We start from the raw sequence: 56,505 nt of genomic DNA on the forward strand, positions 1-56,505 counted from the left end.
TGGGCATCGGATTCGTTCCCTACTCGCCGCTCGGCCACGGCTTCCTCACGGGCGACATTCGATCGCTAGAGCAGCTCTCCGACGGCGACTGGCGAAAGACCAATCCGCGCTTCACCGGCGAGAACTTCCAGCGCAACCTGCGCATCGTCGACGAAGTCCGGGCGGTTGCCGCGGAGGCGGGTGCAACACCGGCACAAATCGCACTGGCCTGGCTGCTCGCGCAGGGCGATGACGTCGCGCCGATTCCCGGCACCAAGCGGGTCGCACGCGTCGAGGAGAACACAGCCGCCGACCGCATCGAGCTGAGCGCTGGGCAAGTCGAACGGCTGAACCACCTCACGCCGGCCGCCGGCGAACGCCATAACGAAGCGAACATGGCCGTCATCGACCGCTGATTAGGCACGGCGCGCGCGCTCCGCACCGGCGACCGACATGGAACTCACCCCCCCAGGAGCTCAAAGCGCCGCTTACCCATCGGCGCAGACCAGTGGGCTTAGTCTGCAGATTCGAGATCTGCGTTTGGTTTGCGAGAGTGGGTACAGCGGCCTGGTAAGGCACTCCTTGCTGGAGTACCGTTCGAGTCGTTATCTCCCTCCCGATCCTGAAGGAAGCGGCCGCCGGAGCGAAGAGTCTCGTCCCGTGAGGTCGTCACGATAGTGTCCTTGGCGCGCAATACCGGAACGGGAGTGGCGAGGGAGCCGAAATGGCGGGAGCCGTCCGTCATCTTTGGCGGGTGGTTGGTCTATCGGTCGCAAACGATCGAAGAAAGGAGTCGATCATGACCAAGATACGCGTCTACAACTTTGCGCTCAGTGGGATCCTTGCTGCGCTCGTGTTTGGTACTGCCCAAGTAGGCGCGGCCGAGAACGACAAGTGGCCCAGTACCAAGGTAGGCAATTCAACCCCTAAGGTTCCGGGCATGCCGACCGTACTGGCGAAGAATCTGGCAAACTTTGACGACCTCGACTTCCGCGTCTACACGAACCAGCAGTGGCAGGACCTCCACAAGTCCCATACGAAGGACGTGATCGTTCACTGGCCAGATGGCCACACGACGCAGGGAATCGAGAAGCACATCGAAGATCTGAAGTACATGTGGACGTTCGCACCCGACAATCGGATCACGGAGCACCCGGTCCGATTCGGTACTCAGGACGGACAGTGGACAGCGGTCACGGGTTGGCTGGAGGGGACCTTCACCAAACCGATGGTTCTCCCTGACGGAAAGACCATCGAGCCAACCGGGAAGGCGTACCGGATTCCGATGGCGACCCTGGGCCATTGGAACAAGGACGGCATCATGTTCGAAGAGTATCTGTTCTGGGACAACGGAGAATTCATGAAGCAAATCGGACTCGGCAACTGACATTCTGGCTACTGCTGCCGCCACCGCACGCGGCTTCCATGCTGCGGTGGTGTGGCCTCACGATGCACCTCGGGAGCGACGGAGCTGTCTCCGGACCCGCTCGAGGAGACGAAGCTCGGATTCACACGGGCCGCGTCACGCGTCCTCACGCCTCGAACCCCATCTTTCTCAGGAACGCGCCCCACCGCGGATCGTTGTGGAGTCCTCGCATAATGACCGCTCCCTTGATCTCCGCGAGCCCAGGATCCCGCTGGACGTGGGCGCGCTCGAGCCACGCGAAGGCCTCGTTGACCTCCCCCCGCGCGGCGTAGGCTTCAGCGATCTGGAATGCGCCATGGTGGGACTCGCGCTCGATCATCGCACGCAGGGCCGTCTCCGAATCCGCGGACCGGCCCTGAGCGTGATAGATCGCGACGAGAGCCAGGAGTCGATAGACGCCCTCGGCTTCGCGCTCGGCTTCCTCCAGTGCTTCCTTCGAACGGCCCTGCGAGAGAAGTGCATGAGCGAGGGCGGCGTGCACGGTGACCCGCTGGGGGGCGAGCTCGATCGCCTTGCGTAGAGCCGCTTCTGCCTCGGCCGGGCGATCGGCCGAGAGATAAGCGATGCCGATGCGGGTATACGCCCCGGCGCTGAGTGGGTCCTGCTCCACCGCCCGGCGGTAGATATCGAGCGCCTCCTCGATCCGCCCCTCATTCTGGGCAAGGATCCCGACCCCATGGCGGCCGACCGCGTTGCCGGGCGCGAGCTCCATCGCGCGCCGGTACGAGGCCTTCGCCTCCTTCCAATTCCAGTCGAAGTAGAGCTGGACTCGGCCCAGCACCAAGTACCCCTCGGGCAGGTCGGGCTCGATTGAGAGCGCGCGCAGCGCCGCTTCACGGGCGGCTTCCGCTCCAGTCTGAGCAGGCTCCCAGCCGTGCCCCGCCGCGTTCAGGTGCGCCCGGCCGAGGTCCACCCAGGCCAGGGCATTGTCGGGATCCAACCGGAGCGCTTCCTCGAGATAGCCGATGCCCCGCAGGACGTCCTCCGGCGTGAGCCGCTCCAGCATGTGCCGCCCCTGCAGCGCGAGGCGATGCGCTTCCGGGTTCTGACCGCGGCCTCGCGCCGCTCTCGCGACCTCCGCCCGGACCCGTCCGATCGCGCCCGGATCCGGCGTCTCGCCGAGGAGCGCCGTTCGTAGCTCCTTCACCACTGAATGCGCGATGTCGTCCTGCACCGCGAAGATGTCATCCAGGGTCCGGTCGTAGGATTCCGACCAGAGGTGATAGCCGTCGGAGACGTTGATCAGCTGCACCGCGATTCGCACGCGGTTCCCCGCTTTGCGGACGCTGCCATCGAGGAGCGTCGCCACGTTCAACTTGTGGCCGATCGAGGCGAGGTCTTCCTTCTTCTCCTTGAACTGAAACGACGACGCGCGCGCCGCGACACGGAGCCCCTGGATCTTCGCGAGCAGGTTGAGAAGCTCGTCGGCCAGCCCGTCGGAGAAGTATTCATCCTCCTCGTTGTGGCTACGGTTCACGAACGGGAGGACCGCGATCGACGCCGTCCTCGAAGCGGGAGAGCCCGCCGGGCGGACCGAGTCGCCTAGTGTCCGCTGGATGGCCTTCAGCTCGTTCCGCGCGTCGAGCGCCGTCTGCAGGCGGTCGCGTGGGTTCTTCTCGAGGCAGCGGACCACGAGATGCGCGAAGCGGTCGGGAAGATCGGCGCGCAGGGTGGTGAGAGGAACGGGGGTATCGCGCAGGATAGACGAGCTCACGTCTACGGGACTCGCCCCGCCGAAAGGCCTTCGGCCCGCGGCAAGCTCGTAGAGAATGACTCCGAACGCGAAGAGATCGCTTCGCGCGTCCGCCGTTTCGCCGCGAACCTGCTCGGGCGACATGTACGGGACCGTCCCTAGGATTTGCCCTTCGCGTGAGAGTGGCTCCGCGAGCGCCGCGATCCGCGAGACGGCTGCGGTTAGCTCGCTCGGCCCCGAGTCGACGGCCGTCTTCGCAAGACCGTAGTCCAGGACCTTGACCCGGCCGTCGTGCGTCACCATCACGTTTCCGGGCTTCAGGTCCCGATGGATGACACCGCGCTCGTGCGCCGCCGCCAGCGCTTCGGCAAGGGGAATCGCGAGGTCCAGCAGACGCGCCAAGGGGAGGCCGGCGGCCGCGACCAGGGTCGCGAGGCTACCGCCCTCGAGGAGCTCCATCGTGAGAAAACGAATCCCGTCCTCTTCCTCCACGGAATAGATGGTCACGATGTTCGGGTGATTGAGACCCGCGACCGTGCGCGCCTCGCGCTCGAACCGGGCGAGGCGATCGGGGGAGGAGGACACCTCAGAGGGCAGTACCTTCACCGCCACGTCACGGCCCAGGCGCAGGTCCTTCGCCCGATAGACCTCGCCCATCCCCCCCGCTCCTAGGGGCGCCATGATTTCGTAGGTACCTAGGCGGGTTTTCGGGGAAAGGACCATAGGGCCCAGTTTAGTCTTCGGGACGGGGCGTGTCAGCAGGGAGACACTTGGAGTAGGAATCTCGGAAATTCACCTGCTCACTAGGGCCATGCGGGCTTACGGACCGCGAAGCATCGAGCAGGTTCGGGCGCACGAGCGCTCCACTCGCGAGGTGTGGCGCCACGCGTTCCTCGTCCGCAAGCGCAAGACCCACGGCATCGAAGGCTGCATGGAGCACAACTTCAACGTCGTCGACGACGAGCGGGTACTCGGCGATAAGTTACACTGCGACAAACGGCGGAGGGGTGGCCGAGTGGTTTAAGGCGGCGGTCTTGAAAACCGCTGTGCTGCAAGGCACCGTGGGTTCGAATCCTACCCCCTCCGCCAACAATGCCGCCCGCTACTGGCCTCGTTTCCTGGTTACGTAAAGCACCGCGACCGTCCACGTCGGGAAGAGATCCACGAACGGCGTCAGTTCCGCCACGATTGTTGGCAGAAATGCGACGTGCCACCCCAGCATCAAGACCATGGCGAGTCCAACCAGCACGTCGAGGACGCCATTGAGCGGAGATAGAATGCCGGGGAAGAAGGCGGGGAAGATCACGATTTGAAGCAGGTCGGCGGCCACGGCGACCCAACGGGCGAGAAGCTTTCGCCGGCCCGGTTCAATTCCTCGCCAATATCCACGCCCGATAGCGATCACACTTCGAATCCTACCCCCTCCGCGAGTTGTTTCGTGGTATAATGCGCGCTGCTCTTCATCATTCGCCGCGCGCCAGACCCGAGCGGGATGGTTCCCTCGCACCTTTCGACGCGCACGTGGAAAACTCCCCAGTCCACGCAGGAGGCAGGAATGAGGCGCCCGCTCCGTTTCAACCCCGTACTCTTCATCACCCTCGTTTTCGCAATCTCGATCCTGTGGGCAACCGGATGTAGCCGTGATGAGTCGCTTACCGGCCCGTCGCGCACGGGCGACGCCCAAGCGCTTCGCCTGGACAGCCCGGCCGTCATGGCAGCGATGGTTGCTCAAGATCGCGCGACGCCGGCCCTGCTTCGGCAGAGCGGAATCCTCGGCACCGGCATCTCGGCCGACGCGGCAGGGAAGCCTGTGATCCTCGTTTACACCGAGCGCGCCGGTGTGGCGGGCGTTCCCAAGACTATCGACGGGATCGCGACACAAGAATTCGTTACGGGAAAGGTCGTTGCCTACGCGAAGCCGGGCGGCGGCACGCTCCAGATGGGAACATCGACCGGCAACGACAACGAGTGCGCGTCCGGCACGCTGTCGTGCGTGGTCATCAAGGGCGGGACCGAGTACTTCCTCTCCAACAATCACGTCTTCGCCCGCGAGAACGCTGCGTCGATCGGTGAGCGGATCGACGCGCCGGGCCGGTACGACGGACATCCGAAGTGCGCTCAGACTCCAATCGCGGCCACGCTTTCTGATTATCAGCCGATCAACTTCGGTGGGAACAACACGATCGACGCGGCCATCGCACGGCCCGATCCGGGCCGCGCCTACACGTCGGTGTCGGCCGGCGGATACGATCCGTCCTCCACGGTCGTCTCGCCCTCGGTCGGGCTCGCCGTCAAGAAGCAGGGCCGCACGTCCGGCCTCACGCACGCGACGATTCAGGCCATCAACGTGACGATCACGGTTGGATACTCGGCTGGGACCGCGGTGTTCCAGAACCAGATTCAGACCCCGGGACAGTTCATCCGGGCCGGAGACTCGGGCTCGCTCATGGTGACCGAGACCGGCGCCAATCCCGTCGGCCTCTGCTTCGCTGGCAGCTCGCAGGCCAGCTTCGCGAACCCGATCGGTCCGGTGCTCCAGAGATTCGCCGCGACCGTCAAGTAGCGGGGTAATGCAGTTGCGGAGGGGCGGGGCTCGATGGCGCTCCGCCCCGACTCTTTGCCTCGAGAGGTGCCAATGCGTCCTCCGTTTCGCAGCGGCTGTCATCGCTGTCATGGTGGGGACGGGTTGCGCTCGCCCTCAGTCCGCAAGCCATGAGCCGACCGGCGCCGCGCTCTCGCGAGATTCCTCGATGACGGCCCCCGACGTCGCCGACGTGCTTCGGCGAAACACTCCTAAGCTCATGGCGATCCCCGGCGTCACCGGCACGGGTGAGGGGAAGCGGGGCGCGCAGGCCATCCTCGTCGTTTACGTCGGGCGCGCCACGCCGGAGCTCAAGCAGCGAATCCCCGGCGAGCTCGAGGGCTACCCGGTCGAGGTGCGGGAGATCGGGAACGTGACCGCGCCCCCGCCGTAGGATGCGGCACCGACACGGTTATGACTCCTCCTTGACGAGCGCTGGCTACAAGGCGTAAACTCCGTCCAGTATCCTCTGAAAATTCTCCCTCGGCAGTCGTCTCCCGGCACTCGTCTCCGTCGTTGTCGCGGTACCGTTGTCGTGACGGAATTCCTCGCGAGGAGGGGTTCATGAGGCTTCGTCCCCTGTCTTCCGTTCTCCCTGTCGTCCTCTCTGCGGTTTTCTTCGCTGCCCTGGCCCCGTCGAAGGCGCAGGCAATTTCGGTCCAACTCTCCGAAAGACCCGCGCTGCGGGCCGCGACGGTCAGCGCGATCAGCCTCAACGCTCCTGACTCGACGAGCGGTCTGGAGAGTGAATTTGTCTCGATCACGGCCACGGCCGGGAGCGGCGACCCCCATTCGATCATCACGATCGGCGCGAGCGGGTTCCCTCCGGGGCTCTCGTTCACGACCAACACGCCGACCGGGATCAACCCGTCCGCGACGATCAGCGGCACCCTGCAGCCCGGGACGGCCGGCACCTGGTTCATTGAATGGCACGCGAGCGATCAGTTCGGCGCGACCGATTCCACGTTCACCCGACTCACAGTGACGTCGCCGAACAACGCTCCAATCCTGAGCCAACCGAACAACATGACCGTGCCCGAGGGGACAGTCGCGAACCAGACACTTCTGGCAACGGACGCCGATGGCGATCCGTTGTTCTTTTCAAGCTCGTCTGCGCCATCGTTCGTGAGCGTGACAACGGTCGACCCAGATTCGGGAACGGCGACCGGAAACGTCCACGTGGCGCCCACGTTCAACGACGCAGGGTCCTACTTTGTCGAGATCGACGTCACCGACGGCGTGTACTCCGACTCGCGGTTCATTTTCCTCTCGGTGCCGGATGTCCCGGAGCCGCCGGCTCCCGGGCAGCCGGTCTGGGAACGATTGGCCGATATGCAAGACCCGAGGACCGGCTCCGGCGTCGAAGGGGCCGCCGCAAGCCTCATCGGGAACAAGATCTACGTAAGCCACGGATACCGCTATTCCGACACGGCGTATCTCTCGATCTATGACATTCCGTCGGGAACATGGACTCACGGCGGGACGACGGCGCCCACCGCAAGAGTTCCTCGATCCGAAATGGCCGGAGGTCAGGCATTCGGGAAGCATTACGCGATCGGGGGGCGAACGGGGCCGAACGCGGAGGTCGAGGAATTCGATCCTGTCGCTCAGACATGGACAACCCGGGCGCCCATGTCCCTGGCCCGGGGCGGCGTCGGCGCCGCGAGCTGGGGAAACAAGATCTACGCTGTCGGCGGCCGGAGTGGCGCCTCCTACGGAGGGGGACTGATCTACAGCATGAACGAGGTTTACGATCCGACCGTCGATCGCTGGACGACGCTTGCACCGATGCCGGTTGCCGTTTCGGACAACTACGCAACGGTCGCATACGCGGGGAAGGTCTACGTCTTCGGCGGGACCGATGGATTCAGCCACCGATCGGACGTGCAGATCTACAACATCGCGACGAATGCGTGGTCCATGGGCGCACGCATGCCCACGGCCCGCGGAGCCGCCATGGCAGGCGTGATTGGAGACAAGATCGCGGTATTCGGCGGATACAACGGAGGAAACCTGCGTGTGACCGAGCTCTACGACCCGAGCGCCAATTCGTGGACGACCGGTCCGGAGATGCCGTTCGCCGTGAGCGAGATATCGCAGGGAGTGACGTTCGACGGTCGAGGTATCTACGCGATTGGGTCCGGAATCTTCGGCATCTCCAGCTCCATCGTCCTCGCGCTCCGGCCGGTGATCTCCATGGATGCGCCGGCGGCCGTCAGTGTCGACGAAGGTCAGAGCCTCACATTCGCCGTCTCGGCGGCCCACCGAAACGGCCTGGCGGTCGCCTTGGGCGCGACCGGGCTACCGGCCGGTGCGACCTTCCGGGACAACGGGGACAACACGGGCACGTTCACCTGGACGCCGAATTTCATGAGCGCGGGGGCATACACGGTGACGTTCCGGGCCGATGACGGCCACGGGGCTACGAACTCCACCACGACCGTCATCACGGTCCGGAACGTGAACCGGCCGCCCAGGTCGAATCCTGGCGGTCCGTACACGGCTTTCGTGGCCACTCCGATGACATTCGACGGCAGCGGATCGTCGGATCCTGACGGCGACGCGCTCGCGTATCAGTGGACATTCGGGGACGGAACGACGGGGATCGGCGCCTCTCCGGCCCACACGTACGCGGCGATCGGACCGTACGGCGTGGCCCTGCTTGTATCGGATGGCGCCGTGAGCGACCTGGCCACCACGACGGTGTCGGTCGTGGGACAGTTCCTGGCGCGTGCCTTCACGGCGGGCGGCAATCCCTCCATCCGGCTCAATTCCGGAAAGCAGACATGGTGTGCCCAGGTGGAGCCGACCGGATATGCGTTCAATCTGACCCTGGTCGATCCCGCGACGCTCGTCATGAAATCGCCGGGCACGGGTTCCGTGGGCCAAATTTCCGCGCTCACCGATAAATCGCTCGCCTTCGGCGACAACGACCACAACGGCGTCGAGGACATGGCGGCGTGCTTCGGGAAGAACGATCTGCGTCTTCTCTTCAGCAACATCAACGGGACCAGGAGCGTCCCGGTTTCGATCGAGGGGATGCTCTTCGGAGGAGGCATTTTCCGAGCCGCGCTGGACGTGCGCGTGATCGCATCCGGTCACGCCGTCGCCGCGCTCGTTTCGCCGAATCCGCTGAACCCGACGGCGACCCTCACGTTCACGACGCTCGAAGCCGGGTATGCGCGAGTTCGCGTCTATGACGCCGTGGGGAGGCTGACGCGCACGCTACTTGACGAAGCCCTCGTGCCGGCGGGCTATCACGATTTGCAAATCGATGGCCTGGATGGATCGGGGGCAAGGCTCGCCACCGGCATCTACTTCTATCAGGTAGAAACCGCGTTCGGCTCGACGAGCGGCAGGTTCACCGTCCTCAAGTGAGAGGCCGATTCGCCGGCCAAGTCGGGCCGGCGGGTCCTAGTCGAATTCGTACTTCGGATCGGCCGGCGTCTGCTCGGCCCCGACGCGACCGCTGACGATGTCGGCGCGGTTGTAGCTCTCGCCCTTCATCGGGGCGCCCGAAAGCCGCCGCAGCATCGCAAGCTGCCCGGTGTGGGTGAGCGCGTCGGCGATCGGCCCTTGGAAGAGGCGCGTCAGGTCGTACTGGATCTCGGCGTCGGAGGCGAGCAGGTCGTCGAACGCCTTCAACGTCGCGAAGAACCGCGCGCACTCCTTGCCCCAGGCCTGCGGCGTCGCGGTGTTCCATTTTCCCTGGCCCTTCGCCATCGAAACGGCCCAATCGAAGAGGTCGCCCATGTGGGCCACGACCTCAAGCGGGGACTTTGCATTCGGCGCGGGGCGGTAGGACGCGAACGACTCGGGGGCGCCACGCATCGTCTTGGCGGCCCGGTAGGCGAGTGTTGCGACGGCGTGTCGTAGAAGTTGGCGGTCGGTCATGGACGATTCTTCGCTCCAGGGGTGTACCGGCTGGCCAAGCCATACTACCATCGCGGCATGGAGCCCGCTTCCGACACCGCCCATCTCCCGATCCCACCACCCCTCCTCTACTTCATCCCGTTTCTCATCGGGATCCTGCTTCACCATCTTGTCGGCGGCGACCGGGTTCCGGCTTCGGCGCTGCCCGCCGCGCGGATCGCGGGCGCGGTCTTCATCGCGATCGGGCTCGCGATCAACGTCTCGGCTTGGATCGCGTTCCACCGGGTGCGGACGCCCGTGATGCCCACGAGACCGACGACCGCGATCGCCACCACCGGCCCCTATCGATTCACCCGAAACCCGCTCTACCTGAGCTTGGCCGTCATCTACCTTGGGGCGGCCCTCTTGCTTGGATACTTGTGGCCCGTCCTCTTTCTTCCTCTCGCGGTTGTCCTGATAGCGCGGCTGGTCATCGCGCGCGAGGAGACTTACTTGGAGGGGAAGTTCGGCGCCGAGTACGCGTCCTACCGCGACTCGGTCCGCCGCTGGTTCTAACCCAAGCCCGCTAGCGCGAGCCCGCTGACCCTCGAGCCGGCCCGGCAGACCCTCAAAATCCCGGTCAAGCCTCCCGGTCGTCCTTCCGATATATCGGGCGACCGCCATGTCCCACAAGATCGCCATCATGTTGATCCACGGAATCGGCCGCACCGAGCCGGGTTACTCGGCCTCGATGCGGCGCGCCCTCACGCGCCGGTTCGCGAAAGGGATTCGCGGAGCCGTGCCCGATCCCGCCTCCGAGCTGGTGTTCGAGGAGGTGAACTGGAGCAGCGCGCTTCAGACCGGCGAGGATCAGCTCTGGCGCCGGATGCGCGGCGCGGCCCCCATGCGGTACTCGCGACTCCGTAAATTCATGGTGAACTTCGCGGCGGACGCGATCGCCTACCAGCCCGCCCCGTCGGACCGGACCGCGTACGACGCGATTCACGCCCGGATGGCGGCTGCTGTCGCCCGGCTGGCGGAGCGGGCCGGCCCCAGGGCGCCGCTCTGCATCATCGCCCACAGCCTCGGGACCGTCATCGCCAGCAACTACGTGTACGACCTTTGCAAGCGCCGCAAATCGTACCTCTCCGCGAGTGTCCGTTCCTGCATCAACGGCACCCCCGTCGAGCGAGGCGAAACCCTTTCGCTTCTCTATACCCTTGGCAGCCCGATCGCACTCTGGAGCCTCCGCTACCCATCGTTCGGAGAGCCGATCCGATTTCCTCACCGACAGCTCGCCGTTCACCACCCGGGACTTCAGTCGCGCTGGGTGAATTTCTACGACCCGGATGACGTGATCGGGTATCCGCTGAAGCCGCTGAACGCCCGGTACCGGGCCGCCGTGACCGAGGATCGCCCGGTGAACGTGGGCTCGTGGCTCACGAGCTGGAACCCGCTCTCCCACGTCGGATACTGGGACGATCCTAAGATCGCGGACGCGATCAGCGAGGGCCTGGTGGCATCGTGGCGCGCGAGCAGCGCGCTGGCCCTCGTCCCGTCGCGCCGCCCGTCCCGCGCGCGCTCCCGGAGGGTGCGAGCCAAAGGCTGAGCCGCCGCCCCGGCGGACCCGAAGCTCCCGCTCACCCGCCGCCCCGGCTGACCCGAAGCTCCCGCTGAGCCGCCGCCCCGGCCGATCCGGGTCGCGCCCTTGCGGTTCCAGCGTCATCCACGTACCGTGGGCCCGTGCCAGCCCTCGAATCCACCAATTCCGCCCGCTACGAGCGCGGCATGCGATCGAGCGCGATCGGGCTCGTCGTGAACCTTCTGCTTGGCGTGGGGAAGCTCGCGGCGGGCCTCGCGGGGCATAGCCAGGCGCTCATCGCGGATGCGGTCGAATCGCTGGGGGACTCGGTCGGCTCCATCGTGGTCTGGAGGGGGCTCCACGTCGCATCCCGCCCGCCCGACGCCGATCATCCTTATGGACACGGGAAAGCGGAGCCGCTCGCCGCGGCGCTCGTCGCGGTCCTCCTCATGGTCGCGGGCGTCGGGATCGCCGTCGAATCCGTCCACCAGATCACGGTTCCGCACCAGAGCCCAGCGCCCTACACCCTGGCCGTCCTCCTGGGCGTCATCCTCATCAAGGAGACGCTCTTTCGGTTCGTGTCGCGCGTGGGCCGTGAAACAGGGAGCCGTGCCGTCCACACCGATGCCTGGCATCACCGGAGCGACGCGATCACGTCGGGCGCCGCCGCGATCGGCATCGTGATCGCGCTTGTCGGCGGGCATGGGTACGAGGCCGCCGACGACTGGGCAGCCCTCTTCGCGAGCGGGATCATCCTCCTCTCCGGGTGGCGGCTCCTTCGCCCCGCGATCGAGGAGCTTATGGACACGAGCCCGCCGCACTCTCTGGTCGACGAGGCGACGCGCGTGGCCGAGGCCCACCCGGGGGTCCACAAAGTAGAGAAACTTCTCATGCGGAAAATGGGTATCTACTACATCGCCGACATGCACCTGGAGGTCGCACCGGACATGTCGGTTCGAGAGAGCCACGCCCTCGCGCACGGCGTCAAAGAGGACGTGCAACGCCAGCTGCCGCAGATCGTCGAGATGACGATCCACGTGGAGCCGGCGTGGGCCCTCTCGGGAGGGCGCCCGGCCCCGTCGCCTTGACCGGCGGTATCGACCCGGCTATCATCCTACGGCTGAATGACTACGGCTGAATGAGTAGGAGATACCATGGGGAGAGGTGGCCGAGTGGCTGAAGGCAGCCGCCTGCTAAGCGGTTGACTGGGTAAAACCGGTCCGGAGGTTCGAATCCTCTCCTCTCCGCCATCTCGGATTCCGGGACTCGAGTTGCGCGCCCATAGCTCAACTGGATAGAGTGTCTGACTACGGATCAGAAGGTTGGGGGTTCAAATCCTCCTGGGCGCGCCACTACTTAATCTTGGAGCCGCGATTTTGACGAGCCGTCGCCTTCATTCCCCGCGCCGATAGCCGCCCCGCAGAGGTAAAAGATCATGTCGACTCACGGTATGAAACACCGCTACGTGCTTCCCACCGCCCTCGCGGTCCTGCTTTTGGCGTCGGTTGGGGCCAAGGAGGAGAAGAAGGAGCCGGTACCCGAGCGCCCCATCCGCGTCGCCATCATGCCGATCGTGAACGGATCGCCCGAGATCGGCGCGACCAAGATCATGGAGGACATCCTCCGCGACCAGCTCAAGGACGTCCCCACCGAGCGGGCCACGTTTCTCAAGCCGTCGGACACGGAGCGCCTCCTGAGCGATCGGAACGCGCTCGATCGCGCGTACGCGCTGAACGACCGGTGGTCGAAATACGGAACGCTCGACACGACGGCGGTCGCGGGGCTGGATTCGCTCCTGGTGGTCGACGCCATCCTCTGCGTCGGGGTCTCCGAGTGGGAAAACGTCCGCGTAAACGTGGTGGGACGGGGCCAGTCGAACACGACCGTGGGGCTCCGGTTCGCCTTGTATGACCTCAAGTCCTTGAAGAAGACCTGGTCCAAGGATCCGCGTGAGACGCGATTCGCCCAGGAAGTGGATCCCACCAGCGGCTCGGTGACCTACGACGAGACCGGCTACATCCAGTCCCGGAAAGCGACCGAGCCACCGCGCTTCGAGGACGTCGCGGGAGACCTGGTCCGGGCGGCGTTCAAAAAATTCCCGCGCAGGTGATCGGGCAGACAGCCTCGGACGAGCGCTTCATGGAAGCGGCGCTCGCGGAGGCGAGGGCCGCCGCCGCCGAGGGCGAGGTCCCGGTTGGGGCGGTCGTGGTCTGGGACGGCCGGATCGTCGGGCGAGGCCACAACCGCGTCGAGTCCACCCAGGATCCCACCGCCCACGCCGAAATCATCGCGATCGGCGCGGCCGCCCAGACGGTCAAGACGTGGCGGCTCGACGAGGCGACCCTCTACGTCACGCTCGAGCCGTGCCACATGTGCGCCGGCGCCGCCGTGCTCGCCCGGGTCGCGCGGATCGTCTACGGCGCCCGCGACCCGAAGGCCGGCGCCTGCGGCTCGCTCGCGATGGTGCCCCAAGACCTCCGCCTGAACCACCGCGCCGAGGTGCTCCCCGGCGTGCTCGCCGACGAGTGCGGCGCCGTCCTGGAAGCGTTTTTCCAGGAGCGGCGGCGCGCGATGAACCGCCTGGAAAAGTAAGCCGCCTTCACGTATTCTCCCCGACGGAGAGATGCGAGAGTGGCTGAATCGGGCGGTCTCGAAAACCGCTATACGCGCAAGCGTATCGAGGGTTCGAATCCCTCTCTCTCCGCCATTAGACGACGGCGCGCGAGGAAGCGCGCGTGCACCTTAGCTTCCCGGAGAGATGTCCGAGTGGCTGAAGGAGCACGGTTGGAAACCGTGTAAGCATGAAAGTGCTTCGAGGGTTCGAATCCCTCTCTCTCCGCCAGTCTCACAGGTTACCCAAGTGCCGTGGGGATGTAGCTCAGTTGGGAGAGCGCCTCGTTCGCAACGAGGAGGTCACCGGTTCGATCCCGGTCATCTCCACCAGTTTTCTCACGCACGGCAATCGGCCCACGGGCCCCGGAGTCCGGGCGCTGGCCTCCTCGTGGCTTGGCGTTGACGGCCAGTTCCCGCGCAATCGAGAGTCACGAACTCCGTCAGGACCGGAAGGTAGCAGCGGTCAGTGATCGCCTCGATGTGCCGCGGATCCAACTGACCCGAGCCAGAAGCGGGGGGGCCGTCACCGGGCCTCCCGGAAGATCCCCGGCCCGTTAGGAGGCCCCTTGTCCCACCTCGCACTCGCACGCAAGTACAGGCCCCAGCGATTCGCCGACCTGGTCGGCCAGGATCCGATCCGGACGACGCTCGAGCGCGCGGTCGCGACGAACCGGGTCGCGCACGCGTATCTCTTCGCCGGTCCCCGAGGGAGCGGAAAGACGACCACCGCGCGCCTCGTGGCGAAGGCGATGAATTGCGCGAAGCGGCCGGACGGCGAGGCCGAGCCCTGCAACGAATGTCCCTCCTGCCTCGAGATCACCGCGGGGACCTCGATGGACGTGCTCGAGATCGACGGCGCGTCGAATCGCGGCATCGAGGAGATCCGGAATCTGCGCGAAAACGTGAAGTACGCGCCATCGGGCGGCAAGTCGAAGGTCTACATCATCGACGAGGCGCATCAGCTGACCGACTTCGCGTGGAACGCGTTATTGAAGACGCTGGAAGAGCCGCCCGCGCACGTCCGATTCGTCTTCGCCACGACGGAGCCTCTCGAGGTTCCCGACACGATCGCCTCCCGCTGCCAGGTCTTCGAGTTCCGCCGGCTCCGGGCCGAGGAGCTGGTTCGCCACTTGATGGACGTGGCCAAGGCGGAGGGGGCGAAGCTGGACGACGACGCTGCGGTCTTGATCGCCCGCGCTTCCGAGGGGAGCGTGCGCGACGCGTTGAGCCGCCTCGACCAGGCTCTCTCGGTCTCGCCCGATGGGGTCACGGCTGCGGTCGTGGCCCAGGCGCTCGGTCTGGCCGGTCTCGACGCCTACTTCGAGTTGGGGGAGGCGCTCGCGGCGCGCGATCCGAAGGCGGCCCTCGAGACGCTCGACCGGCTCCACGACCGCGGGATGGACGTGGAGGAGGTGGCGGACGGTCTGACCCATCACCTGCGCCAGCTCCTCCTCGTCGCGGTCGATCCCTCGCTTGCGCGCCTCATCGATGCGGCGCCCTCGGACCGCGAGCGCTACGCCGCCCAGGCGGTGCGATTTCAGGCGAACGATCTGAGCGCGATGCTCGCCCTGCTATTGGAGACCCGGGGCCAGCTTCGCCGGGCGGAAGCTCCGCGCGTCCTGCTCGAGGTCTGCTTGGTCGAGCTTTGCACGCTTCCGAGCGCCGCCGACGTGGGTAGCTTGATTGCGCGGCTCGAGGCGCTCGAGAGGCGGCTGGGAGGCGCGGCGCCGCCCCGACGCGCATTGGAGTCGCAGGCGCGTCCAGCCCCACCCGGTCCGCCCGCGCCCGCGGCCACACGCGCACCGGCGCCCGCGCGGGCCGCGGTCACACCGCCCCGAAGCGCCGAACCTCACCCTCCCCCCGCCGAGCGCACGACGGCGATCGAGCCCGCTGTGGCCATCGAGCCCGCTGGGGAAGGGGACGCCGTCGTCCGGTGGCGCCAGGCGGTCGACCGCGTGAAGGAACGGAAGCTTCTCCTGGGCACCTGCCTGGAGGAGGGCCTGTTCCTCGGCATCGCGGGCTCCAATGTCCGCGTGGCCCTCTCGCCGGAGCACGCGTTCCACCGGGCGATGCTGGAGATGAAGGAGAACCGCGAGATCCTGAATCAGGAGTTCGAGCGACTCTACGGCCGGGGCGCCACGCTCGTCTGCGTGAACAGCGACCAGGCGGTCTCGGGCTCCGGATATCAGGTGCGCCCCACGACCCGGGAGGCGGAGCTCGACGAAGAAAGCGCCCAGGACGGCGCCGAAGACGGGCTGGTGCAGCGCATCGTGGATCTCTTCGACGGCGAGATCTTGAAGCCCGGCCCCCAGGGGAGCGGCGCGTCGTGAACATCCAGCAAATGATGAAGCAGGCCCAGGCGCTCCAGGCCAAGATGGCCCAAATGCAGGCGGAGCTGAAGACGCGCGAGCTCGTAGGGGCCTCCGGCGGCGGGAAGGTGAAGGTCACGATGAACGGCGCGCAGGAGGTCACCGCGATCTCGATCGATCCGAGCGTGGTGAATCCGACCGAGGCGGACCTCCTGGAAGACCTGGTTCTCGCTGCGCTCAAAGACGCCCGGGGCAAGGTGACGCGCATGGTCGAGGAGGAGATGGGCCGCGTCACCGGCGGCATGGGTCTCCCGCCGGGGCTCTTCTAGCCCGAATGCAGTTCTCCAGCGCCCTCCTCGAGGCCCTGCTCGCCGAGCTGACCCGCCTGCCCGGAGTGGGGCGGAAATCCGCCCAGCGGATCGCGTTCCATCTCCTCCGCTCCCCGGAAGCCGACTCGAAGAGGCTGGCCGCGGCGATCGTGGATTTGAAGGCAAACGTCCACGACTGCTCGATTTGCGGCAACGTGACCGAGACCGACCCGTGCGCCCTCTGCACCGATCCGCGACGTGAATCGACGACCCTCTGCGTCGTCGAGCAGCCCATGGACGTGCTCGCGCTGGAGCGGACCGGCGAGTTCAAGGGGCGGTACCACGTCTTGAAGGGCGCGCTCTCGCCGGTCGACGGCATCGGCCCCGACCAGCTTCGCCTGCGGGAGCTCTTAAATCGCGTCGATAATGGCGGTTTCACTGAGGTGATCGTTGCCACCAACCCCACGGCCCAGGGCGAGGCCACGGCCCTCTACATCGCCCGCCTCCTTCAACCGAAGCAGGGAGTGAAGGTCACGCGGATCGCGCGCGGGGTCCCGATGGGGTCCGACCTCGAGTTCTCCGACCAGGTCACCCTGGCGCGCGCCCTGACGGGCCGAAAAGAGATATAAGTCCCTGATTTTTGGTAGTTTCCCCTTGACCGACTAGGGGGACGTGTTAGGTTTCCGCAAAATTCCTTGAGGGAGCACCGCGCGGAGGATGGGCCGCGCGGAATCGTGGCCGTGGGGGAAGTGGTTTCGCTGCCGCCTTTACGCGGGCGAGGGTAGGACACCCCTCGATTCCGCGTCCACAAGGGTCGGCGGTACCACGCCGCGAAGCCAAAGGTGTCCAAGGAGCCGAGATAATGGTCAAGGGGAACTGGGCGCTCTTCGAGGAAGACTTCTATTCGATGACCCTCATCCTCCAGACGTTGATGAGGACCGCCAACTCGCGCAGCGTGATGCTGATCGACAAGACGGGCCAGCTCATCAGCACCGTGGGGACACCACCCGATTTCGACGTCATCTCCTTCTCGTCCCTCGCGGCGGCCGATTTCGGCGCCAACGCGGAGCTGGCGAAGATGGTCGGTGAAAAGGACTTCGCCACCCTCGTCCACCAGGGGAAGGACGACAGCCTCTACCTCTCGATGATCGCGAACCGCGTGATCCTGGTCGTGCTCTTCGACAAGAAGACCTCGCTCGGCCTCGTGCGGTTGAAGGCGAAGCGGGCATCGGACGACCTCCAGGTCGTGCTGGACAAGGTTTTCAACAAGTTGCAGTACAAGAACGAGGACATCGCGACGACGACCCTCGGAGCGGACTTCGCGGCCGAAGCGGAAAGCGAGATCGACAGCCTCTTCAAAGACTAGGAGCCCAAAGCTTCGTGTCGCTGATCAATTACTCGTCCCGCGAGATCAACTGCAAGATCGTCTACTACGGTCCGGGTCTCTGCGGGAAGACCACGAATCTCCAACACATCTATTCGAGGGTTCCACAGGATACGCGGGGGAAGATGATTTCCCTCGCAACCGAGATGGACCGGACCCTCTTCTTCGACTTTCTTCCGCTCGAGCTGGGCCAGATCCGCGGATTCCGCACCCGATTCCACCTGTATACCGTCCCCGGCCAGGTCTACTACAACGCGAGCAGAAAGCTCATCTTGAAGGGGGTCGACGGGCTCGTCTTCGTCGCGGACTCCCAGATCGACCGCTTCGAGGCGAACATCGAGAGCCTCGTGAACATGCACGACAACTTAGCCGAGCATGGCCTCTCGTCCGAAAAGGTTCCGCTCGTGATCCAATACAACAAGCGCGATCTCCCGCGCGTCGTGTCCGTACCCGATCTCGAGAAGGAGTTGAACCCGAAGGGCGTTCCGTTCTACGAAGCCGTCGCGCTCCGGGGCACGGGGGTGTTCGACACCCTCAAGCTGACCTGTAAGCTCGTCCTGAAGACCCTCGGCTAGCCGCATGCGGCGCCTCGCCGTCTTGCTCGCGACGGGCTTCGGCGTCGGCTACATCCCGCTCGCTCCCGCCTCGTGGGCGTCGCTCGGCACCGCGCTCTGCCTCCTCCCGTTCCTGCCCCGCTTCGACCCCTGGATCCTCGGGGCCGTCATCCTCGCGGTGACCGCGCTCGGCGTTTGGGCGGCCGGCGAGGCGGAGCGCCCGCTCGGCCGCGATGCCGGCCCGATCGTGATCGACGAAATCGCGGGGATGCTTCTCGCCGTGTGGGCGGTCCCGCTCGGGAGCAGGCCGCTCGTCATGCTCGCCCTCGCGTTCGTGCTCTTCCGATGCCTCGACGTCTGGAAGCCGTTCCCGATCCGCCAGAGCCAGCACCTTCCCGGAGGCTGGGGGGTCATGGTCGACGACATCCTGGCCGCCGCCGTGACGAACCTTCTCCTGCGCGCCGCCGCGCTCGTGGTCCGATGAGCGCCGAGGTGATCACGATCGGTACCGAGCTCCTGCACGGTCTCGTCCGCGACACGAACTCCGGGCGCATCGTGGAGCAGCTGGCCTCGATCGGGGTCGAGGTCCTCTACCTGACGACGGTGGGCGACGACACGGGGCGAATGGCCGAGATCTTTCGCGCCGCGGCGCACCGGGCGAAGACGGTCGTGACCACAGGCGGGCTCGGCCCCACCTCCGACGACGTGACCCGCAAAGCGATCGCGACCGTATTTCGCCGCCGCCTCATTCTCGACGAGGCGGTGCTCGATCGAATCCGCGCCCGCTTTCGGGAGCGCGGGATCGACATGCCGGCGATGAACGAGTCGCAGGCGCTGGTCCCGAAGGGGGCGATCATCATCGAAAACCCCCGCGGGAGCGCGCCGGGGCTCCACTTGACCCACCTGGAGGCGGACTTCTTCTGCCTCCCCGGCGTTCCGTCCGAGGCCGAGGCGATGATGGAGCAGTACGTCCTCCCGTACCTCCGCTCCCGCCGCGTCGGGATGGAAATGGCTCGGCGTGTCGTTCGCACGATCGGGATCTCCGAATCGTCCATGGCCGAGCGGCTCCAGAAGATCGAGGCCGAGGAGTCGATGGTGAAGATCGGCTATCTGCCGCACTCCTCGGGCGTCGACATCACGCTCGCCGCAGCCGCTCCCGAGGCCGCCTGGGTGCTCGACGCGATCGAGCGGTGCGAGCGCCGGGTCAAGGAGGCGGCGGGGGAGCACGTCTACGGCGGCGGGCAGGAGTCGCTCTCGGCCGCGCTCGGGGCGATCCTCGCGGAGCAGAACCTCACGATCGCGACGGCCGAGTCGTTCACCGGCGGCGCGATCGGGGCCGCGATCACGGAGACGCCGGGCGCCTCGCGGTACTACATGGGAGGCGTCGTCGCCTACTCGAACCGCGCGAAGCTGGAGATCCTGGGCGTCAAGGGCCCGACCCTGGAACGGCACGGCGCGGTGAGCGCCGAGGTGGCAGCGGAGATGGCCTCGGGCGCCCGCAAGCGTTTCGAATGCGATCTGGCCCTCTCCAGCACCGGAATCGCCGGCCCCGAAGGGGGAACGGTCGAGAAGCCTGTAGGGCTGGTCTACCTCGGCCTCGCGACCCGCGAGGGCACGCGGAGCTCAAGGCACGTGCTGGGCGGCACGCGCTCGGAGATCATCGCGCGGTCGGCCGCCTACGCTCTCGATCTGGCCCGCCGCCAACTCGCTCTCTCGCGCAGGTGACGCGGACCTTCATCGCGTTGATGATCCCGTCCGACTGGACGGACTACCTCGGGGCGATTTCCCGGGAGCTTGCGTCGAAGATGCGGGGCCTCTCGTGGGTCCGTCCCGAGAATCTGCACATCACGCTCCGATTCCTCGGGGACCTCGACGACGCGGGGGTCCAGCGCGTCTGCGATCTGGTGATCCGGGAGACCGGGGAGGCCGTGGCGCCTCACGCCCGCCTGGGGCCGATCGGCGCGTTTCCGAATTTGAATCGCCCGCGCGTCGTCTGGGTCGGGTTGGCCGAGGGGGAGGAGGCCGTCTCCGCCATTGCCCGCGGGGTGAATGACGCGTTGGGGCGCGGGGGGTTCGGCGAGCCGGAGAAACCGTTCCGGCCGCACCTGACGCTCGCGCGCGTGCGGGAGAGCGCCAGGGGTCTGGAGGCGCTCCGGGACGCTGTCCTTGCGCCGGCTCCGCACGCGGCGCCCCTCGAGCGCATCTGCGTGATGAAAAGTGAACTACACCCGGCCGGAGCCCGGTATACTGCGCTCACTGAAGCCCGACTTCGACGTCCTTAAATTTCGCCCCGGCCCGAACCGGTCCCGGCACGGACCGCCAGAAACAGATCAGGGGGAATCGCGACATGGCAGGGAACACGTCCACGAGCCCATCGGCCAGGGATGCAAGCAACAAGGAGCGCTCGAAGGCGCTCGAGCTCGCGGTACAGCAGATCGAGCGCCAGTTCGGCAAGGGCGCGATCATGAAGCTGGGGGAGGACTCGGCGCGCGTCCAGGTCGAGACGATCCCGACCGGCTCGATCCTGCTCGACGCGGCGCTCGGAGTCGGCGGCGTGCCGCGGGGGCGCGTCATCGAGATTTACGGCCCCGAATCGTCGGGCAAGACGACGCTCGCGCTGACCGTTATCGCCCAGGCCCAAAAGGCCGGCGGGCACGCGGTCTTCATCGACGCCGAGCACGCGCTCGACGCGAACTACGCGAAGCGGATCGGGGTCGACATCGACAGCCTCCACGTCTCTCAGCCCGACACCGGAGAGGAGGCGCTCGAGATCGCCGAGCACCTCGTGCGGAGCGGCGCGGTCGACATCATCGTGATCGACTCGGTGGCGGCCCTGGTTCCGAAGGCCGAAATCGAAGGAGAAATGGGTGACTCGCACATGGGGCTTCAGGCGCGCCTCATGTCGCAGGCGCTGCGCAAGCTCACCGGAACGATCTCGAAATCGAAGACGACGGTGGTCTTCATCAACCAGATCCGCATGCAGATCGGCGTCATGTTCGGCAATCCGGAGACGACGACCGGCGGGCGCGCGCTCAAGTTCTACGCGTCGATCCGGCTGGACATTCGACGCATCGGCGCGATCAAGGAAGGCGACAACAACATCGGCAGCCGCGTGAAGGTGAAGGTGGTGAAGAACAAGGTCGCGGCTCCCTTCAAGGAGGCCGAGTTCGACATCCTCTTCAACGAGGGAATCTCCCGGCAAGGGGAGCTTCTCGACCTGGCGGTCGATCGGAACATGATCCAGAAGAGCGGGACCTGGTTCTCCTATGGCGAAGAGCGGATCGGACAGGGACGGGAGAACGCCCGGCTCTGGCTGAAGGAGCACCCGGACGCGACGGTGGAGCTCGAAGGGAAGCTGCGCGAGGCGCTTGGCCTCACGCGGCCCGCCCAGGATGGGGACCAACCCGCCGCGGCGACCCCGGAAGCCAGAGGAGAGCGCCGGGTCCGGATCTGAGGCGATGCCGCTTCGACCGGATCGGGCAATTTCGGAGGACGCGGCCAAGGAGGCCGCGCTCCGGATCTTGGAGCGCGGACCGAGGACCGAGCAGGAGGTCTTCGACCGGCTCCTGGCACGAGGATTCGTCCAAGACGCGGTGGAGCGCGCCATCGAGCGGCTCCGCCGCGTCTCACTTCTGGACGACCGCGCCTTCATGCGCACCTTTCTCCGGACCGAGATCCCGCGCCGCCCGCAGGGACGCCGGCTCCTCGTCGTGAAGCTCAGGCGAAGAGGAATCCCGGCCGCGCTTCTCGAGGAGCTCGATCAGCTCCTCGCGGAGGACCCCGATCTCGCGGAGCGGTCGCTCGACACCGAGGAGGGAAGGGCGCGGGCCGCGCTCGCGCAGATGGAGCGGCGCCTTGCCCGGCGCGACGCCGCGGATCGCGCCCGCCGCATGCAAGGAGCCTTGGTGCGGCGCGGGTTCGACTGGAGCACCGTGCGCGATCTTGTGACCTACGCGAGAGACGAGGGCCAAGAGCCACACTGATGCGAACGACCGGAAGCAACGAGCTCCGCCAGCTCTTCATCGATTTCTTCAAGGAGCGTGGGCATCCGCACCTCCCCCAAGCTCCCCTCGTCCCGCTCGACGATCCGACGCTGCTCTTTACGTCGGCGGGGATGGTTCCGTTCAAGCCGTACTACTCGTCGCCGCTCCCTCCGCCGACGCGCCGCGCGGTCACGGTCCAGCGGTGTCTTCGCCTCACCGACATCGAGAACGTCGGAATCACCGTGCGCCACGCCACCTTCTTCGAGATGCTGGGCAACTTCTCGTTTGGCGACTACTTCAAGCGCGAGGCGATCGAGTGGGCGTGGGAGTTCGCCACGAAGGTTCTGGAGATGCCGGCGGACCGGCTCTGGCCCTCGGTGTTTCGCGAGGACGATGAGGCCTTCGATCTCTGGGCCAAGCACATCGGCCTCGGGGCGAAGCGCGTGGTCCGCCTGGGCGAAAAGGACAATTTCTGGGGCCCGGCGGGCGGCTCCGGCCCGTGCGGCCCCTGCTCGGAGATCTACTGGGATCAGGGCCCCGGGGTCGGCTGCGGCCGCGCCGAATGCGCGCCCGGCTGCGACTGCGAGCGCTTCCTCGAGTTCTGGAATCTCGTGTTTCCCCAATTCGACCAGGCACCCACGGGCGAGCGGAAGCCGCTCGCGAACCGGGGCATCGACACCGGGATGGGCCTCGAGCGGCTCGCCATGATCCTCCAGGGCGTTCCGTCGGTCTTCGACAACGATCTTCTAGCGCCGATCGGCGACGCGGTGCGGCGGATGGGGAGCGCCAAGGAAGCGGCGGGCGACCGCGGCCGCCACGCGTCGCGCGTCATCACCGACCACATGCGCGCGCTCGTCTTCACCTTCGCCGAGGGGTTGCTTCCCTCGAACGAGGGACGCGGCTACGTGGTGCGGCGCCTGCTCCGCCGCGCGGCCCGGCTCGGCCGCTACGTCGGGATCCAGGGCACGTTCCTCTCGCGTCTCGTTCCCGTCGTCGTGAAACAGATGGCCGCGTACGAGGAGTACGCGTTTCTCGAGCGGGAAGAGCCGGCGGTCGCTGCGGCGATCCTCGAGGAGGAGACGCGGTTCGCGGAGACGTTGGAGCAGGGAGTGGCGCGTTTCGAGGAGACCGCGGCGGCACTGGAGAAGCGGAAGGAAAAGTCGTTCCCGGGCGCGGTTGCCTTTCAGCTCTACGACACGTTCGGATTTCCGATCGACCTGACGATCGAGATGGCGGGCGAGCGCGGCCTCACGGTCGACATGCCCGCGTATGAGGGCGCGATGGAGGAGCAGCGCGATCGCGCGCGAAAGTCGGCGCGGTTCGGATCGCGCCGCGACGAGGGGGGCGCCTGGCGCTCCCTGAGCGAGGGGCCGCACTCGGAATTTCGCGGATACGACGAGTGGGCTCTCGACGGCGTCTCGATTCGCGCGATGCGCGACCTCCCGGCCGGCGGCGCGGGCGCGCCCCGGGAGATCGAGCTCACGCTAGACCGGACGCCCTTCTACGCGGAAGGGGGCGGGCAGGTCGGGGATACCGGCTGGATCACGTCGATGCAGGGCGCCGCGAAGGCGCGCCTCCGCGTCGTCGATACGTACCGGGAGGGCGATTCGATCGTCCACCGGGCGGAGATCGTGGAAGGGACGCCGCACGCCGGCCCGTACCGCGCCGAGGTCCACGCGGAGAAGCGCGCGGCGACCCAGCGGAATCACACCGCCACGCACCTCCTGCACGCGGCGCTCCGCGGACGGCTGGGCACCCACTTGAAGCAAGCCGGCTCGCTCGTCGCGCCCGACCGTCTTCGTTTCGATTTCAGCCATGGGAAGGCGCTCGGGCCCGAGGATCTCCACGCGATCGAGGGCGAGGTGAATTCGAAGATCTTAGCCGACCTTCCGGTCCGGACCGAGATCACGTCGCTCAAGGAAGCGCAGGAGAAGGGAGCGATGGCCCTCTTCGGGGAGAAATACGGCGAGCGAGTGCGCCAGGTGATCGTCGAGGACTATAGCCGGGAGCTCTGCGGCGGATGCCACGTGCGGCGCACCGGGGAGATCGGCTACATGCGGATCGAGTCCGAAGCCGCGATCGCCGCGGGGACGCGGCGGGTCGAGGCGTTGACCGGGGCGCTCGCCTACAAGCGCGCGGAGGAGGATCGGGCGCTTCTCCGGGAGCTCGCCGCCCGCCTCGGCGCGCCGCGCGAGCAGCTGGCGGGCCGGGTTCAAGCGCTCCAGGAAGAGGCGCGCCGGCTCCACGAGCGCCAGACGAAGCAGAGCAAGGAGCAGCTCACCGAGCGGGTTCTCGAGCTGATCCGGAAGGCCAAGACGAAAGGCGATCCCCCGCTGGTCTCGGCCTCGGTGGAGGCGGCGAGCGTGGAGGAGCTCCGCGACGCGAGCGACCTGATCCGAAAGGGGCTTCCCAACGGGGGCGGACTTCTGGCCGCCGTGATCGACGGGAAGCTCTCGGTCGCGGCCTCGGTCGGTCCGGAGGCGGTGGATCGCTTGGCGGCCGATGCCTGGGTGCGCGACGCCGTATCGATCGCGGGGGGCAAGGGCGGAGGGAAGAAAGAGATGGCGGTGGCCGGCGCGAAGGACGCGTCGCGTCTCCGTGAGATCTTGGAGAGAGGTGTCGCGTTCGCGGAGGAGCGCTTGAAGGGATCGAAGACGGCGAGGTCGGCGGGCGCATGAGTGGCCAGGGGCGCATGAGAGACATCGGACGGTCGCTCGTCGAGTCGGCGGTTCGCCAGGGCGCGGCGCACCTCGTTCTGATCGACCCGGATCGCGTTTCGCCGGAGCGCGCGACCGATCTCGCGCGCGAGTGCGCGGATGCGTTCGTGGACGCGATCCTGATCGGGAGCAGCACGCCGCCTGAGCGGGATCCCGCCCTCATTCTCGGCGCGATTCGACGCGGCGCCGACCTTCCGATCATCCTGTTCCCCGGCGCCGCCGATCAGCTCTTTCCCGGGGTCGACGCGGTTCTCTTCCTCTCGCTCCTCTCCGGCCGCGATGCGCGCTACCTCGTGGACGAGCAGGTCCGCGGCGCGCCCAAGCTCCTGGCGTGGGGGATCGAGGCGATTCCGACCGGGTATCTCCTGATCGGAGACTCGGAGGAGTCGACCGTCGCGCGCGCGACCGGCACCTCGCCGCTTCCCGCCGAGCCGCCCGCCCGGGTCGTGGCCCACGCTCAGGCGGCGGCCTGCCTCGGGATGGCGATGGTCTACCTCGAAGGCGGGAGCGGAGCCCGTAGCCACGTGCCCGCCTCCCTCGTCCGCGCGGTATCGCGCGCCGTGCCGACGCCGGTCGCGGTCGGCGGCGGCATCCGCCATCCCGCCGAGGCGGCCGCGCTGGTCGCCGCGGGCGCGCGGTTCATCGTGACGGGCACCGCGCACGAACGGGGGCTCCCCGTGCGCCCCTTCACCGACGCCGTCCACGGCGCCGTGGTGACGGTCTGAGCATGGCGATGAAGGCCCTGATCCTGAGCGGCGGCAAGGGAACGCGGCTTCGGCCGATCACCCACACGAGCGCCAAGCAGCTCGTGCCGATCGCGAACAAGCCGATCATCTTCTACGGGATCGAAGCGATCCGCGCTTCCGGGATCACGGACGTGGGGATCGTCGTCGGCGACACCGAGGCGGAGATCCGCGCCGCGGTGGGGGACGGGTCCGCGTTCGGGATCAAGGTCACGTACATCCGGCAGGACGCGCCGCGCGGCCTCGCGCACGCGGTGAAGGTCTCCCAGGGATTCCTGGGCGAGGACACCTTCGTGATGTACCTCGGCGACAACCTCATCCTGGACGGGATCACGCCGCTGGTCGAGGAGTTCCGGCGCGACCGTCCGAACAGCCAGATCCTCCTCGCGCGGGTCCCGCACCCGGAGGAGTTCGGCGTCGCCGAATTGGACGGAGATCGCATCAAGCGGCTGGTCGAGAAGCCGAAGGAGCCCAAGTCCGATCTCGCCCTCGTGGGCGTCTACATGTTCGACGCCACCATCTTCGAGGCGGTCGACGCGATCAAGCCGTCGTTCCGGAACGAGCTCGAGATCACCGACGCGATCCAGCACCTGATCGACCGCGGGCGGGTCGTACGGCACCACATCATCGACGGGTGGTGGAAGGACACGGGAAAGCTCGAGGACATTCTCGAGGCGAACCGCATGGTCCTCTCGCGCGCCAAGCGCTCGCTCCAGGGCACGCTCGACGCCCAGACGAAGGCCGAGGGCGAGGTGATCGTCTCGAAGGGGACCGTCGTCAAGAACTCGATCCTCCGCGGCCCGCTCACCCTGGGCGAGCGGTGCGTCATCGAGAATTCGTACATCGGACCGTTCTCGTCGATCTACGACGACGTGACGATCCGGAACAGCGAGATCGAGCACTCGATCGTCCTCGAGCGCTGCACGATCCAGGATGTCCCGGTCCGGATCGAAGCCAGCCTGATCGGCAAGGAGGTCAGCATCCAGCGCTCGCAGCGGAAGCCCTCGGCCTACCGCTTCATGCTCGGCGATTCGAGCTTGGTGGACGTCCTGTAGGGCCCATGCGTGTCCTGATCACCGGCGCGAACGGAATTCTGGGACGGGCCCTCTCCGAGCGGTTGGGGGGAGCGCACACGCTCTACCTCTGGGGACGGGACGAGGCCGACCTGACCGACGAGGCGCAGGTCCGCGGGGCCGGCAAGTCGATCGCCTTCGAGGCCGTCGTCCATGCGGCCGCGATGACCAACGTCGACGGGTGCGAATCGGAGCCCGACCGGGCCATGGCGGTCAATCGGGACGCGACGCGCCACGTGGCGGATCTGGCGCGCGAGCGGGGCGCGATCTTCGTCTACGTGAGCACCGATTACGTGTTCGACGGCTCCAAAGGGTCCCCCTACATGGAAGAGGATCCTACCGGTCCGATCAACGTGTACGGGCGAACGAAACTCGCGGGCGAGGAGGCGGCGCGGGCTTCGGGCGCGCCCTGCCTCGTGGTCCGCACCTCCTGGCTCTTCGGCCCGGGAGGGAAGAACTTCGTCGATACGATCGCGACGAAGCTCGGCCGCGGCGAGAACCTCGAGGTGGTCGACGACCAGCGCGGATCGCCGACCTACGCGCGGGATCTGGCCCACGCGATCGAGATCCTCCTTCGACGCGGCGCGCTCGGAACGGTCCACGTCACCAACTCCGGCCAGACCACCTGGCACGGTCTCTCCGTCGAGATCGCGCGGTATCTTGGATCCCCGGCCACCGTCGCGCCGACCACTTCCGAAAAATTCCGACGGCCCGCGCCGCGCCCCAAATACTCGGTCCTCTCGGGCGCGCGATTCCACGCGTTGACCGGGGAGAGCCTGAGACCGTGGGAGGAGGCGGTCCACCACTACCTGGCCTCCCGGAAGGCGATCGCGGGGGAGCCCGCGTGAAGCGCGCGAGCTCTGCGGTCGGCTCAGGGGTGGCGAGCTCGATCCGCCGCGGGCTGGAAGAGTCGGCGGGGCTCCTCCTCGAGCTGCTCGCGCGGGACGGGGCCCGGATCGAGCGGATGGCGAAGCTCTTCGGCTCGACCTTGGCGCGCGGCCGGACGATCTTCTTCTGCGGAAACGGCGGGAGTGCGGCCGAGGCGCAGCACCTTGCGGCCGAGCTGGTCGGGCGCTTCGTTCGCGAGCGCCGCGCGCTCCCGGCGGTGGCGCTCACGACCGACAGCTCGATCCTCACGTCCGTCGGGAACGACTACGGCTTCGCGCGCATCTTCTCGCGGCAGATCGAAGCATTGGGCCGCCGCGGCGATCTCCTCGTCGTGCTTACGACCAGCGGGAAATCGCCGAACGTCCTCGCGGCGGTCCGCGCGGCCCGGGCGCGTGGGCTTCGCGTGGCGGGCCTGACCGGCGCGCGCGGGGCCGCCTTCGCCCGCCGCTGCGATCTCTGCATCGTGGTCCCGAGCCGCTCCACGCCGCGCGTCCAGGAAGCCCACCTCGCCCTCGGCCATCTCTGCTGCGAGCGGGCGGAGGAGATGGCCCGGCGGTGATCCGCGACGTTCTGCGATCGATGCGGCCCTATCAGTGGACGAAGAACCTCGTCCTCTTCGCGGGCCTGGTCTTCACCCTCAAGATTCTCGAGCCGCCGTTCGTCCTGGCCGCCGTCGCCGGATTCTTCGCGTTCTCGATCGCGGTCTCGGGCGCCTACCTGGCGAACGACGTCCTCGACGTGGAGCGGGACCGGCTCCATCCCGACAAGCGGAATCGCCCGGTCGCGTCGGGCCGCCTCCCAATCCGCGCGGCCATGGCGTGGTCCGCGGTGCTTCTGGCCGCCGGCCTGGGCGGCTGCTTTTTCCTCGGACCGCGGTTCGGCGCGACGGCGGCCGCCTACGTGGCGCTCACGGTCGCGTACTCGCTCTTTCTCAAGCAGGTCGTGCTTCTCGACGTTGTATCGATCGCGCTCGGATTCGTGCTTCGCGCCACGGCCGGGGTCGAGCTCCTCCGGGATCGAAGCGGCGCCGGAGGACAGCAGATCGAGATCAGCCCGTGGCTTCTCCTCTGCGCGTTCTTTCTCGCGCTCTTTCTCGCGATCGGAAAGCGCCGGCACGAGCTCGCCGTTCTCGAAGGAGACGCGTCGCGCCACCGCGCGGCACTCGGAAGCTATAACGAGAAGCTCCTCGACCAGCTCGTGGCCGTCGTGACCAGCGCCACCGTGCTCGCCTACTCCATCTATACGATCGCTCCCGAGACGGTCGCCAAGTTCGGGGGCCGTCCCCTCTACCTCACCATCCCGTTCGTCCTGTACGGAATTTTCCGCTACCTCTACCTCATGTACGCGCAGGACAAGGGCGGCAATCCCTCCGAGCACCTGCTTCGCGACCGCGCGACCTTCGTGAACGTCGCCCTCTGGGCGCTTGCGGTTCTCGCCATTCTCACCTGGTCCCGCCGCTAGGTCATGGTCGCGCCCGCCGCGATCCGGGTTCGATGCCCGGCAAAGGTCAATCTGGGCCTGTGGGTTCTCGGACGCCGCGAAGACGGATACCACGAAGTCGATACGATCATGCAAGCGGTGACGCTCGAGGACGAGCTCACGCTCGAGGCGGCGCCGGAGGGCTTCGCGCTCCACACGCGCGGGATCCCGATACCAGCGGACGGCCCCAACCTCGTGGAGCGGGCTTGGCATCTCATCTCCGAGCGCGCGGCAGAGGCGAAATTCCTATTCCGATCGGAGCAGGGCTCGGCGGCGGGAGCAGCGACGCTGCCGGTTTACTCGCGGGAGTGAATCATCTGCTCGCGCTGAGGCTCACGAAGACCGAGCTTCAATCATTGGGGGCGCGACTTGGCTCTGACGTTCCTTTCTTTTTCGAGGGCGGAACGGCGCGCGCGACGGGCCGGGGCGAGAGGGTGAGACAACTTTGTCCCATCGAGCCCTTCTGGGCGGTCCTCGTAACCCCACCTATAGCAATTTCAACAACTTGGGCCTACGGCCGCATCAGATTTTATTTGACACCGAAATCGCGCGGAGCTACTCTCCTCGCGTCGGCGATCGGTAGCCGGGAGTGGGGCGCGGTTGCGGACGCGATGCACAACGTTTTCGAGGACGTTGTCCTTCCAGAGTTCCCAAGTCTCGCAGAGCTGAAGCGCTCACTCATCGGCTGCGGCACGGTGAATGCGCTGCTGTCGGGGAGCGGATCGACACTCTACGGTGTCACGCGCTCGTTCGACGAGGCGATGAGGGCCGCGAAGGGAATCGCGGGTCGGGGCGCTGAGGTTCGTGTGGTCAGGACTCTGGAGCGAGGCGTCTACGTTGCCCGACGTGCGTAATTTCATCGTCCCCCACGACGGCGGCAATGCGGTGCGAGGCCAGAGACATCGGTGAGGTCCTTAGGGCTTCGAGGGATCGGGGCCCGGAACTCGAGGCGGGTGAGACGGTTATGACACTCGAGATAACTGAAGTCCGCGTATCGCTCAGGGACGATGATAAGCTCAAAGCCTTCGCCAGCATGACGTTCAACGATGCCTTCGTGATCCGGGGTCTCAAGATCATCGAAGGCACCAACGGGATGTTCGTCGCGATGCCGAGCCGGAAGCGTCCGGATGGGACGTACCAGGATGTGGCCCATCCGATCAACAACGAGACGCGCAAGTTCATCGAGGATCGGATTCTCGACGAATATCAAAGGGAACGGGCGAAGCAGCCCTCCCTAATCGGAACGGTGCTCTAGAGGGCGTTTGTACCGTGGCGCCGATCCCTAGAGGTCCGATCGGGGGAAGGGATTCCTCGTGGTGATGCATTGGGGCGTCGGCAAGTGGTAAGCCAGGAGACTTTGGATCTCCCATTCGGAGGTTCGAATCCTCCCGCCCCAACCATACTGCCGCGGGAAGTAGTGAAGATAGGAACAACACACAACTGAGTCCGGCCGGCGGGCCGCGAGCGGTCCCCGTCTCGACCCAAGACAATTGACCTCGATCGCCGGGCCCCGGAGGCTTCGTCCTCCGGTCCAGCGAGCGCCGCGCGGCGCCTCGGGCCCGATTGACGAAGCCGTCAATCGGTCTTCGGGTCTTTTTTATTCGGCATCGTTTTCAGGGAGGTCGCGATGACTGTGAAGCTGGCAACGGATCGGCGCGCTGCGCCCTCGGCCAAGGCTCAACCAGAATCCCCGCGGATGCGCTCCGCGGAGACTCGCCTGCGCCTCTTCACGGGCAACGCCAACCGGCCGCTCGCGGCGGCGATCTGCGACTACCTGCAGATAGAGATCGGCGACGCCAGCGTGGACCAGTTCGCGGACGGCGAGACGTTCGTCAAGATCAACGAGAACATCCGAGGCTCCGACATCTTCGTGTTCCAGCCGACGTTCGCGCCGGCGACCAATTTGATGGAGCTCCTCGTGATGATCGACGCGGTGCGGCGCGCTTCGGCCCGGCGGGTAACGGCGGTCATTCCGTACTTCGGCTTCCAGCGGCAGGACCGGAAGGACCAGCCGCGGGTGCCGATCACGGCCAAGCTGGTGGCGAACTTGATCACGACGGCGGGAGCCGATCGCGTCATGACGATGGATCTCCACTCGGCGCAGATCCAAGGATTCTTCGACATCCCGTTCGATCATCTCTACGCGGCGCCGGTCCTGGTCGACTATTTCCTGCGCCTCCAGATCCCGAACATGGTGGTCGTGGCGCCGGACATCGGGAGCGTGAAGATGGCGCGCGCGTACGCGAAGCGGCTCAGCGCGAGCCTCGCCATCGTCGACAAGAGGCGGCCGCGGCCGGACGCGGTGGAGATGATGAACGTGATCGGTGAAGTGGACGGGAAGAACGTCGTGATCTTCGACGACATCGTGAGCACGGGCTCGACGCTGATCGAGGCGGCGCGGGCCCTGAAAGACGCGGGGGCGCTCGAAATCTACGCCGCCGCGACGCACGGCGTGCTCTGCGGCGACGCCAAGCGGCAAATCGACCGCTCGGTGGTGAAGGAGCTGATCGTCACCGACAGCCTCCCGCACGACCCATCCACCCTCCCGGAGAAGATCCGGGTCCTTTCGGTGGCTGATCTCTTGGGCGAGGCGATCCGTCGCATCCACGACGAGGAATCGCTCAGCTCGCTGTTTATCTGAAACGCGGAAGCACAATGGAGGAAGTGGCGACATGGGCACCCTAGCACTGAAGGGCGAGCGTCGGAGCGACGTCGGCAAGGGCGTCGCGAGGAAGCTCCGGATGACGGGTCGGATTCCGGCGGTCTACTACGGCCGCGGCGAGGAGCCGATTCCCCTCGTCGTGAGCTTGAAGGAATTGGAGGAGCTGATCCACTCGGCCGAGGGCTCGAACGTGATCGTCGACCTCCGGGTCGGGGGAGATTCTTCTCCGGAGCGGAAGGCTCTGATCCGCGAGATTCAGCGAGATCCGGTCGGGGGGACGATCCTTCACCTCGACCTGCAGCACATCTCGCTCACGGAGCGGATCATCGTCGAGGTTCCGATCGTGCTGCTCGGCACCCCCACCGGCGTGAAGGACGGGGGCGGAATTCTCGAGCACCTGCTCCGCGAAGTGGAGGTCGAGTGTCTTCCGACCGACATCCCGTCGCGCCTGGAAGTGGACGTGAGCGGCCTGAACATCGGCGACTCGCTCCACGTGAGCGACCTCAAGGCGGACCGGATCACCATCAAGACCGACGCGACACGGGCCATCGCCGCGGTCGTGCCGCCGACGATTCTCGAGGAAGTGAAGCCGGCGGAGGAAGCCGTCGTCACCGAACCCGAGCTCGTGTCGGGCAAGAAGGACGAGGAAGAGCAGGAGGACGAGGGAGAAGGAAAGGGCAAGAAGCCCGAGGCAGGCAAGGGAGGCAAGGAAGGTTAACGAGGTCAAGGTCGTCGTCGGCCTCGGGAATCCGGGCGCGGAGTACGAGGGCACCCGCCACAACGCCGGGTTTCTGGCGGTGGACGCGCTGTCGAAGCGAGTCGGTCGCTTCGCGGGCTTCCGCCGGGACGGTGGGTCGCTTCGCGGCGACGGGCGCGCGGGGCGTCACAAGGTGCTCCTGGTCAAGCCTCAGGAGTATATGAATCGAAGCGGAGCGACGATCCGCGCGCTTCTCGCGGAGGGGTGGATCGCTTCGGAGATTCTGGTGATCTACGACGACGTGTATCTGCCGTTCGGGACGCTTCGTGTTCGCGCCCGCGGCGGAACGGCGGGGCATCAAGGGCTCGAGTCGATCTTGGAAGCGACCGGGTCCGAGGAATTTCCGAGGCTTCGTATCGGCGTCGGTCCGGCGCCGCCCTCGGAAGAGCTCCCGGAGTACGTCCTGGGACGCTTCTCGGAAGAGGAGCGGGCGGGCGTGCCGCGGGTGATCGAGGCGGCGGCCGAGTGCGCGTTCGACGCGGCCGCAGAAGGTCTGACGCAAGCCATGAACCGTTGGAATCGGTTCGGACGCGATACCACGGAGGAGCGAGGGGACGATGAAACTGTATGAAACGACGGTGGTCTTCGACCCCGGCCTCGAGGAGGCGCGGGTGAACGAAGAGGTGGAGAGGATCACGCAGCCGATTGCGCAGGCGGGCGGCGAGGTGATCGAAGTGCAGCGTTGGGGCAAGCGCAAGCTCGCCTACATGATCCGCAAGCGCCGGGACGGCACGTACGTTCACGTCAAGCACAAGAGTCCGCCCGAGCTGATCGCGGAGATGGACCGCCGCTTTCGGCTGAACGAGAGCGTGCTCCGGCATCTCACGGTGCTTGCCGTAAAGGAATCGAGGAAGACCCTGGCAGCGGCCGCGGAAGCCGCGGCGAAGGCCGCCGAGGCAGCCTCGGCGAGCCCGGTCGCGGCAGCGCCGGCGGCGGAGTAGGGCTTCGGCGCCCGATGACGATTTCCCTGGGACCCGACTCTTAGGAGGTATGGATGGCTCGCGAAGGCGAAGCGAGATCGTTTCGACGTAAGTTCTGCAAGCTCTGTTTCGACAAGGTGGACCGGATCGATTACAAGGATGACCGGCGGCTTACGCGGTTCATCACCGACCGCGGGAAGATCGTGCCGCGCCGGATCTCGGGCACGTGCGCCCGTCACCAGTCTCAGATTACCGAGGCCGTGAAGCGCGCCCGCATCCTGGCGCTCCTCCCGTTCACGAGTGAGCAATACCGCTGACGCCGGCCGGCCGGCCGCCCTCCTCGAGGGCGCCCGCGCCGTCGGCGTTCTGCTGCTCGGCGCGGGGCTGATCGCGGCCGCTTCGAGCGATGTACCGGCCCCGATCCCCTGGGCGTACGGCCTTCTTCCGGTCGGCATCCTCTGGCTCGCGCGGCGCGTGGGATTGCTCCTCGGAGCGCTCGCGGCAACGGCGACCCTGGGGGCGGTCTACTCCGCGGGGCTCCGCGAGCCGTCGCAGCTCTTCTTCGTGGCCGTGCTGGCGGGATCGGGATTGTGTCTCGCTTCCTGCGCGCGCCGCGGAGTGGGCGCCTCGACGACGCTCGTGCTCTCCGCGACGCCGGTGCTGGCCGTGGGAGCCGCGTATCTCATCTTCGGCGGGCTGGACGAGCTGAGCCGCCTTCTCGCGCTCCGGATCGAGGAGTTGCGCCGCCTCGAGAGCGAGCACCGGGTGTCGCAGGCGCTCGGTCTCTCGGCCGCCGATTTCGAGCTGGCGCTCGAAAAGACCGGGAAGATCTGGACTCTGCTTCTGCCGTCGCTGTTTGCCTTGAAGTGGGTCCTGGTCATGGCGATCAACTGCTGGCTCGCGTCGGTGCTGTTCCAGGACGAGGAGGGGTTCCCGTCCTTCGCGGAGTTCTCCACGTGGAGGGTCCATCGCGCGGGGGCCTGGGCGGTGGCGTTGGCGCTGGTCCTGATCGTGACGCAGGTGAAGCCGGCGGTGGAAGCCGGGGTGAACCTCGCCTTTCCGCTCGCGGTGGCGTACACCATCCAGGGCTTCGCGGTCGCGCGGTTCATGTCGATCGCGTTCGAGCTTCGTGGGATCATTCAGGCGGCGATCCTGATTTTGATCGTTCTCATGCCGATTCTCCTGGTCGTGTTTTTGGGGATCGGCTTTTTCGACGCGTGGTACGATTTCCGCCGCCGCGCCGTGCTGGGCCCCTCGGGCTCGCTCGGCGACGGTAGTGGCGGCGACGAAGGCTAGAGAGGGAGGAACGATGGAGATCATTCTGCTCGAGGACATCACGGGGCTGGGGAAGCGCGGAGCGGCCGTGCGCGTCGCCGACGGCTATGCCCGAAACTATCTGCTGCCGCGCAAGAAGGCGATCGCGGCGACCGGAAACTCGCAGGCCGTGTTCCGGGATCGGGAGCGGGCGCGGGTTTCCCTGGAACAGAAGCAGCGTCAGTCGGCGGAGACCCTTCGCGATCGACTGGCCGGCGTCTCGCTCCAGTTCAGCGCCCAGGTGGGCGAGGAGGACCAGCTCTACGGGTCGATCACGGTGGTCGACATCCAGGACGCGCTCAAGGCCCAGGGCTACGACGTGGAGCGAAAGAATATCCGGCTGGCGGAACCGCTGAAGGCGCTCGGGGTGTTCGAGGTGCCGGTTCATCTATTCCAGGACGTCGAGGCGCCCGTGAAAGTGTGGGTTGTGCGGAAATGATTCGACAGGTTAAATCGAACGGACGCCCGCCCCGCTCCCTGGCGCCGCTCCTGCTCGCGCTCCTCTCGCTCTCCGCCTCGTTTCTGATCGGGTGTTCCGGCGGCCCGAAGCCGGCCCAAGGCACGGGCGCCGCCTCGCGTCCCGGCGCAGCCGGGAAGGCAAAGGTCTGGCGGCCGGCCGGGCACGATACGCTCGGGCCGACCCTCGCGATCGTGGGCGGCAGAAGGATCACCCGCCACGACGTGGACTCCCTGATCGCCACCGCGCCGCCGTCGGCTCAGAGCCAGCTGCGCGATCCGGACGGATATCGTGACGTGGTCAAGCGGATGGTCGTCCAGGAAGCGGTGTACAACGCCGCGGTGCGCGCCGGCCTCGAGCGGGACTCATCCTACCTGGCGCAGGTCAAGCTCAGCTCGCGCGACCTCCTCATGCGACGGTTCTACGAGATGAAGATCCAGGCCCTCCCCGCGATCGAGGACTCGGGGCTCAAGACGTACTACGAGGCGCATCAGCAGGAATTCGCGATCCATGCCCGCGCAAAGGTCCGCCACATCGTCGTGCCGACCCGGGCGAAGGCGCTGGAGATCCGGCGGGCGCTCGAGAAGGGGGCCCTCTGGGATCAGACCTGCGCGAAGTACTCGACCGACAAGGCCACCAAGGGCGACGGCGGGCTCATCGGCTGGGTCGCCAAGGACAGCGATCTCGTGCCCGGAATCGGGAAGGCGCCCGCGATCGTGGCCGCGGCCTACTCCCTCCCGATCGACCAGATCAGTCAGCCGCTCCAGGGCGTGTCCGGCTGGCACTTGATCCGGGTCGAGACGCGCGAAGACGAAACCGTCCAGCCGTTCGAGGCGACGAAATCGCGAATCGCGACGCGCCTCAAGTCGGAGCAGCGGGAGAAGTACGGGAAGACGTTCACCGACTCGCTCCTCCAGTCCAGCGCGACCATCTTCGACGACTCGATCAAGGTCGCCCTGAAGCCGAGCAAGACCGCGGAGGACTATTTCAAGGAGGCGCAGGCCGCGGTGACCCCGCTTCAGCGGATCGAGCTCTACAAGGAGCTCGTGAAGCGCTATCCCGACGAGAAGGTCTCGATCCAGGCGCAGTTCATGATCGGCTTCACGTACGCGGAGGAGATGGGGGAATACGACCTCGCCCGCAGGGAGTTCGAAGAGTTCCTCCGGGTCCATCCCGACTCGGAGCTCGCCGGGTCCGCGAAGTGGATGATCGAGAACATGGGATTGCCCGGCCCCGATTTGAAAGATGACGACTCCGGGGGCGAGGGCGGCACGTCGGCCGGCCCCGACTCGGGGAGGGCGGGACCGGGAGGATCGAAGTAGCCGCCATGAGCATGATCCCCGTTCGGGTGGGCGGTCTCGCCATCGACGAGCGATCGAAAAGCCCTGTGGTCATACTTCAAGAGATTGAAGGCACGCGGGTGCTCCCCATCTGGATCGGACCGAACGAGGCGACCGCGATTCACATGGAGCTGGTGGGGAAACGGTATCAGCGGCCGCTCACGCACGATCTCCTGGTCAACGTCATCGAATCCCTGAAAGGGAAGGTCTCGCGCGTGGTGATCACCGACCTCAAGGACACGACCTTCTTCGCCAACATCTACCTGGATGGGGGCTCGGGCGCGGTCCCAGTCGATGCCAGGCCCAGCGATTCGATCGCGGTCGCGCTCCGCACGCGGGTCCCGATCTTCGTCGTGGACGAGGTCTTCAAGAAGTCGGCGCGCCAGCCCGGTACGGCGACGCCCGCCGAGAAGTCCCCCGAGGAGAAGGCGGAGGAGCTGCGCCGCTACCTCGAGGAGATGAACCCCGAGGACTTCGGGAAGTGGAATCCCGAAGATCTCTAGCCGGCGAGATCCTCCCATCGCGGCCGTGATCGCCCCGCTCCGCGGGCGGGCTCCGGTCGTCCCCGCGTCCGCCTTCATCGCGCCCACCGCCGTCGTGGTGGGCGACGTCATTTTGGGGGAGGAGTCGTCGGTATGGTATGGATCGGTCCTCCGCGGGGACGTCGGACCGATCCGAGTCGGGGCTCGAACGAACATCCAGGACGGCTGCATCCTCCACGTAACAGGCGGGCGCTCCGGGCTCACCGTCGGGAGCGAGGTCACGGCCGGCCATCGCGCGATTCTCCACGGCGCGACGATCCGCGACCGCTGTCTCATCGGAATGGGGGCGATCGTGCTCGATGATTGCGAGATCGGGGAGGAGTCGCTCGTCGCCGCGGGGTGCGTCGTGCTGGAAGGAACGATCGTGCCGCCCCGCTCCTTTGTAGCCGGCGTGCCGGGCGTTATCCGGGGCGCCATTCCGCCCGCCATTCACGCGCGGCTGCGCGAATCCGCTCGCCACTACGTCGAGCTGGCCCGCGAGCACGCGGCCCTCCATGCGGCGCGCTGACCGGTTCCGCGCCCTGGCGGCGACGGGCGGCTTCGTTGGCGCGGCGGCCCTCCTTGCCTCGCTCTGCGGCGGGGCGTCCGCTCCCGCCTCTCCGCCCGCTCCGAAAGCGGCGGCGCCCGCCACGGCTGCGCCCACCGCGACGGCGCCCACGACGATCGTCGACCGCCACTATCCCTCGAACCGCGCCGGGGAGCTCAAGGCGCGGCTCCTCGAGCGCCCCAAGGATTCCGCCGCCGCGGCCTGGGCCCTCGAGTACGCGTCGTCGCCGGAGGTTGCGAGGCTCGACCCGATGACCCGCGCGGCGGAGCGCGCCTGGGCCGCGCGCCTGGGCCTCGCCGCGGCCCCGACCGACTCAGCCAGGAAAGTGCTTCAGGACATCGTCGACTCGATGGAGAATTGCCCACTCGATTCGGTCGCCATCAAGCGGGCCGCCCAGGGGCTCACGCGGATCGGGATCGTCGTTCCGCTCTCGGGTCGCTACGAGCGCTTTGGGAAGACCTTCGTGAACGGCCTCCGCGTCGCGATGGAAGAGCACAACCGCGATTGGTCCCCGACGCTCAACCTGATCCTCCACGATTCCGAGGCCGATCCCCTCGTGGGCGCCCGAAAATCGCGATGGCTGCTCAAGGATCACGGCGTGTCGCTCCTGGTCGGCGAGATCTTCAGCGCCAACACCGCGCCGCTCGCCGCCGCGACCCAGGTCCTGGGCGCCATCCTGATCTCGCCTTCGGCCACGAACGAGCGCCTCGCGATCCTCGGCGACGGGGTCTTCCAGCTCCACATCGGTCCCGCCGCCACGGCGGCGGCGCTCGCCCGGCAGATGGCCGGCGAGTCGCCGCACTCCACGATCGCGATCCTCGCGGCCCGGACGCCGGACGACTCCGCCCAGACGATCGCCGTCGTGAAGGCGTGCGATTTCTCGGCGGTCCGCGTGCTCGGGACCCGGTGGGTGAAGGAGGAAACCGCCGATTTCACGAAGCCGCTCCAGGCGCTGAAGAGCAAACGCCCCACGGCGCTCGTCCTGATCGGACCTCCACGGATGGTCGGGAACGTGGGGGCGCAGATTCGCACCGCCTGGCCCGACGCGCGCATCCTGGGCTTCCAGTCGCTCGATCCGGAGGGATTGAACGAGGAGGCGCGCGCCGGCCTGGAGGGAGCCACGATCTTCATGGACGATTACGCGCTGGAGGGCGCCCCGCGGGATTCGTTCCAGACGCGATACATCCACGTGTTCCGGGAGCCGCCCACGCGCATGTCGGTCCGGGGATACCTCACCGGCCTCGCCATCGATCGGGCGATCGAGGCGGGGTGCGTGACCGCGTCCCAGCTTCGGGAGGCCCTTCGGAGCCAGGTCTATGAGACGCCGGAGGGGCGCAAGCTGCGCGCGCTCCGCCCGGTCGTGCCCGCCTTCCCGGAGCGCCTCGTGATCCGCGCAGGGAAGGCCGTCCCCTTCCAAGACGCGCCGGTTGAGCCTTGAATCCGGCAGGTCGTTCGGCTAGGGTGGCCCCCTAGGATTCGCAGGAAAGTCCTATGGATTGCAAACACTTACGCCATGGAGGCTCGAAGATGATCCGGCTTCGGACATCCCTGCGGCCCGCCGTCGTGCTCGCGCTCGCCGCGGCGACGGTTCTGGGCTGCGCCAAGCGAGAGAACGAGATCGTCATCGGAGAGTACGGCTCGCTGACCGGCAGCACGGCGACCTTTGGCGTCTCGACCAAGAACGGGATCGAGCTCTACGTCGACAACGTAAACGCCGCGGGCGGCGTGGGAGGAGCCAAGCTCCACGTCATTGTCGAGGACGATCAGTCGAAGCCCGAGGAGGCGGCCACGGCCGTGAACAAGCTGGTCGACCAGGACGGCGTCGTCGCGGTCCTGGGGGAGGTGGCCTCGAGCCGCAGCATGGCGGCGGCCCCGATCTGCCAGCAGGCGGGCGTTCCGATGATCACGCCCTCGTCCACGAACCCCAAGGTGACCGAGCTGGGCGACTACATCTTCCGCGTCTGCTTCATCGATCCATTCCAGGGACAGATGATCGCGAAATTCGCCAAGAGCACGCGCGGGCTGACCAAGGCCGCGGTCTTCCGCGACAACAAGAACGACTACTCGGTCGGGCTCGCGAACTACTTCTCCGAGGCATTCCACGCGATGGGCGGGGCCATCGTCGCCGACGAGGCCTACTCCGAAGGGGACCAGGACTTCCGAGCACAGCTCACCGTCATCAAGGCGAAGCATCCGCAGTTCATCATGGTCCCCGGCTACTACACCGAGGTCGGGCTGATCGCGCGGCAAGCCCGCGAGCTGGGGATCACCGTGCCGCTCCTGGGTGGAGACGGCTGGGTGTCGGATCGTCTGCTCGAGATCGCGCAGGATGCGCTGAACGGTTCCTACTTCGTGAATCACTACTGGGTGGAGGATCCCAACCCGGCGATCCAGAAGTTCGTGACGGAGTACCGCGCGCGCTACAACGCCACCCCGGACGGCCTCGCCGCGCTCGGCTATGACGCCGCGGGCGTGCTCACGAGCGCGCTCGAGCGGCTTCGCCAGGAGGATCCGGCCGGGTTCAAGGCCCTGTGCGGGCCGCGGAGCGACAAGCAGAAGCCGGCCCGCGCCAAGCTCCGCGACATGATCGCGTCGACGAAGGACTTCCCGGGCGTGACGGGGCGGATCTCCCTCGACGCTTCGCGGAACGCGGTCAAGCCCGCCGTGTTCCTCGGGATCGAGAACCGAGCGTACAAGTACGTCGCGGCGGTCGAGCCCTAGACCGCCGCGGCGATATCCCAGCCCCCACGTGCAGGAGCTCTTCCAGCAGCTCGCAAACGGGATCGCGTGGGGAAGCATTTACGCCCTCATCGCGCTGGGATACACGATGGTCTACGGGATCCTGCGCCTCATCAACTTCGCGCACGGCGACGTCTACATGGTGGGGGCGTTCGTCGCGTACTACCTCGCCCTCTGGACCGGCGCGGGCGGCGCCAACGCCTCGCCGTTCGCCGCCGTTCTGGTGCTCCTCGGCGCGATGCTCGTCTGCGCCATCCTGGGAATGGCGATCGAGTTCTTCGCGTACCGGCCGGTCCGCCGCTCCTCTCGCATCACGGCGCTCATCACGGCGATCGGCGTTTCGCTCCTGCTCGAAAACGTGGGGCTCCGCGTGTTCGGCGCCGACCCCAAGTTCTTTCCGCAGCTGATCGCGCCGCGCCGGATCGAGCTTCCCGGCGGCGTCCTCGTGACGAACCACCAAATCACGGTGGTCGTGGTGTCCATTCTCCTCATGATCGGGCTCACCCTCTTCGTCCAGCGGACGCGGACTGGGAAGGCGATGCGGGCCGTATCGTTCAACCGGGACGCCGCGAGCCTCATGGGGATCCCCGTGAACCGCATCATCACGATCACGTTCGCGATCGGATCGGCCCTCGCGGCCGCGGCCGGCGTGCTGGTGGGGCTCACGAATCCCAAGATCGAGCCCCTCATGGGGATCATGCCCGGGATCAAGGCGTTCGTCGCCGCCGTGCTCGGCGGAATCGGGAGCGTCCCGGGCGCCGTGATCGGCGGACTCCTGATGGGCGTCTCGGAATACCTCGTGGTCGGGTACGTCTCCTCCACCTACCGGGACGGGATCGCGTTCGTGATCCTCATCCTCGTGCTCCTGATCAAGCCGGCGGGGCTCCTGGGAAGGAATGTCGCAGAGAAAGTTTAGCCTGGGGCGCCGCGTCCTCTGGACCGCGGGGACCCTCCTCGCGGCCTGGGCGCTCGACCGGATCGCCGCCCAGGCGGTCAACCCGTACATCTATCGAATCCTCGTGCTCTGTGGGCTCAACGCGATCCTCGCGCTCAGCCTGAACCTCGTGAACGGGATCACCGGCCAGTTCTCGATCGGACATGCCGGATTCATGGCGGTCGGCGCCTACACCTCGGCCGCGTTCACGGTCTACGCCGTGCCGAAGCTCTTCGGAGTCGATGCCGCGGAGGGAGGGCTCGGCGCCGCCTTCCCGCTCCTCTGCGCGATCCTCCTCGGCGGAGCGTGCAGCGCGGTCGCTGGATTTCTCGTGGGGCTCCCTTCGATGCGGCTCCGCGGCGACTACCTGGCGATCGTGACGCTCGGGTTCGGGGAGATCATTCGGGTCGTCATTCTGAATGTCGAGGCGGTCGGCGGCGCGCGCGGATTCGCGGGGGTTCCGCACCGGACCAATCTCGCGTGGGTGCTGGGCGGCGTGCTCGGCACGTTCGTCGTCATACGCCACCTGATGCGCTCCTATCACGGGAGGGCGTTCCTCGCGATCCGCGAGGACGAGATCGCGGCCGAGTCGCTCGGCGTGCCGACGACGAGGTACAAGGTCATGGCGTTCGTCATCGCGGCCTTCTTCGCGGGCGCGGCGGGCGCTCTCTTCGCCCACTACACGTATCTCCACACGAACAGCTTCACGTTCATGAAGTCGATCGAGGTGATCGTGATGGTGGTGCTTGGAGGCATGGGGAGCCTGACGGGCTCTCTCCTCGGCGCGACCATTCTGACCGCGCTCCCCGAGGCGCTCCGCTTCGCGAGCTCCGATCGCCTCATCATCTATTCGATTCTCCTCATCGTTCTCATGATCGTGCGGCCGCAGGGGATCCTGGGCCGCGGCGAGCTCTCCGTCCGAGGGCTCACCCGGCTGTGGAGGCGGCCGCGGCCGGCCGGGACGCCATGAATACTGCTCCCGTCCCCGCCGTCAGCGCGATCCTCGCCCTTCGCGGCGTGACCTGCATGTTCGGCGGGCTCAAGGCCGTCTCGGATCTGGACCTCGATCTTCCGCCGGGCATTCTGGCCGGGCTGATCGGGCCGAACGGAGCGGGGAAGACCACGGTCTTCAACCTGATCACGGGGGTCTACACTCCCACCGAGGGGGAGATCGTCTTCGAGGGGAAGCCGATCCACGGGCGCCCGACGAGCGCGATCGCCCGCGGCGGGGTGGCGCGCACGTTTCAAAGCCCCCGGCTCTTCGCGGAGCTGACCTGTCTCGACAACGTCCGCATCGCCTGCCACACGCATGCGCGCGCCCGGCTCCTCGACAGCGTGCTCGAGACCCAGCGCTCGGTGGACGAGGAGGCCGACATCCTCCAGCGCTCCGACGCGCTGCTCGAGACGTTCGCGCTCTCCCAGTATCGCGACTCGCCGGCGCGCAGTCTTCCGTACGGCCAGCAGCGCCGTCTTGAGATCGCCCGCGCCCTCGCGGCCGAGCCGCGGCTGCTGCTCCTCGACGAGCCCGCGGCCGGGCTCAACCCGCAGGAAACCCAGACGCTGATGGAGCTGATCCGCCAAGCGCGGGAGTTCTACGGGCTCACCGTGCTCCTGATCGAGCACGACATGAAGGTCGTGATGGGAATCTGCCAGCGGATCACGGTGCTCGACTACGGCGTCAAGATCGCGGAGGGGGACCCGGATCGGATCCGGAGCGACCCCGCCGTGATCGAAGCCTATCTGGGAGAAGGACCGTGATCCTGCTCGAGCTCGAGGCGACGCACGTCCACTACGGGGCGATCCACGCGCTCAAGGGAGTCTCGATCTCGGTCGAGGAGGGGCAGATCGTCACCCTGGTCGGCGCGAACGGGGCAGGGAAGAGCACGACCCTCCGCGCGATCTCGGGCCTATTGAAGCCCAGCGCCGGCGCGATCCGCTATCGCGGGAATTCGATCGCGGGGCGTCCCGCCCACGAGATCGTGAAGCTCGGGATCTCCCACGTTCCCGAGGGTCGGATCGTCTTCGCGAATCTCTCGGTCGGCGACAACCTCGACCTGGGCGCCTACCTCCGCCGGGACCGCGCCGGGATCGCCGAGGATCTGAAGCGGATCTTCCGCCTCTTCCCGCGGCTCGAGGAGCGCCGGCGTCAGCCGTCCGGGACCCTGAGCGGCGGCGAGCAGCAGATGCTCGCGATCGGGCGGGCCTTGATGGCCCGGCCGAAGCTGCTTCTCATGGACGAGCCCTCCCTGGGGCTGGCGCCACTCCTGGTTCGAGAGATCTTCGCGGTCATCCGGGAGATCCGCGGGCAGGGGACGACGATCGTCCTGGTGGAGCAGAACGCGCGGATGGCGCTGGCGGTGGCCGACCGGGGCTACGTGCTCGAGACCGGACAGGTCTGCCTCGCCGATCGGGCCGACGCGCTCCTGGCCAACCCGTCGGTCCAGGCCGCGTACCTGGGAGGGGCGGCGTGAGCGCGGGCGGCGCGCGGCGGAACGGGGCGCGCGGCAAGCTCCGCGCGATCCCCTCGGTCGAATCGCTTCTCCAAACCCAGGCGCTCGCCGAGCTCGGGGCGCGCGTTCCGCGGAGCGTCGTGGTGGGGGCCGCGCGCGAGACGCTCGCCGCTCTGCGCGACTCGCTCCGCCGCGGCGCGCAGGGCAGCGCGCCCTCGGTCGAATCGCTTGCGGCCGAGACACGGCGCCGCGCGGAGCAGAGCCTCGTCCCGAGCTTGAAATCGGTGATCAATGCGACCGGCGTCATCCTCCACACGCACCTGGGGCGCGCGACCCTCCCCGAAACCGCGGTCGCCGCGGTTACCGAGGCGGCCCGCTCGTACACGAATCTGGAAATCGATCTGGAGAGCGGGAAGCGCGGCTCCCGCATGGCCCATCTGGAGCCGCTCCTCCGCCAACTCCTGGGCGCGCCCGCGGTCCTCGTCGTGAACAACAACGCCGCGGCGATGCTCCTGGCTCTGAACACGTTGGCTTCCGGCCGGGAGGCGGTGATCTCCCGGGGTCACTTGGTCGAGATCGGCGGCTCGTTCCGGATTCCCGAGATTCTCGAGCGGGCCGGAGCGACCCTCCGCGAGGTCGGGACGACGAACCGGACCCGGCTCCGGGACTACGAAGGCGCCATCGGGCCCAAGACCGGGCTCCTCCTCCGGGTCCACGCCAGCAACTTCGCGATCGTCGGGTTTTCCGAGAGCGTGTCCCGCGAGGATTTGGTCCGCCTCGCCCGACGGAAGAAGATTCCGCTGCTCGAGGACGTCGGAAGCGGGGCGCTGATCGATCTGAGACAGCTCGGGCTTCCGGAGGAGCCGCTCTTGAAAGAAGCTCTGGCCGAAGGGGTCCCCTTGGCGTGCGCGAGCGGCGACAAGCTCCTCGGCGGTCCTCAGGCGGGGATCCTCGCCGGGACGAAACGGATGATCGAGGCCTGCCGCGCGAACCCGATGGCGCGCGCGCTCCGCGTCGACAAGCTCACGCTCGCCGCGCTCGAAGCCACGCTCCGTCTCTATCGCGATCCGGAGACGCTCCGCGCCGCGGTCCCGGTGCTCCGGATGCTGGGAGAGCCCGCGGACACCGTGCGCGCCCGCGCGCGGCGCGTGGTGCGCGGTCTCGGTGCGGAACTCGCTGTCCTGACGGGCGCGGAGGTGATAGCCTCCACCGCCGAGGTGGGGGGAGGCTCGATGCCGCTCGCGCGCGTGCCTTCCTACGCTGTATCGGTACGCGCGCCGCGGGGGAAGATCGCCGATCTGGCGCGCGCGCTGCGCCTGGGTCCCGATCCGGTTCTCGGTCGGATCGAGGCAGATCGGCTGCTCCTCGACATGAGGACCGTCGCGAAAAGCGAAGTGCCGCGGCTGATCGCGTCGCTCGTCCGGGCGTCTCGGGAGGGGGAACAAGGGTGATCGAAGCGGACGTCGAGCGCTACACGGATCCACAGGCCTTCGCGCGCGAGGTCAACCTTCCGCTTCTCGGGATCTCCAGCGTCGACCCGGTGCCCAGCGGTGCGGGCGTCTCCGCGATGCTCGGGATCCTGGCCCCGCCCGCCCTTTCCTCGGTGGTCGACGGTCTCGTGGAAACCCGCCAAACCCTGACGCTCCGATCCCTCCTTCTGGCCGGCTTCCCCGACGATCCCGAATGCTTCGCGACAGGGCTGGCCCTGGCGCGCGAATGGAGCCGCCGCGGCCTCAAGGTCGCGGTCGTCGACCTCGACTTCTGGAATCCTACCGTCGTCCGCCCACGGCCCCATCCGAACGAAGGCTTCGTCGACATGCTGGAGTACGGCTGCTCGTTCCGCCGGGTCGCCTGGGAGATCGTGGCGGACGGACTCTGGCTGGTCGGCCCCGGGAGTCACCCTCCCGACGAGACCCGGATCGCGGACCATCGCGACTGGGAGCGCGCTTCCCGCGGCCTGGCGGCCCACGTGGCCGTGACCCTCTTCGTCGCGCCCCTCCTCGACCGGCGCGGCTTTGTCGGAAAGCTGTCGAAGCGGATGGACGGGGTGCTGTTGGCGGCTTCCGTCGCGCGTGTCGGCCGCGCCGAGCTGCGAGATGCCTTCCTAGAGCTTTGGGGATCGGACGCTCCGATCATCGGATGCGTCGGGATCGAGCCGTCGATGCAGCCGGCCCCGACGATCGCGCCGGTTCGCAGGGCGGGGGACGCTCCCACTCCGGCGCCTCCGGCCGCGACGGTTGCTCCGACGCCTCCGGCCGCGACGGTTGCCCCGACGCCTCCGCCCCCGGCGGTCCCGGCCATGCCTCCGGCTCCGGCGCCCGATTCGGTGCATACGGTTCCGGTGGGCGCGTGGGACGCGCCTCCTCCGCGCCGCGACTTTCCCGAGCCGCCGCCCCGACCGATTCCTTCGCGCGCCGCGATCGAGCCCGGCCCGTCCGCGACTCGAGGCGAGGACCGGGATCACGCCGATCTCACGGCCACCCTCGATCGGGAAGTCCGCTACGGAGGGAGAAGGCGAACGCGGGGTCGGCGCTCCAATACGGGGCTCTTGGTCGGGATCGGCGTCGGTCTCGTGGTCGCGGCCAGCGTTGCCGTCGTCGTGTCGCGCCAGCCCCGGCTGCCTCTGAGCAGGGAGACCCTTCCGGCGGGCACGGAGGAGGTGCAGCCCGCGCCGTCGGAGTCCGCTCCTCCCGCCGACCAGGGCGGAGGAGAATCGTCAGCTCCGCTCGCGGGCAGCGCGGGCGCGACCTCGCCATCGTCTGGCACGTCCGCGGGCGCCGCGGGAAGCGCCGAGAGCGGGGTCATTCCGCCCTCCGCGCCGACGCCGGATACGCCGTTCCGCGTCCACGTCGCCTCATTCAAGTCCGAGGACAAGGTGCGTGGACTGGTCCGCCAGCTCCGGCTCCGCGGCGCGGACGCCTGGTATGAGCCGGCGCCCACCGCGTCGGGATACTACCGGGTCTTCGTCGGACACTTCGCCACCGAGGCCGAGGCGCGAGCCCACGCGCGGTGGCTTCTCGAGAACGGCTGGGTCGACCGGGCTGAAGCCTACCCTTCGACTCCGAGGTAGCGTGTGTTCCTAAAACGGCTCGACATCCAGGGATTCAAATCCTTCCCCCAGCGCGTCCGGGTCGAGTTCGGCCCCGGCATTACGTCGGTCGTGGGACCGAACGGCAGCGGCAAGACGAACATCGTCGAGGCGATCCGCTGGGTGCTGGGCGAGCAGAACATGCGTCACCTCCGCGGGGATACGCTGGAAGACGTGATCTTCACGGGGTCGGCGCACCGCAAGCCGCTCGGCATGGCGGAAGTCTCCCTCACGATGGTGAACAACCGGGGCGTTCTGCCTTCGGAATACACGGAGGTCATGATCGCCCGGAGAACGTTCCGGAGCGGGCAGAGCGAGTACTCGATCAATCGGAACGCGTGCCGGCTCAAGGACGTCCGCGAGCTCTTCCTGGACACCGGGATGGGATCGCACGCCTATTCGCTGATCGAGCGAGGCATGGTCGACAACGTGCTCTCCGACGAGAGCGGGCACCGGCGGTTCCTCTTCGAGGAAGCGGCGGGCATCATGCGGTACAAGACCCGGAAGAAGGAGGCGCTCCAGAAGCTCGACCTCACGCTCACCGATCTCACGCGCGTGAGCGACATCATCGCGGAGATCGAGAGGGAGGTTCGCTCCCTCGCGCGGCAGGTGGGCAAGGCGCGCCGCTACGGGCGGCTCAAGGATGAGATCCGCCGGATCGATCTCGGCCTCGCGAAGGAGGAGTACGACCGGATCGCGAAGGAGACGGGCGCCCTCCGCGACGAGCGGGCGGGAGCCGAGAATCGCCGCGCCGCGATGGGAGGCGTTCTCGCGCGTCACGAAGCGGAGCTGGAGCAGCACAAGCTGGAGCTCCTGAAGCGCGAGGGGGAGGTCCGCCTCGCTCAGGAGGCCCTGAGCGAGCACGAAGCGCGCGGGGCGTCGCTTCTGAACGAGGTCGCGGTGCTCCGCGAGCGGCGCGCCGGCCTGGTCGAGAAGCTGGAGCACGCCCGCTCCGAATCGAGCCGGCTTCGGCAGAGCGTCGAGGAAGTCCGCTCGCATGCGGAGCGGCTGACCGCGGAGCGCGCGCGTCTCGATCAGACCCAGGCGGAGCGCGACTCCGAGGAGCGGCGTCTCTTGGCCAAGCTGGCCGGGCTGGGCCCCGATCTCGAGCAGCGCCGCACCGCGCTCGCGGAGAGGAAGCAGCTCTCCCTCGATCTCTTCGAAGCCCGCGTGCTTCAGGAGAGCTCGGCCCGCGCGTGGAAGGAAAAGCGCGCGGAGCTCGCCAACCGGCGCGAGGAGCTCGGCAAGCAGCGCGCATCGCTCGCCCTCGAAGAGGAGACCCTGCGCGCCGGGCTTCAGGGGATCGAGCGCTTGATGACGGGAACGGCCGCGGAGGTGGAGCGCGCGAAGGCGGGCGTTCAGGCGGCCCTCGCCTCCATCGCGGAGGCGGAATCGAAGATCGCGGAGCAGGACGGGTTGGAAATGCGGGCCCGGGAAGCGCAGGCGGCCCTCGAGGCGCGCCATGCGACGCTCCGCGAGCTCAAGGAGCGCTACGAAGGCTACGACGCGAGCGTTCGCTGGCTGGTCGCGGGGCCGAGCCGGCCGGCGAGGATCCTCGGCACGGTGGGCGACGTGCTCCAGGCCTCCGGCGAGTGGCTCACCGCGCTCGAGGCGGCCCTGGGCGAAGCCGTGCAGTTCATCGTGGCCGAGCGGACCGACGCCGCCCTCCAGGCTCTTCAGGCGCTGGAGGGGAGCGGCGAGGGCCGCGCGACGTTCATCTCCCTCGACCGACTCTCCCGTTTCCGGGTCACGCCCCTCTCCGATGAAGTCTCGCAAGCGCCCGGCGTGCTCGGGCCGCTTCTCGACCACGTGCGATTCGAGCCCGGCTACGTCGCGCTCGCGTCGTTCCTTCTCTCCGGCGTCGTCGTGGTCGACTCGATCGAGGCGGGGCTCAAGCTGAACGAGCGCTTCGCCGCCGAGAGGCTGCACTTCGTCACGCGGCGCGGGGAGCGGGTCGTCGGCCCGGGAATCTTCCACGGCGGAAGCGGCTCCACTCGCGCCGGGTCGGTGCTCCGCCGCGAGGACGAGCTGACCGGGCTCGCCGGGGAGATCGAGGCCTCCGCCCGCGCCCTGGCCGGGACGGTCAAGGTCTCCGAGCAGTTCCGCCAGGTCCGCGCCGCGGCCGTGGCCGAGTTGGAGGAGGCGAATCGGACCCTCGCCGTCGCGGAGCAGGCCCATCGCGCCCAGGAGTCGAGGCGGGCGGAGCTCACGATCCGCGGAGACGCGATGGTCCAGATGGCGGGCTCGCTGGCGGCGTCGCTTGCGGCCGTCGAGGCCGAGCACACGCGCGCCCTCGCCGAGACGGAGAGCGCCATGGCCGCACTCCAGACCGCCGACGAGGAGCGCGGACGCGTGGACGGCATCCTCGCCCAGGAGGAGACGGCGGTCCGCGAGATCGAGCTGGAGCGGGAGCGGTCGGTCGCCCAGCACGCGGAGGCCCGCATCGAGGCGACCCGTTCGCGCGCCGCGGTCGAGTCGAGCCTCAAGGAGATCGAGCGGCTCATGGCGAGCGCCGCCGAGGCCGAGCGCGACATCCGGAGCCGAGATGAAGAGGCGGCGCTCACCGAGAAGCGCATCCAGGAGACCGACGCCCTCAGCGCCCAGCGCGAAGGCGAGCTGGCCCAGGAGGTCGAGCGAAAGACGGAGCGGGAGATGATCCTACAGAAGTCGCGCGACCGGTTCGGGGAGGTGATGGGCCTCGCCGACGACTTCGAGGCGCGCACCCGCGAGCACCGGCGGGAGCACGCCGAGCTGACCGAGCGGCTCCATCGCGCGGAGCTCGAGCAGGCCGAGGCCGACGGCGACAACCGCCGCCTCATCGAGCGGATCCGGAATGAATACGAGGTGGATCTGGCGACCTACGTGCCGCCGGTCGAAGGCGCGATCGCGGAGGGCGAATCCGGCGCGGAGAATGCGCTCGCCGAGGTCGAGGATGTGGATGTCGAGGCGGAGGAGGGTCGTGTTCCGGACGAGGCGATCGTCGACCGCGGGGCAGCCTCCGACACGTCCCCGGGGGCGGCTCCCGTCCTAGCCGGCGCGCCGCGGGAAGACCGCGAGGCCAGACTCCGATTCCTCGGCGAGAAGCTCCGCGCGGTGGGGCCGGTCAACCTGCTCGCGCTCCAGGATTACGATGAGCGGCGCGAGCGGCTTCGCTTCCTCACGGGGCAGAGGCAGGATCTCGACGACGCCCGCCAGTCGCTCCTCGAAGCGATCCAGAAGATCAACGGCACCGCCTCGCAGCTCTTCCTGGACACGTTCGCCCTGGTGAACACGAACTTCCAGAAGGTGTTCACCTCGCTCTTCGAGGGAGGAGAGGCCGCGCTGCTCCTGACCGGGGAAGACCCGCTCGAGGCGGAGATCGAGATCCTCGCGCGCCCGCGCGGCAAGAAGCCGCAATCGCTCTCCCTCCTCTCGGGAGGCGAGAAGGCGCTCACCGCCATAGCACTCCTCTTCGCCATCTATCTCGTCAAGCCGAGCCCCTTCTGCATCCTCGACGAGGTGGACGCGCCGCTCGACGACGCCAACATCGACCGATTCGTCCGTCTACTCCGCGAATTCAGCGAGAAGACCCAGTTCATCGTCGTGACGCACAACAAGAAGACGATGGAGGTGGCCGACTGCCTCTACGGCGTCACGATGGAGGAGCTCGGGGTCTCGAAGCTTGTCTCCGTCCGCTGGAATCGGGAGCGACCGGCCGAGATCGAGCCCGCACCGGAGGAGCTCGCGCCGGTCGAATCGTAGGGCGCCGTGTCGTTCCTCGACAAGATCACGCAAGGCCTGCAGAAGACCCGGGACGCGCTCTTCGGCCGGGTCGCCTCGGTCTTCCAGCCGGGGCGCCAGCTCACCGATGAGGACTACGAGACGCTCGAGGCAGCCCTCCTGCGCTCCGACGCGGGGCCCGCCACCACGGACAAGATCCTCACGGGCGTGAAAAACCGTCTCTCTGATTCCACGTTCTCCGGCGACCCGCTCGATGCCATGCGTGCCGAGATCGAGTCCCTACTGCGAAACGGGGGCCGCGGGATGGCGGAGGGGACCGTTTCTTCACCCCGTGTCCCCGGAGCCATCCCGCGGCCCCATATCACATTAGTCATCGGCGTCAATGGCACCGGCAAGACGACGACCATTGCGAAACTGGCCAATCGCTACAAGCAAGGTGGGGAATCCGTGTTGCTCGTCGCTTGCGACACCTTCCGCGCGGCGGCGGCGGACCAGCTCGAGATCTGGGCCGAGCGGGCGGGCGTGGAGATGGTGAAGCAGAAGCCGGGCGCCGACCCGGCCGCGGTCGCGTTCGACGGCATGGCGCGCGCGAAGAGCCGGAACGTCGACCGGGTGATCGTCGATACGGCGGGGCGGCTCCACGTGAAGTCGAACTTGATGGCGGAGCTGGAGAAGATCCGCCGTGTGATCGAGAAGGCGCTGCCGGGAGCGCCCCACGAGACCCTCCTCGTGCTGGACGCCACGGTGGGGCAGAACGGGCTCGCGCAGGCCCGCGAGTTCGACCGCGCGCTCAAGCTGAGCGGGATCGCGTTGGCCAAGCTGGACGGCACGGCGAAGGGCGGTATCGTGCTCGCGGTCGCCGACTCGCTCCGGACGCCGATCCGGTGGATCGGAGTGGGCGAGGGGCTGGACGATTTGATCCCCTTCGATCCCGCCGAGTTCGCCGCCGGCCTGATCCGGGTCGAGGGCTGATCCATGCAATTGGCCGAGGAGCTCCGACGCGCGGGGGACTGGCTCTTTCGACGCCGAAGCTATCTCCCCTTGTTCCTCCTCGTCCTCGTCCACGTGGACATGCTGCACTTTTCCTATTTCCGGGGCAGCCACGAGTGGGACCGGATCTGGGAGCTCTTCTGCCTAGGCGTCTCGCTCGTCGGCGTCGCCATCCGGGTCATGACGATCGGCTACCGGCCGCACGGAACCTCGGGCCGCAACACGCGCGGCCAGGTCGCGGAAACGTTGAACACCGACGGGATGTATTCCGTAACGAGGCACCCGCTCTATCTGGGCAACTACTTCAACTGGCTCGGCCTCGCGCTCTTCACGCACGACTGGTGGCTTCCGATCATCGTCACGCTCGCCTTCTGGCTTTATTACGAGCGCATCATGTTCGCGGAGGAGGCGTTCCTCCACGAGAAGTTCGGCGAGACCTACTCGCTCTGGGCCGCGCAAACGCCGGCGTTCTGGCCGCGGCTTCGGAGCTGGCAGCCGCCGGCGCGTCGTTTTTCCTGGGGCACGGTGCTTCGGGGCGAGTATTCGGGGCTCTTCGCGATCGTGGCCGTCTTCACGTACATGGAGCTGCTCGGCGACCTCGTCGTGGAACGGCGGCTTACGATCGACGGAATGTGGGTGGGGATCTTCGCCGTGAATCTCATGCTCTACCTGACGCTCCGCACGCTGAAGCGGCGCGGGTAGCCCGCGCCAAAGCCTACTCGCCCGCGAACACGCCCTGATTCTTGCCGCGCTCCTTCGCGATTCGGAGGTGAGCGTTCGCGCGCGCCCAGAGCTCGTGGGCGAGCTTTTCCCGCTGGGGGCGGTCCAGGCCGCGGGAGCGATCCCAGGTTACCGGTACGTCGGCGGGGAAGAGGGCGCCCCCCAAGCTCATCGTCACGCGAACGGCGTTCTCGCGGCCGTCCAGGCCAGGCACGACGATCGCCATGTTCTGCACCTTGAGCCGAAGTCGCTCGCAGATCTCCTTCGCTTCGGCCTTCGTCGTGGCGGCGCTCAAGATCAGCGCGAACTCCTCGCCGCCCCAGCGCGCGACCGTGTCGAACGGCCGGACGCTCGAGGCCAAGGTCTGGGAGATCTCCCGCAGCACCACGTTCCCGGCTTCGTATCCGTAGGTGTCGTTGACGCGCTTGAAGTCGTCGATGTCGGCGATGATGAGCGACATGGGCCGCTCCTCGCGGTAGGCGCGCGCGAGCTCGTGGTCCAGCTGGCGTCCGAAGTACGGGCGGTTGTAAATCCCGGTGAGCTCGTCGACCATGACGAGCATCCCGAGCTTCCTCAGGGTCAGGAGCAGGTCGGTGGCGTGCTCCCCGACGACGGTCAGGATTCCGATCCGCTCGTCGGTGAAGAATCCGGGGGTCTTGCTCCAGGCCTCCAGCGCGAACAGGAACGGAGATCCCGGCTCTCCCACGCGCGCCATCGCGAACGAGCGGTGCTCCCCGGACCCGGGTCGCGGCGAATAGGGCGCGATCGCGAGATGCACCGTGGCGTCCATCGCCTCGGCGTCGACCATCGTCTGCACCGTTCCCGGCTCGGAGAAGTCATGGACGTAGACCGGGAGGGCGCGCTTCGCCACCCATTCCTCGGCGAGCGCCCGGTTCCAGGGCTCTCCCTCGCTGACCGGCTGCACGTGGCGCGGCTCCTCGACGCCCCGGTTGAGCGCGAAGAGGCGCGTTTCGTCGCACTCGAGGACCTGGCGGGCGGACGCGAGGATCGTTCTCAGGATCTCGCCCACGTCGGTCTGGAGATATTCGAGATTTCGCTCGTCGCGCGTGAAGAGCTTTCGCTCGACGGCGATCAGGTGGGAAAGACTGCGGTAGAGGAGCCGGCTTCGCGCGTGCCAGTGGGGCCGTGAGACCCGGACCAGCTCCTCGGCCGGGGTGTCCTCCCGCGCGGCAAGGAGGAAGGTCTCGCCCGACGCGGGAATCCGGTATCGCACGTACGGCTTCCCGTCACGCTGGAAGCGATCCACCCGCTCGAGCGCGCCGGAATCGAGAAGGCGCTCCGCGATCTCGAACGCGATCTGATCGCGGCGCTCGTCGTCGATCCCGGTCAGGGTGAGCTCGATCAGACGCTTCCGATCTTCGGGGGCGGCCTCGTGGAGCGAGAGCGACGAAAGGAATGCCGTGCGGATGCGGTTTGCTTCGTTCATTCCCCTACGTCTCGGATGCGCGCGCTCGGATGGACGGGAACAGACGCCAATTATAGCACATAGCGCCCTCGGGCCGCTGCCCGCCCCTCGCGGCGGACCGCCGCCCCGAGCGTCTAAGACCTTTTTGGGCTTGCGTTTGACCTGAGACTTTGCTACCGTTCGGTTGCGTAGCCGGAGTGCCTGCCCACGGAAAGGGTGCGCGCGTGGCTTCCAAGCCCACATCGAAATCCAATCGCGCTCGCTACCCATCCCCGGGGCCGGCAGCGCCTTTCGTTTCCCTGGCCGCGTCCATTCCCCATGTAGTGGCATTCTCGGAGCGTGCCGCTTCGGCCGCTCAGGAGCGAACAAAATGGACAAATCGGTTACAACACGCCATGGCGAGTCCCCACCCCCAGCTCGCCGCATCGTCGCCGGAGACGCGGAGGTGGTCTCCATGAAGATCCAGAGGTCGGGCGGCTTCCGGTTGCTCGCGTGGACCGGGACGGCACTCTTGCTCGCGGTCCTCGGCGGAGCGCCACGGGACGCGGAGGCGCGGCTCTACAAGCCGAATGAGCCGCCGTATCCGGATGGCGATCCCACGGCGGACGATCAGCCGAGCCCGACGCCCAAGCTCAACCGGAACGTATCGGCACACATGCAGGGGAGCGCAAACGCCCTTGTCGGGAAGGCCGGCTTCTCGTACGGCCGCCTGATCTGGCTCTCGTACGTTCGCACGTGGATCCGAATCATCGTTCTTTGATGCGGCTTTAAAACCAACACCGGGGCGGGCGAGTGCCCGCTCCTGAGGTCTCATGATCGACGACAAGAGGCCGCGGAGCGACACCGGCGGCTTCCTCCTCAAAATCGACGATCTTCTCGCGCACGCGCGATTCTCCGCGGTCCTGGACGCGGTCGCGGAGATCAGGGCAACCGGGCCCCTCCCGGAGGCGCTGGAGACCCCGCTGCTCCTGGCGCGCTGCCGGGCCCTCCTCGGGCTGGGCCGGTGGAAGGAAGTCGGGGAGATCGCCGAGAAGAAGCTGAGCGAGCTCTACGCGCTCCACCCCGACGACAAGCGCGCGCTCCTCGAGTTCCACATCGCCGCCGGCCGCGCCGTCTGGCGCATCGGCCGGCCGTCCCGCGCGGAGGAGCACTTCCGCGCGGCCTATCACATCAGCAGGTGGGATTTCGAGGACACCGCGGGAATGCTGCGCTCCCGGAATCTCCTCGGCCTCTGCTTCCTGAGCGCGGGCGAGTTCCACCGCGCGGTCGGCGAGTTCGCGCGCGGCCAGCTTCAGGCGCGCGACGCGGGCCTCTATCACGAAGAGGCGTCGTTCTCGCTCAACTTGAGCATCGCATTGGCGAAGCTCGGACGACTCGAGGAGGCCGACCAGGGCCTCGCCCGCGCGCGGACTTTGTTCGGCGAGCGCGGGCACTCTCGAGGCAAGGTGCAGGCGCGCCTCTTCCACGCGTTTCTCCTACGAATTGCCGGCGACCTCGCCAAGGCGGACACGCAGGTGCGGGGAGCTCTCTCGGAAGCCGAGGAGCACGGTTTCGAGCGCGAGCAGATCATCGCGCTCGAGTACCTGGGCGACCTCGCCCTCGACCGCCACGAGAATCAATCGGCCATCGAGAGCTACGATCGCGCGCTCGTCCACGCGGAGAAGCTGGCGCCCGAGGGAGACCTGGTGCCGGAGCTGAGTCGCCGGATTGCCGAGATCCACGTCCGGATCGGGGAGCCGAACCGGGCGTTGATCACGTGCGAACGCGGGCTCCGCGTCGCGAGAAGGATCAACGACCGGTTCGAAGAGGCCGCGACGTACCGCGTGATGTCGATGGCGCACCTCCTGCTGTCGCACCGGGAGAAGGCGATCCGGACGGCGCACGAAGGCATCTTGCAGCTGCGGAAGCTGGAGGCGCTGTACGAGCTCACGCGCCTCCTCGTCTGGGCGGGCGAGATCCTGCTCACAGGCGGGGACGCCGAAGAGCGGCGCGCGGCCCGCGACTATCTCTGGGAGGCGCGCAGCCTCGCCATGTCGATGAAGCTCGACCACTGGGTCGAGCGCGTCGAGAAGATCCTGGGCGTGGAGATCGCGTCCCTTCCGGTTGTCGTCCCCGCGCCGGAGGGGGTATCCGCGGGAAGCGACGCGCCGCCGCGGGGCGCCGACCCCGGCTGCTTCAAGCTCGGCGTCGTCACTCAGGATCCGCGGCTGATCGACCTGGTGCGGATCCTCGAGCGCGCCTCGAGCAGCCGGCTGCCGATCCTGATCCTGGGGGAGACCGGCACCGGCAAGGAAGCGCTGGCCCGCGCGGCGCACTCGTTGAGCGACCGGTCGGGTCACGTCTTCGTCGTGGGGCACTGCGCCGCGCTCCCCGACGGCCAGCTCGACATCGAGCTCTTCGGACGGGATGCGGCGGGAGGGCCTGGCGGCGAGCGCGCACGGGCCGGGCTCTTCGAGACGGCTCACCGCGGGGTGATCTTCCTCGATGAGGTGAGCGAGCTCTTGACCGCCGCCCAGGCGAAGCTTCTGCGCGTGATCGAGATGGGCGAGCTCCGCCGCGTGGGCGGCATGGGACTCCGCCAGGTGGACGCGCGCGTCATCGCGGCGTCCACTCGCGATCTGGGGGGCCTCGTCCGGCGGGGGCTCTTCCGCGACGATCTCTACTATCGGCTGAACGGGATCCGCCTCGAGGTCCCGCCGCTCCGGGAGCGACCGGGCGACATCGAGCTGATCGGC

Annotated in this window: 54 protein-coding genes, 7 tRNA genes, 1 other RNA gene and 1 pseudogene (2 of these 63 running past the window's edge); 59 read left to right on the forward strand and 4 right to left on the reverse strand. The window is 67.5% G+C overall.

Going from position 1 to position 56,505, the window contains the following annotated elements:
- Positions 1–395 (forward strand): annotated as a pseudogene (locus E6K79_06280) (aldo/keto reductase); it begins 578 nt to the left of the window's first position.
- 383 nt (positions 396–778) lie between these two features.
- On the forward strand, positions 779–1,366 hold the full coding sequence (locus E6K79_06285) for an ester cyclase (protein ID TMQ64652.1): 588 nt from the start codon (positions 779–781) through the stop codon (positions 1,364–1,366).
- Positions 1,367–1,511: 145 nt separating this feature from the next.
- Here the strand turns inward: E6K79_06285 and E6K79_06290 are convergent, their stop codons facing one another.
- The gene (locus E6K79_06290) at positions 1,512–3,821 is read right to left on the reverse strand and encodes a tetratricopeptide repeat protein (protein ID TMQ64653.1); all 2,310 of its coding nucleotides are present in this window, start codon (positions 3,819–3,821) and stop codon (positions 1,512–1,514) included.
- 278 nt (positions 3,822–4,099) lie between these two features.
- On the opposite strand from E6K79_06290, the gene E6K79_06295 reads away from it, so the two are divergent.
- A tRNA-Ser gene (locus E6K79_06295) sits at positions 4,100–4,187 on the forward strand.
- 13 nt (positions 4,188–4,200) lie between these two features.
- Here the strand turns inward: E6K79_06295 and E6K79_06300 are convergent.
- Positions 4,201–4,428, reverse strand: coding sequence for a hypothetical protein (locus tag E6K79_06300; protein TMQ64654.1), 228 nt, complete (start codon positions 4,426–4,428; stop codon positions 4,201–4,203).
- 225 nt (positions 4,429–4,653) lie between these two features.
- On the opposite strand from E6K79_06300, the gene E6K79_06305 reads away from it, so the two are divergent.
- The 3 genes from E6K79_06305 (at position 4,654) to E6K79_06315 (ending at position 9,057) form a co-directional block, all read left to right on the forward strand.
- The gene (locus tag E6K79_06305) at positions 4,654–5,661 is read left to right on the forward strand and encodes a hypothetical protein (protein ID TMQ64655.1); all 1,008 of its coding nucleotides are present in this window, start codon (positions 4,654–4,656) and stop codon (positions 5,659–5,661) included.
- A gap of 187 nt (positions 5,662–5,848) precedes the next feature.
- Positions 5,849–6,073 carry a hypothetical protein gene (locus E6K79_06310; GenBank protein ID TMQ64656.1) on the forward strand — a complete coding sequence of 75 codons (225 nt, stop codon included), beginning with the start codon at positions 5,849–5,851 and terminating at the stop codon, positions 6,071–6,073.
- Between the two features lie 170 nt (positions 6,074–6,243).
- Entirely contained in the window at positions 6,244–9,057 is a 2,814-nt protein-coding gene (locus E6K79_06315) for a PKD domain-containing protein (protein ID TMQ64657.1), read from the forward strand.
- 36 nt (positions 9,058–9,093) lie between these two features.
- Here the strand turns inward: E6K79_06315 and E6K79_06320 are convergent, their stop codons facing one another.
- The gene (locus E6K79_06320; protein TMQ64658.1) at positions 9,094–9,573 is read right to left on the reverse strand and encodes a hypothetical protein; all 480 of its coding nucleotides are present in this window, start codon (positions 9,571–9,573) and stop codon (positions 9,094–9,096) included.
- 57 nt (positions 9,574–9,630) lie between these two features.
- Here E6K79_06320 and E6K79_06325 point away from each other — a divergent pair, with 57 nt between their 5' ends.
- The 51 genes from E6K79_06325 (at position 9,631) to E6K79_06575 (ending at position 52,326) form a co-directional block, all read left to right on the forward strand.
- Complete coding sequence (locus tag E6K79_06325) at positions 9,631–10,107, forward strand: isoprenylcysteine carboxylmethyltransferase family protein (protein ID TMQ64659.1); 477 nt, start codon at positions 9,631–9,633, stop codon at positions 10,105–10,107.
- Between the two features lie 106 nt (positions 10,108–10,213).
- The gene (locus tag E6K79_06330) at positions 10,214–11,140 is read left to right on the forward strand and encodes a chemotaxis protein (GenBank protein TMQ64660.1); all 927 of its coding nucleotides are present in this window, start codon (positions 10,214–10,216) and stop codon (positions 11,138–11,140) included.
- A gap of 179 nt (positions 11,141–11,319) precedes the next feature.
- On the forward strand, positions 11,320–12,201 hold the full coding sequence (locus E6K79_06335; protein ID TMQ64661.1) for a cation transporter: 882 nt from the start codon (positions 11,320–11,322) through the stop codon (positions 12,199–12,201).
- 70 nt (positions 12,202–12,271) lie between these two features.
- A tRNA-Ser gene (locus tag E6K79_06340) sits at positions 12,272–12,363 on the forward strand.
- 25 nt (positions 12,364–12,388) lie between these two features.
- Positions 12,389–12,465: transfer RNA gene (locus E6K79_06345), tRNA-Arg, on the forward strand.
- 83 nt (positions 12,466–12,548) lie between these two features.
- Positions 12,549–13,223, forward strand: coding sequence for a hypothetical protein (locus E6K79_06350; protein TMQ64662.1), 675 nt, complete (start codon positions 12,549–12,551; stop codon positions 13,221–13,223).
- A gap of 29 nt (positions 13,224–13,252) precedes the next feature.
- On the forward strand, positions 13,253–13,705 hold the full coding sequence (locus E6K79_06355) for a nucleoside deaminase (GenBank protein ID TMQ64839.1): 453 nt from the start codon (positions 13,253–13,255) through the stop codon (positions 13,703–13,705).
- A gap of 25 nt (positions 13,706–13,730) precedes the next feature.
- Positions 13,731–13,820: transfer RNA gene (locus E6K79_06360), tRNA-Ser, on the forward strand.
- Positions 13,821–13,865: 45 nt separating this feature from the next.
- Positions 13,866–13,955, forward strand: a tRNA-Ser gene (locus E6K79_06365).
- Positions 13,956–13,980: 25 nt separating this feature from the next.
- A tRNA-Ala gene (locus E6K79_06370) sits at positions 13,981–14,056 on the forward strand.
- 74 nt (positions 14,057–14,130) lie between these two features.
- Positions 14,131–14,230: signal recognition particle sRNA small type (gene ffs / locus E6K79_06375), an RNA gene on the forward strand.
- A gap of 38 nt (positions 14,231–14,268) precedes the next feature.
- On the forward strand, positions 14,269–16,056 hold the full coding sequence (gene dnaX / locus E6K79_06380) for a DNA polymerase III subunit gamma/tau (protein TMQ64663.1): 1,788 nt from the start codon (positions 14,269–14,271) through the stop codon (positions 16,054–16,056).
- The gene (locus E6K79_06385) at positions 16,053–16,364 is read left to right on the forward strand and encodes a YbaB/EbfC family nucleoid-associated protein (GenBank protein ID TMQ64664.1); all 312 of its coding nucleotides are present in this window, start codon (positions 16,053–16,055) and stop codon (positions 16,362–16,364) included. The genes dnaX and E6K79_06385 overlap by 4 nt, the downstream gene beginning before the upstream one ends.
- A gap of 5 nt (positions 16,365–16,369) precedes the next feature.
- On the forward strand, positions 16,370–16,972 hold the full coding sequence (gene recR / locus E6K79_06390) for a recombination protein RecR (protein ID TMQ64665.1): 603 nt from the start codon (positions 16,370–16,372) through the stop codon (positions 16,970–16,972).
- A gap of 233 nt (positions 16,973–17,205) precedes the next feature.
- Positions 17,206–17,709 carry a roadblock/LC7 domain-containing protein gene (locus E6K79_06395; GenBank protein TMQ64666.1) on the forward strand — a complete coding sequence of 168 codons (504 nt, stop codon included), beginning with the start codon at positions 17,206–17,208 and terminating at the stop codon, positions 17,707–17,709.
- 14 nt (positions 17,710–17,723) lie between these two features.
- Entirely contained in the window at positions 17,724–18,302 is a 579-nt protein-coding gene (locus E6K79_06400) for a GTPase domain-containing protein (protein TMQ64667.1), read from the forward strand.
- 4 nt (positions 18,303–18,306) lie between these two features.
- The gene (locus E6K79_06405; GenBank protein ID TMQ64668.1) at positions 18,307–18,765 is read left to right on the forward strand and encodes a phosphatidylglycerophosphatase A; all 459 of its coding nucleotides are present in this window, start codon (positions 18,307–18,309) and stop codon (positions 18,763–18,765) included.
- Positions 18,627–20,006 (forward strand): competence/damage-inducible protein A, encoded by a 1,380-nt coding sequence (locus tag E6K79_06410; protein TMQ64669.1) that lies wholly within the window; start codon positions 18,627–18,629, stop codon positions 20,004–20,006. The genes E6K79_06405 and E6K79_06410 overlap by 139 nt, the downstream gene beginning before the upstream one ends.
- The gene (thpR, locus tag E6K79_06415; GenBank protein ID TMQ64670.1) at positions 20,003–20,563 is read left to right on the forward strand and encodes an RNA 2',3'-cyclic phosphodiesterase; all 561 of its coding nucleotides are present in this window, start codon (positions 20,003–20,005) and stop codon (positions 20,561–20,563) included. Before E6K79_06410 ends, thpR begins: the two co-directional genes overlap by 4 nt.
- Before the next feature lie 65 nt (positions 20,564–20,628).
- Positions 20,629–21,735: a recombinase RecA gene (gene recA / locus E6K79_06420; GenBank protein TMQ64671.1), complete on the forward strand. Its 1,107-nt coding sequence runs from the start codon at positions 20,629–20,631 to the stop codon at positions 21,733–21,735.
- Positions 21,674–22,264 (forward strand): regulatory protein RecX, encoded by a 591-nt coding sequence (locus E6K79_06425; protein TMQ64672.1) that lies wholly within the window; start codon positions 21,674–21,676, stop codon positions 22,262–22,264. Before recA ends, E6K79_06425 begins: the two co-directional genes overlap by 62 nt.
- The gene (gene alaS / locus E6K79_06430) at positions 22,264–24,942 is read left to right on the forward strand and encodes an alanine--tRNA ligase (protein ID TMQ64673.1); all 2,679 of its coding nucleotides are present in this window, start codon (positions 22,264–22,266) and stop codon (positions 24,940–24,942) included. The genes E6K79_06425 and alaS overlap by 1 nt, the downstream gene beginning before the upstream one ends.
- Positions 24,939–25,706 carry a geranylgeranylglyceryl phosphate synthase family protein gene (locus tag E6K79_06435; GenBank protein TMQ64674.1) on the forward strand — a complete coding sequence of 256 codons (768 nt, stop codon included), beginning with the start codon at positions 24,939–24,941 and terminating at the stop codon, positions 25,704–25,706. The genes alaS and E6K79_06435 overlap by 4 nt, the downstream gene beginning before the upstream one ends.
- Positions 25,707–25,714: 8 nt before the next feature.
- The gene (locus E6K79_06440) at positions 25,715–26,779 is read left to right on the forward strand and encodes a glucose-1-phosphate thymidylyltransferase (GenBank protein ID TMQ64675.1); all 1,065 of its coding nucleotides are present in this window, start codon (positions 25,715–25,717) and stop codon (positions 26,777–26,779) included.
- Positions 26,780–26,784: 5 nt separating this feature from the next.
- Positions 26,785–27,645, forward strand: a complete 861-nt coding sequence (gene rfbD, locus E6K79_06445; protein TMQ64676.1) for a dTDP-4-dehydrorhamnose reductase — start codon at positions 26,785–26,787, stop codon at positions 27,643–27,645.
- 41 nt (positions 27,646–27,686) lie between these two features.
- Positions 27,687–28,244, forward strand: coding sequence for an SIS domain-containing protein (locus E6K79_06450; GenBank protein TMQ64840.1), 558 nt, complete (start codon positions 27,687–27,689; stop codon positions 28,242–28,244).
- A 20-nt stretch (positions 28,245–28,264) separates the two neighbouring features.
- Positions 28,265–29,146 carry a decaprenyl-phosphate phosphoribosyltransferase gene (locus E6K79_06455; protein TMQ64841.1) on the forward strand — a complete coding sequence of 294 codons (882 nt, stop codon included), beginning with the start codon at positions 28,265–28,267 and terminating at the stop codon, positions 29,144–29,146.
- 32 nt (positions 29,147–29,178) lie between these two features.
- Positions 29,179–30,018, forward strand: coding sequence for a 4-(cytidine 5'-diphospho)-2-C-methyl-D-erythritol kinase (gene ispE, locus E6K79_06460; protein ID TMQ64677.1), 840 nt, complete (start codon positions 29,179–29,181; stop codon positions 30,016–30,018).
- A 110-nt stretch (positions 30,019–30,128) separates the two neighbouring features.
- On the forward strand, positions 30,129–30,419 hold the full coding sequence (gene spoVG, locus E6K79_06465) for a septation regulator SpoVG (protein ID TMQ64678.1): 291 nt from the start codon (positions 30,129–30,131) through the stop codon (positions 30,417–30,419).
- Positions 30,420–30,489: 70 nt separating this feature from the next.
- Positions 30,490–30,564 (forward strand) — tRNA-Gln (locus E6K79_06470).
- A 296-nt stretch (positions 30,565–30,860) separates the two neighbouring features.
- Entirely contained in the window at positions 30,861–31,805 is a 945-nt protein-coding gene (locus E6K79_06475) for a ribose-phosphate pyrophosphokinase (protein ID TMQ64679.1), read from the forward strand.
- A gap of 31 nt (positions 31,806–31,836) precedes the next feature.
- The gene (locus E6K79_06480) at positions 31,837–32,544 is read left to right on the forward strand and encodes a 50S ribosomal protein L25 (GenBank protein TMQ64680.1); all 708 of its coding nucleotides are present in this window, start codon (positions 31,837–31,839) and stop codon (positions 32,542–32,544) included.
- Positions 32,545–32,623: 79 nt separating this feature from the next.
- Complete coding sequence (locus E6K79_06485; GenBank protein TMQ64681.1) at positions 32,624–33,154, forward strand: peptidyl-tRNA hydrolase; 531 nt, start codon at positions 32,624–32,626, stop codon at positions 33,152–33,154.
- Positions 33,141–33,524, forward strand: coding sequence for a 30S ribosomal protein S6 (rpsF, locus tag E6K79_06490; protein ID TMQ64682.1), 384 nt, complete (start codon positions 33,141–33,143; stop codon positions 33,522–33,524). Before E6K79_06485 ends, rpsF begins: the two co-directional genes overlap by 14 nt.
- A 53-nt stretch (positions 33,525–33,577) precedes the next feature.
- Positions 33,578–33,820, forward strand: coding sequence for a 30S ribosomal protein S18 (gene rpsR / locus E6K79_06495; protein TMQ64683.1), 243 nt, complete (start codon positions 33,578–33,580; stop codon positions 33,818–33,820).
- On the forward strand, positions 33,804–34,799 hold the full coding sequence (locus tag E6K79_06500) for a DUF2232 domain-containing protein (GenBank protein TMQ64684.1): 996 nt from the start codon (positions 33,804–33,806) through the stop codon (positions 34,797–34,799). Before rpsR ends, E6K79_06500 begins: the two co-directional genes overlap by 17 nt.
- A gap of 13 nt (positions 34,800–34,812) precedes the next feature.
- Positions 34,813–35,256 (forward strand): 50S ribosomal protein L9, encoded by a 444-nt coding sequence (locus tag E6K79_06505; GenBank protein ID TMQ64685.1) that lies wholly within the window; start codon positions 34,813–34,815, stop codon positions 35,254–35,256.
- On the forward strand, positions 35,253–36,596 hold the full coding sequence (locus E6K79_06510; protein ID TMQ64686.1) for a tetratricopeptide repeat protein: 1,344 nt from the start codon (positions 35,253–35,255) through the stop codon (positions 36,594–36,596). Before E6K79_06505 ends, E6K79_06510 begins: the two co-directional genes overlap by 4 nt.
- 5 nt (positions 36,597–36,601) lie before the next feature.
- Entirely contained in the window at positions 36,602–37,117 is a 516-nt protein-coding gene (locus tag E6K79_06515; GenBank protein ID TMQ64687.1) for a bifunctional nuclease family protein, read from the forward strand.
- 25 nt (positions 37,118–37,142) lie between these two features.
- Entirely contained in the window at positions 37,143–37,664 is a 522-nt protein-coding gene (locus E6K79_06520) for a gamma carbonic anhydrase family protein (GenBank protein TMQ64688.1), read from the forward strand.
- Positions 37,651–39,141 (forward strand): amino acid ABC transporter substrate-binding protein, encoded by a 1,491-nt coding sequence (locus E6K79_06525; GenBank protein TMQ64689.1) that lies wholly within the window; start codon positions 37,651–37,653, stop codon positions 39,139–39,141. The genes E6K79_06520 and E6K79_06525 overlap by 14 nt, the downstream gene beginning before the upstream one ends.
- 53 nt (positions 39,142–39,194) lie before the next feature.
- On the forward strand, positions 39,195–40,424 hold the full coding sequence (locus E6K79_06530) for an ABC transporter substrate-binding protein (protein TMQ64690.1): 1,230 nt from the start codon (positions 39,195–39,197) through the stop codon (positions 40,422–40,424).
- Positions 40,425–40,452: 28 nt separating this feature from the next.
- A complete protein-coding gene (locus E6K79_06535) occupies positions 40,453–41,358 on the forward strand; it encodes a branched-chain amino acid ABC transporter permease (GenBank protein ID TMQ64691.1) in 906 nt (301 codons plus the stop codon).
- Complete coding sequence (locus tag E6K79_06540) at positions 41,339–42,346, forward strand: branched-chain amino acid ABC transporter permease (GenBank protein ID TMQ64692.1); 1,008 nt, start codon at positions 41,339–41,341, stop codon at positions 42,344–42,346. The genes E6K79_06535 and E6K79_06540 overlap by 20 nt, the downstream gene beginning before the upstream one ends.
- Entirely contained in the window at positions 42,343–43,134 is a 792-nt protein-coding gene (locus E6K79_06545) for an ABC transporter ATP-binding protein (GenBank protein ID TMQ64693.1), read from the forward strand. The genes E6K79_06540 and E6K79_06545 overlap by 4 nt, the downstream gene beginning before the upstream one ends.
- Positions 43,135–43,136: 2 nt before the next feature.
- Positions 43,137–43,847: an ABC transporter ATP-binding protein gene (locus tag E6K79_06550; GenBank protein ID TMQ64842.1), complete on the forward strand. Its 711-nt coding sequence runs from the start codon at positions 43,137–43,139 to the stop codon at positions 43,845–43,847.
- Positions 43,772–45,277: an L-seryl-tRNA(Sec) selenium transferase gene (selA, locus tag E6K79_06555; protein ID TMQ64694.1), complete on the forward strand. Its 1,506-nt coding sequence runs from the start codon at positions 43,772–43,774 to the stop codon at positions 45,275–45,277. Before E6K79_06550 ends, selA begins: the two co-directional genes overlap by 76 nt.
- A complete protein-coding gene (locus E6K79_06560) occupies positions 45,274–46,896 on the forward strand; it encodes a hypothetical protein (protein ID TMQ64695.1) in 1,623 nt (540 codons plus the stop codon). Before selA ends, E6K79_06560 begins: the two co-directional genes overlap by 4 nt.
- Positions 46,897–46,899: 3 nt before the next feature.
- Positions 46,900–50,655 (forward strand): chromosome segregation protein SMC, encoded by a 3,756-nt coding sequence (smc, locus tag E6K79_06565; protein ID TMQ64696.1) that lies wholly within the window; start codon positions 46,900–46,902, stop codon positions 50,653–50,655.
- Between the two features lie 6 nt (positions 50,656–50,661).
- Entirely contained in the window at positions 50,662–51,606 is a 945-nt protein-coding gene (gene ftsY / locus E6K79_06570) for a signal recognition particle-docking protein FtsY (protein ID TMQ64697.1), read from the forward strand.
- 3 nt (positions 51,607–51,609) lie between these two features.
- Positions 51,610–52,326 (forward strand): DUF1295 domain-containing protein, encoded by a 717-nt coding sequence (locus E6K79_06575; protein ID TMQ64698.1) that lies wholly within the window; start codon positions 51,610–51,612, stop codon positions 52,324–52,326.
- Between the two features lie 13 nt (positions 52,327–52,339).
- Here the strand turns inward: E6K79_06575 and E6K79_06580 are convergent, their stop codons facing one another.
- Positions 52,340–54,226: a GGDEF domain-containing protein gene (locus E6K79_06580; protein TMQ64699.1), complete on the reverse strand. Its 1,887-nt coding sequence runs from the start codon at positions 54,224–54,226 to the stop codon at positions 52,340–52,342.
- On the opposite strand from E6K79_06580, the gene E6K79_06585 reads away from it, so the two are divergent.
- On the forward strand, positions 54,225–54,530 hold the full coding sequence (locus E6K79_06585) for a hypothetical protein (GenBank protein TMQ64700.1): 306 nt from the start codon (positions 54,225–54,227) through the stop codon (positions 54,528–54,530). The two genes, E6K79_06580 and E6K79_06585, sit on opposite strands and share 2 nt — an antisense overlap.
- 52 nt (positions 54,531–54,582) lie before the next feature.
- Positions 54,583–56,505: the 5' portion of a sigma-54-dependent Fis family transcriptional regulator gene (locus E6K79_06590; protein ID TMQ64701.1), read on the forward strand. Its footprint extends 414 nt past the window's final position; the window shows 1,923 of its 2,337 coding nt (coding positions 1–1,923); its start codon is at positions 54,583–54,585; the stop codon falls past the right edge of the window.

The sequence above is a fragment of the Candidatus Eisenbacteria bacterium genome, from assembly GCA_005893305.1.
In the GTDB taxonomy this organism is placed as follows: Bacteria; Eisenbacteria; RBG-16-71-46; order SZUA-252; family SZUA-252; genus WS-9.

Bases quoted from the DNA above. Each gene is read 5' to 3' on its own strand.
- E6K79_06285 (TMQ64652.1), top strand. From the start codon at position 779: ATGACCAAGATACGCGTCTACAACTTTGCGCTCAGTGGGATCCTTGCT.
- E6K79_06290 (TMQ64653.1), bottom strand. From the start codon at position 3,821: ATGGTCCTTTCCCCGAAAACCCGCCTAGGTACCTACGAAATCATGGCG.
- E6K79_06305 (TMQ64655.1), top strand. From the start codon at position 4,654: ATGAGGCGCCCGCTCCGTTTCAACCCCGTACTCTTCATCACCCTCGTT.
- E6K79_06310 (TMQ64656.1), top strand. From the start codon at position 5,849: ATGACGGCCCCCGACGTCGCCGACGTGCTTCGGCGAAACACTCCTAAG.
- E6K79_06315 (TMQ64657.1), top strand. From the start codon at position 6,244: ATGAGGCTTCGTCCCCTGTCTTCCGTTCTCCCTGTCGTCCTCTCTGCG.
- E6K79_06320 (TMQ64658.1), bottom strand. From the start codon at position 9,573: ATGACCGACCGCCAACTTCTACGACACGCCGTCGCAACACTCGCCTAC.
- E6K79_06325 (TMQ64659.1), top strand. From the start codon at position 9,631: ATGGAGCCCGCTTCCGACACCGCCCATCTCCCGATCCCACCACCCCTC.
- E6K79_06330 (TMQ64660.1), top strand. From the start codon at position 10,214: ATGTCCCACAAGATCGCCATCATGTTGATCCACGGAATCGGCCGCACC.
- E6K79_06335 (TMQ64661.1), top strand. From the start codon at position 11,320: ATGCGATCGAGCGCGATCGGGCTCGTCGTGAACCTTCTGCTTGGCGTG.
- E6K79_06350 (TMQ64662.1), top strand. From the start codon at position 12,549: ATGTCGACTCACGGTATGAAACACCGCTACGTGCTTCCCACCGCCCTC.
- E6K79_06355 (TMQ64839.1), top strand. From the start codon at position 13,253: ATGGAAGCGGCGCTCGCGGAGGCGAGGGCCGCCGCCGCCGAGGGCGAG.
- recR (TMQ64665.1), top strand. From the start codon at position 16,370: ATGCAGTTCTCCAGCGCCCTCCTCGAGGCCCTGCTCGCCGAGCTGACC.
- E6K79_06395 (TMQ64666.1), top strand. From the start codon at position 17,206: ATGGTCAAGGGGAACTGGGCGCTCTTCGAGGAAGACTTCTATTCGATG.
- E6K79_06405 (TMQ64668.1), top strand. From the start codon at position 18,307: ATGCGGCGCCTCGCCGTCTTGCTCGCGACGGGCTTCGGCGTCGGCTAC.
- E6K79_06410 (TMQ64669.1), top strand. From the start codon at position 18,627: ATGCCTCGACGTCTGGAAGCCGTTCCCGATCCGCCAGAGCCAGCACCT.
- recA (TMQ64671.1), top strand. From the start codon at position 20,629: ATGGCAGGGAACACGTCCACGAGCCCATCGGCCAGGGATGCAAGCAAC.
- E6K79_06425 (TMQ64672.1), top strand. From the start codon at position 21,674: ATGGGGACCAACCCGCCGCGGCGACCCCGGAAGCCAGAGGAGAGCGCC.
- alaS (TMQ64673.1), top strand. From the start codon at position 22,264: ATGCGAACGACCGGAAGCAACGAGCTCCGCCAGCTCTTCATCGATTTC.
- E6K79_06435 (TMQ64674.1), top strand. From the start codon at position 24,939: ATGAGTGGCCAGGGGCGCATGAGAGACATCGGACGGTCGCTCGTCGAG.
- E6K79_06440 (TMQ64675.1), top strand. From the start codon at position 25,715: ATGAAGGCCCTGATCCTGAGCGGCGGCAAGGGAACGCGGCTTCGGCCG.
- rfbD (TMQ64676.1), top strand. From the start codon at position 26,785: ATGCGTGTCCTGATCACCGGCGCGAACGGAATTCTGGGACGGGCCCTC.
- E6K79_06455 (TMQ64841.1), top strand. From the start codon at position 28,265: ATGCGGCCCTATCAGTGGACGAAGAACCTCGTCCTCTTCGCGGGCCTG.
- ispE (TMQ64677.1), top strand. From the start codon at position 29,179: ATGCCCGGCAAAGGTCAATCTGGGCCTGTGGGTTCTCGGACGCCGCGA.
- spoVG (TMQ64678.1), top strand. From the start codon at position 30,129: ATGACACTCGAGATAACTGAAGTCCGCGTATCGCTCAGGGACGATGAT.
- E6K79_06475 (TMQ64679.1), top strand. From the start codon at position 30,861: ATGCGCTCCGCGGAGACTCGCCTGCGCCTCTTCACGGGCAACGCCAAC.
- E6K79_06480 (TMQ64680.1), top strand. From the start codon at position 31,837: ATGGGCACCCTAGCACTGAAGGGCGAGCGTCGGAGCGACGTCGGCAAG.
- rpsF (TMQ64682.1), top strand. From the start codon at position 33,141: ATGAAACTGTATGAAACGACGGTGGTCTTCGACCCCGGCCTCGAGGAG.
- rpsR (TMQ64683.1), top strand. From the start codon at position 33,578: ATGGCTCGCGAAGGCGAAGCGAGATCGTTTCGACGTAAGTTCTGCAAG.
- E6K79_06505 (TMQ64685.1), top strand. From the start codon at position 34,813: ATGGAGATCATTCTGCTCGAGGACATCACGGGGCTGGGGAAGCGCGGA.
- E6K79_06510 (TMQ64686.1), top strand. From the start codon at position 35,253: ATGATTCGACAGGTTAAATCGAACGGACGCCCGCCCCGCTCCCTGGCG.
- E6K79_06515 (TMQ64687.1), top strand. From the start codon at position 36,602: ATGAGCATGATCCCCGTTCGGGTGGGCGGTCTCGCCATCGACGAGCGA.
- E6K79_06525 (TMQ64689.1), top strand. From the start codon at position 37,651: ATGCGGCGCGCTGACCGGTTCCGCGCCCTGGCGGCGACGGGCGGCTTC.
- E6K79_06530 (TMQ64690.1), top strand. From the start codon at position 39,195: ATGGATTGCAAACACTTACGCCATGGAGGCTCGAAGATGATCCGGCTT.
- E6K79_06540 (TMQ64692.1), top strand. From the start codon at position 41,339: ATGTCGCAGAGAAAGTTTAGCCTGGGGCGCCGCGTCCTCTGGACCGCG.
- E6K79_06545 (TMQ64693.1), top strand. From the start codon at position 42,343: ATGAATACTGCTCCCGTCCCCGCCGTCAGCGCGATCCTCGCCCTTCGC.
- E6K79_06575 (TMQ64698.1), top strand. From the start codon at position 51,610: ATGCAATTGGCCGAGGAGCTCCGACGCGCGGGGGACTGGCTCTTTCGA.
- E6K79_06585 (TMQ64700.1), top strand. From the start codon at position 54,225: ATGAAGATCCAGAGGTCGGGCGGCTTCCGGTTGCTCGCGTGGACCGGG.
- E6K79_06580 (TMQ64699.1), bottom strand. From the start codon at position 54,226: ATGGAGACCACCTCCGCGTCTCCGGCGACGATGCGGCGAGCTGGGGGT.